Raw genomic sequence first — 57,671 nt, 5'->3', positions numbered from 1 at the left:
ATATTGGAGTGCAAGTGCGATCGTACTTATCGTTCAACAATATATATCTAATAAGTACTTTAATTATCACGAAGACGAACTTCAAACAAGTTCATAAATAATAAAAGATGCTCGATATGCCGCTAAAGTCTATGACTTTAGTGGCATTTTTTAATGACTTTTTAGACAGGGTTAAAAGAATAATCAATTTTTATAAAATGTTTGTATATTGAATTAAAGGTGACTATTTTTATAGAAATACTATATTTTATTATTAGTAAATAAACTTTTAGATAAAGCTAACTAATTTCTATAATATAAATATTTTTCAAACAATTTTGTTTATAAAATATTTTTATTTTCGATAAATAATGGTATAATAACCAAAAATATACAAAAATTAGGAGGTTAATATGAGGAAAGTTTCAATTATAATTATGTTTTTATTACTTTTTACACAAATTTTTAGTTTTAACAATCAAGTTCAAGCAAAGGACTTAACGAACCATGTTATTAAAGACATCAATGTTACTAAACTAGATGGTTCTAATGGTGAATTTTCACATAGAGAAAGAACTAAAATATCCGTAACCTTTGCCGGAAATGGTACTAAAATTTCACCAAACGATACTTTATCAGTTTTGCTCCCGAAGGAATTATTAGGATTTAATTCAGCAATTTCTTTGAAAAATTCTGAGGGTACAGAACTTGGTACATGTCAGGTATCTAATAATTCTGTTAATTGTACTTTTAATGACAATGTAGAAAAATTAGATAATATTAGAGGAGAATTCTTCTTTGAAGCAGAAATAAATAAATCAGAAGAAGGATCACATAAAGTTGACTTAGATTTTGGAAATACAAATATCACTAAAGTGATAACTGTAAATAATGGGTCTTCTGCAGGAGGAAAATCGGAAGAGATATTTCATAAAACCGGACAGATACTCCCAGATGACGTAAATAATATACAATGGGCAATAAGATTCAATAACAAGCAAGATTATTTTAGAGGAAATGATCCAGCTTTAATATCTGATAATATTGGAAGCGGTATGGAATTAAATAAAGATAGCTTGCAATTATCGGTAAAACAAGTAAATGAAGCACAACCAAGATTTTATACAGTTGAAGAATTTGAAAATGCTGGATTAGGAAATGTTGATGTTACCAATAAAACGATAAATATTAGGTTCAACACACCTAGTTACAATGAATTAATTGTCTATTATTCAACAAAGATCACTGATAATTCATTGAAATCATTTGAAAATCAATCATCAGTTACATATATAGATAAAAATGAAAAACAAATAATAGAGCATTCTAATGCTGTTGTTCAGAATATTAACTCTGGCGGTAAGGCAGAAGGAGATTTAGCAAAATATAGTGGTAAAGTAGTGATTTCTAAAGTTGGAAATGATGAAAAAGGAAATTCAAAACCACTTGAAGGTGCAGAATTTGAATTAGTTAATTTAGATGGAGAAGTAGTTGGTAAAGGAACGACTGATTCAAATGGGACGTTAGTTTTTGAAAATATTAAAGGTGGAACACACACGCTTAAAGAGACTAAAATTCCAGATGGATATAAAATTAATGAAGCTGATTTTCCTAGTAAGGTTGTATTAGATTTTGAAAAAGATAAAGAAATTAATTTGACTGTTGTGAACATTAAAGATCCAGAACCAGATAACCCAACACCGGACAATCCAGATAACCCAACACCGGACAATCCGGATCCAGATAAACCAGAACCAGACAAGCCGGATCCAGACAAGCCAGAACCAGACAAGCCAGATCCAGATAAACCAGAACCAGACAACCCAGATCCAGATAACCCAACACCGGACAATCCGAAACCGGATGAACCAAAACCAGATAACCCAACACCGGACAATCCGAAACCGGATGAGCCAAAACCAGATAACCCAACACCGGATGAGCCAAAACCAGATAACCCAACACCGGATGAGCCAAAACCAGATAAACCGAAACCAGATAATCCAACACCGGACAATCCAAAACCAGATAATCCAACACCGGATAAACCGAAACCAGATAATCCGACACCGGATGAACCAAAACCAGATAATCCGAAACCGGATGAGCCAAAACCAGATAACCCAAAACCGGATGAACCAAAACCAGATAATCCGAAACCAGATAATCCAACACCGGATAATCCGAAACCAGATAATCCAACACCGGACAATCCGAAACCGGATGAACCAAAACCAGATAATCCAAAACCAGATAATCCAACACCGGACAATCCAACACCGGATAATCCAACACCAGATGAACCAAAACCAGATAAACCGAAACCAGATAACCCAACACCGGATGAACCAAAACCAGATAAACCGAAACCGGACAATCCAAAACCAGATAATCCGAAACCGGATGAGCCAAAACCAGATAATCCAAAACCAGACAATCCGAAACCGGACAATCCAAAACCAGATAACCCAACACCGGATAATCCAAAATCAGATAACCCAAAACCGGATAATCCAAATCCAGACAAACCAGAGCCAGATAATCCAACACCAGATAACCCAACACATGAAAAACAAACACCAGAAGCTCAAAATAAAGAAGAAGCAAAATCAGGTAAATCAAGTGAAGAAAATGTAAATAAAGATCAAGCTAAAAATAATACTGAAAAAGATGGAAATATGACAGTAACATCTGACAAAACACAACAAAAACAAAAAAAAGGTGATAAAGATGGAATATTGCCTAATACAGGTGAAGTCATACAAAATCATCCAATAATAACAACAGCAAGTATACTATTATTATTAGCAATTGGATCTGTATTACTATTCTTTAGAAAAAAACAAAAATAAAGTAAATGTTGGCCTTAATTGCAAATAAAGACTAACGATTATACAAAAAAGACGCTCAATTTTTGAGCGTCTTTTTATGAATAAAAAACATAAAAAATAATCATCACAACTTTAGCTAGTTAATGGTTATTTAAAAATAATTATACAGCTACCGTCACTTAAACGGGCTTATAACTCTATTATAAATAAATTATTAGTAATTTTATAGATATAAGTTCGTTAAAATTTTATGTATTTTTTATAGAATTAGAAAAACATATAATGGTATAATGATGTCACAAGCAAGTTGGGTAGATGGTGGCTAATCCAATCTAAGGAGGTTGATGCCTATGAAGGTATTTAAACAATCTTTAGAAAGGAGGATAGCCTTTGTTTTCTATTGAAATTGCAATGCAACTCAAAATAAGCATGAGTATATTAGTACTAATGTTTATTGAAGTAGTCATTGTAATTAATAAAAGACAAAAAAAATAACCTTCTATTCGCTTTGACATGTATAGAAGGTTATTAAATTAATTATATGCAGTCACCGTCACTTAAACGGGCTTGTTGAGGTAACGTGTTCCAGCACGTTACCTTTATTTGATTATAGAATATCATGAAAAAATACAATTTGTCTAGTGACTTAAACACTTGAAGCTCAATTCTCGAGCTTCTTTTTCTTTCTTCTCTTAATGAATTCATATGTAATCAAGATAACAACAATCACCATCATAGGATATATTCTGTAATCGGGAGCAACGAATAATCTTATTAAGATGAATGCGATAATTAATGAGCTAAATAGTATTAAATATTCTTTAGTAAAGATATTGTATTTTTCTTTTTTATATATATCACTTGCTAAAACTAGTGGCATAACTAGTGAAATTCCGATTATTGAACCAATTAATGACGCTAAATCCACTTTGTTGAAGATAATAAGTTGGGTTAATAAAAGAATTGAAATCATATACAATCCATACGTCACACTATAAAACAATTTCTCCTTCATTCTTCTCAGCTCCTTAATTTAAATGGATTTTGAAGTTTACACCTTTTGTAGAGGGCATAATTTTAAAGGTTCCGTTATGAAATGTGATGCAATCCATGATGATTGTTGAACCGATACCGTGTCCTTCTTTGTTGTCTTTTGTTGTGTAATTTGAATGAAGCATGTGTTTCTCTGTCGTCTTGCTTATGCCAACACCGTCATCTTTGTAGTTAATTTCTAAACCTTCATTTATATTCTTAATGTTGATTTCGATGTTTGGGTTACATTTATTATGATCGATACTATTATCTATAAGGTTCATCATCATACGTTCAAAATATAGTTTATTGCCATAAAATTTTTGTTCTGTTAATTCATTGATAATTTCAAGCTTGTCATATTGTATCGTTCTTCTCAGCTGCTTTAACGTTTCTGTAATATCGAATGATTCTTTATGAATGGTCATTTGATCTGTTTCATATCTGAAGTTATTGTTTAAACTATCAATCAATTCAGTCATATAAGCAGCTTTATCTGAAATTAAAATCGCATATTTCTTAGTGTCTATTTCTTCTGATGATAATAGTTTGGCGTAACCATAAATAGATGTTAAAGGTGATTTTAAATCATGAGATAGCTGATTAAGCCATTTCTCGCGATAGTAATTAATTTGATTTTGGTAGATTTTATCTTCAGTCAGTTGTAAGTTTAAGCTTTCTACAGAATCATTCAGTTCTTTAAATAATTTTTTGCTTCTTTTGTTGTAGTGTTTAGAGCTTGGCTTAAACAATTTACCTTTAGAAAGATTTTCTATCCAATCAGTATAGAAGAACAATGGCTTAGAAAGTCTTTTCGATATGATAAATGCGAAAATGATTACTAAAATCATGTTGAGTATAATCAATAATAAATAAGATAGTGCTAAAAATTTAAATGTCTTATTTTCAATGTCATTAAACTCATCAGTATATTCTACTTTATGATAAGCAGGATTATCTATAAATGTTAATTGATTATCCTTTTCGACATGATAATATTTATTGTAATTATTGATATACAAGCTACTTATCAATTTCTTTGTATCAATATTTTCTGTTGATTGAATAGCATGTCTATGTGATTTTGGATAAATTAATATAACACTATAGTCATCACTACGAAATGGAATGGCTTGTGTATTATATAAGTTTTCAACAATTTTATTTTTCAAATTCATTTGTTTTTTAGGATAAAGGACATTGGCATTTTTATCGATAATATACAACTGAACATGATTGTCTTTTAATTTTTGTTTTAAATCATCATTTAATTTATAACCGTTTTCTTCATTTGATATTGAAAAATCCATATAAAAATCATCAACATCATCTAAATCGGAATAAGAAATTTTTATAACATTTGTAAAGAAAAGCCAGATGCCAATAACACCTATAATAAAAGTAATCGTAAGAAAAATAAAAATATATTTCGTGAATTTCCATGTGAATCTTTTATTCATTTCATTAACCTCTATATATGTAACCTTTGCCTCGAACTGTCTGTATAAGTTGAGGATTATTCGGGTCATCTTCTATTTTTTTGCGTAATGTTCGAATGTGAACCATTAATGTATTGTCGTCCACACTAACTGAATAACCCCATACACGTTCGTATAGTTGACTCTTTGTTAAAACTTGGTTTTTATTTTTAATGAAATAAGCGAGAAGGTCATATTCTCTTGATGTTAGATTAGCCTTCTTGTTATTTGTGATGACATCAGTTGTATCAAGATTGACTTTCAAATTCTTATTGTGATGCGTATTAATATTTTTTATATGTACGGAAACGCGATAAGCAAGTTCAATAGGATCAAATGGTTTCTTAACATAATCTACAGCACCATTTTCAAATCCTTTATAAACATCTAAATCAGAATCTTTCGCTGTAACGATAATAAGTTTAGTATCTTCATGTTTAATATATTTCACGAGTTCATAGCCGTTTTCTGATTTTAAGTTTAAATCAAGCAACACAACATCAAAGTGATGGGCTTTTAATTTTGCTTCAGCTTCTGGTTTGTCGCTTGCTAAATATATGTCACCTAATTGTTTATTCGATAAGGATATTTTTATCAATGTTTGTATATCTAAATCATCTTCTACTATTAATATTTTGGCAGTCATTTTTACACCTCTATATTATTGTATATTTTCATTTTATATGTATCTACACGTATATGTAAAATTAAGTCAGATTTAAGGTTTATATAAGTCAGATTTTATTTTAACTTGTTAATATAATATGTGAGGTGAATAGAATGAACAGAATAGAAGTTGCCGATGCACTAAGAGGATTTAGTTTATTTGGCATATTTATGGCCAATTTATTAATTTTTCAATTTGGTTTAACAGGCCAATTATACATAGAACAGTATCATTTAAGTGGTTTGAATCAAACAATTTATCATATTATCAAGATTATATTTGAAGGCAGCTTTATGCCCATATTTGCGATTTTATTTGGTTTTTCTTTAGATAAGCTCTATCAATCTATGAAAAGTAAACAAGTTAAACGTCCGAGAATTAAGCTGTTAAGAAGAGCCATATTCTTATTAATATTAGGTAGTTTACATGCTTATTTTATATGGGAAGGAGATATCTTATTTGGTTATGCACTATCGATGTTAATCGTGATTCCGTTCATTTCATTGAATCATAAATTTTTTAAATGGGTGACGATTATTGGATTTGGGTTCATATTAGCAATGTCGGTTGGCTCTTTATTTGATACTTCAGCTCCTATTATAGAAACGAGTGATAAAGCTTCGTATGTGCATGAAGTTAAAACATTATTTAGTGAAGGTAGTTATTGGGATATTCGTGAAGCGGATGACAACATACAAGATCCGAAATTCATGCAATTAAAAGCAATGCTTGGCGATAATATGGGATGGTTATTTGTAATGATTCTGTTTATAGAAGTTCCGTATTTTACTTTAGGTATATGTTTATCAAAATATAAATGGTTTGAAAAACTTATTAAAGATCAAAACATTTCAAAATGGTTTATATATTTAATACCAGTATGGATATTAGGAAAGTCCTCTTATTTATGGTTATCGAATGAAAATGCAGCAGAGAGTATTGCCATGATATTTGGTATATTGTTGGCCATCAGCTATATTTGTTTATTTAAATATTTATATCAAACGCATCAACAAAACTTAATATTTAGAGGATTTGAAAGTCTCGGTAAAATGTCTTTATCGATGTATATTTTACAAAGTATTATCGGAACACTCATTCTATATGGCTATGGATTAGGATTATTCGGTAAAGATATACTCTTAGTAACGAGTATTAGTTTTATATTAATTTATGTATTACAAATGCTTTTCGCAACATGGTATCAAAAGCATTGGCGATATGGTCCGTTAGAATATATACTTCGAATGTTTACACATTGGAAAATTAAAGTAGGGAAGAGGAGATGAAATAATAATGATTGAAATTGTTAAGAAAGTCGCACGCATATTATTTGTCGTATTTTCAGGGCTATTAGTCGCAAGATATGTCATTCAGCAGCTTAATCAATTTACAAATATGCATTTAAGTTGGTTCTATTTAGAACGTGTGCCATATAGTTTCATCATCATTGTTATTTTATATTTCATCTGCATTGTCGTTTATAGTTCATTGCGCACATATGAACAAAGAGATTAGTTTAAATATATTAAGAAAGGGAGCCGGACGTGTTGTCCAGCTCCCATTTTTGATTGCTATTCTTTCGGTTTAATAGACTTAACATTTTTAAATCCACTTTTCATACTTGCAAGGTGTTCCATAAAATCATGCCACTCTGTACCAGCTTCTTCAAACGTTTTCTGTAATAATTCATTTTGCGCTTGGTTCAATTTATGAACTAATGCACTACCTTCTTCAGTAGGGTATAAATGTTTCACACGTCTATCATTGTCAGAGTCTACATATCTAATTAATTTTTTCTCTTTTAATTTTTTTAAAGAGGCGTGAGAAGCTTGTTTAGATATTTCAAGTGTATCTAATAAATCTTTAATTGTTATACCTGGCATTTGATCTATAAAAAATAAAAATCTGTGATGTTGTCTATTCATGCCATGGTTTTTAATAATATCGTCAGCTGTATTGATAAATGTTTTGTATGCGAAATAAAAAAGCATATGATCATAATTGTTTTTATTATCCATCGTGTCGACTCCTTTTCAACTATTATAAAGGATAGTTGTTAAAAATTCATTTTTAGGTCAATGATGTTGACTTAATTTAAAAGTAGGTATATACTAAGAATTGTTATAGGGATTATTAAACATTTGATATTTAATCAAACGTTTATTTTTTACATTAATAGGTCAACTATATTGACTTAAATTGATTCGTAAAAATAGAAAAGGAGAATCGGATATGAAAAAACGTGTCGGGGAATATTTAATGGATTCATTAAGTACAGTAGGAGTAGAAAAAGTATTTGGTGTTCCTGGAGATTTTAATTTAGCATTTTTAGACGATATTGTAAGCAGAGAAGATATGGAATGGATAGGCAATACGAATGAATTAAATGCAAGTTATGCTGCTGATGGATATGCAAGAATGAATGGTATCAGCGCAATGGTCACTACATTTGGCGTTGGTGAACTAAGTGCAGTTAATGGTATTGCCGGATCATATGCAGAACGCGTGCCAGTAATAGCTATTACAGGTGCACCAACAACAGTTGTTGAAGAAGCGGGTAAATATGTTCACCATTCATTAGGTGAAGGTAAGTTTGATAGTTATAGAAAAATGTTTAAAGAAATCACAACAGCTCAAGGTTATATAACAGTAGAAAATGCTCAGACTGAAATTCCAAGATTAATTAATGCAGCATTAGCTGAAAAAAGACCTGTTCATATACATTTACCAATCGATGTAGCACAAGCAGAAATTGAAGTTGAAGAAGACTTTAAACCAGCAGAAATGATTAATCAAGATGTTTCACATTACATTGAAATGGTACAACAAAAATTAAAAACAGCACAGCAACCAGTTATCATTACTGGACATGAAATTAATAGCTTTAAATTACATGATGAATTAGAACGCTTTGTTGAACAAACACAAATTCCAGTTGCACAACTTTCTTTAGGTAAAGGTGCATTTAATGAAGAAAGTCGTTATTATATGGGCATTTATGATGGTAGTATTGCAGAAGAAGAGATTAGAAATTATGTAGATAACAGTGATGCTATTTTAAATATTGGTGCTAAATTAACAGATTCAGCAACTGCAGGTTATTCATATGGATTTGATATTGATGATGTCGTGATGATCAATCACTTAGATTTCAAATTAAATGATACAACTTCATCAGAATATACATTACCAAGTTTAATGAACGGATTACTTGATATTGAATATAAAAATGAAGCACATTTCCCAGAAAATAATCGTCCTGAAAAAGGTGATTACACAGTTGATAATGCGCCGCTTACACAAGAAACTTACTTTAAAATGATGCAAGATTTTATCGGATTAGATGATATCATCTTAGCAGAACAAGGTACTTCATTCTTCGGTGCGTATGACCTTAACTTATATAAAGACAATACATTTATTGGACAACCATTATGGGGATCAATCGGTTATACATTACCAGCAACAATCGGTACACAAATGTCTAATTTATATAGAAGAAATATATTATTAATCGGTGATGGTTCATTACAATTAACAGCACAAGATATATCAACAATGATTAGAAACGACCTTAAACCTGTTATTTTTGTTATTAATAATGATGGATACACAGTTGAAAGAAAAATCCACGGCGAACACCAAGTATATAATGATATTCAAATGTGGGACTACAAAATGTTACCAGCCGTATTTGGCGGTAAAGATAAAGTGGCCGTACACGATGTAGAAACATCTGCCGATTTAGAAAATGTATTCTTAAAAATTAACAACGAACCAAATCAAATGCATTTCATAGAAGTTAAAATGGGCGTATCAGACGCACCAGAAAAACTAGACGCAATCGGACAAGCATTCTCAAAACAAAATAGTTAATACAAAAAGTCAGGGACATAATGTAACGTCTCTGACTCTTTTAGTATCTTGGCAGTAGATGACTGAATTGAAAATGCGCTTGTAGCAAGCTTTTTTCAACTCTAGTCATCCTTGCCGGGGCGGGACTACGAAATCTTTTTATCTAAATTAGATTTCTGTCCACGCTCCCATTTTTTTTATGTGAAGAGGATGGAGAAGGCAGTATAAACGAGAAGTAGTGCCATTATGAGATTAAATGCTAATTCATGTTGATTAATAAACTTTTTAAAGATTGAACCAAAGACACTCCAACTGAACGAGGAAAGAAATCCGATGAGCGCTAAATATGTAATTAAGATGATTTGGATAGAGAAGTGTTCAAAGTTTGGCGTTATAAATGCTGCCACAACACTTAACGCATAAATCACACCTTTAGGATTTACGAACTGTAACAACATGCCAAATTTAATATTATTGTATCTGTTACTAAATGATTGAGCATCCGTACCTTTACTCGTTCCAATTTTGTATGCTAAATAAAGTAAATAAATTGCCCCGAAAATCTTCATATATAATTGTATTTTAGGGAATAGGTGATACAAAGCAGAACTAAAGAAATTAGATACGAGTAGTAATAAAAAGAAGCCAAGCGCAACACCGATACAGAATCTTACTGTACCTCGTAGACCAGTTTGTTTAGAATAATATAATGACATAATGTTATTAGGTCCAGGCGTGAAACTAGAAACAATCGCATAAATCGTCATAGATAATAAAGTCATATAAAACGCCCCTTCAAATTTAACTATTGAGAGTATTGTATCGATAGAAGAAGTGATTGTAAATGGTTGGTGGTGGGGGAGAGAAAGAGAATATTTTAGTTTATCTTTTCCTGCGCATTCTCTATAATAATTGTAAAGAATTATGGAGGTGCATCGATGAACAGTCAAACATACTTACTGGCTCTCAAAAATCGTATCATTCAAGATAAACTTGATGAAGATACGAGGAACTATATTAAAGGTCTGGAGGGTGAACTTTTCATTAAAGATATTCTTGATGAATATCCAGATCTTCATTATTTATATGATTTTCATATTAGTCACAAAAATCGCGTTCAAATTGATTTCTTAATTGTAACGGATGATGCTATATGTCACTTTGAGGTTAAACATTATTCCGGAGATTATACGATTAAAGATGGTCAGCTTATGAACGAATTTGGAAACATGTTTTATACACCTTTTCAGCAACTGCGACGAGCCAATCATGAATTGAATCATTTAATATCTCATTTGAATATCAACAAACCCTTACATTCCTATCTTATTTTTTCAAACCCCAAATTTACTTTAAAAGGTACAATGCCTAATCAATTCAATATCCTATTACCAACAGAATTACACAAACTTAAATATATGTTCAAAAATAATCATACTATAGAAAATGCTAATATCTTACATATGTTTCAACAAGAGCATAGTGACTTTTCACATCTTTATAACAACATTAAAAAAGTCCCAATAGCTAGTATAAAATCAGGGTTGAAATGCCCGAAATGTAAGAGATTGAATACAGTGGAGGTAGAAGAACGAAAGAAATATCTACGTTGTAAATTCTGTCACGTTGAAATTAGTAGAAATAAATTGTACTTGTATAATTTAATGGAATTCTATATCTGCAAAGGGGAGCCTTTTACTTTATCAGAAGCTCAAAAATGGTGTGGGGTGGAGAATAGTTTAACTATTAGAAGGGTGCTTGATAAAAATTTTAGGTTTATAAATAAGAAGACAAAGAAATATTATCTTGATAATAAATAAGTATCATCTTTAAGTTTTGAAGTGTATTTATCAAGACTGGCCAAACAAGATAAATAGGGACCTCGTATTTATCAAGACTGGCCAAACAAGATAAATAGGGACCTCGTATTTATCAAGACTGAGCAAACAAGATAAATAGGCGCGTTGTATTTATCAAGACTGGCCAAACAAGATAAATAGGGACCTCGTATTTATCAAGACTGGCCAAACAAGATAAATAGGCGTCTCGTATTTATCAAGACTGAGCAAACAAGATAAATAGGCGTCTCGTATTTATCAAGACTGACCAAACAAGATAAATAGGGGCCTTGTATTTATCAAGACTGAGCAAACAAGATAAATAGGCAGCTCGTATTTATCAAGACTGGCCAAACAAGATAAATAGGGGCCTTGTATTTATCAAGACTGACCAAACAAGATAAATAGGGGCCGTACTTTTATTATCACCCACCAATCCCCAACCAAAAAACAGGGGTGCACCATGTGCGCCCCTGTTCCTTCTTAAGATAATATTGATATATGGTTATGTTTATTTATGGGTGGAAGATTACTTTATCGTACTGTTTCTTTCTGTTTACTAAGTTATCAAATGTTTCTGGTCCTTTTGATAAAGGAAGTACATCGGAGATAATGGGTTTTACATCAATTTCTCCTGTAGACATATAATGTAATGTAGCTGCCCATTCTTCTCCTGGGAATGGGGCGGATAAACCGTTCCATGAACCTATAACATTAAGCTCATTTCTTAATATCTTTTCGAAATGTTGACGTTGAATCTCGATATCTGAATATGGAATACCTAATAGTAAGACTTCGCCACCTTTAGTTGGTAAGGTAAGTACTTGTCCTATCGTAAACGGTGATCCTGCTGATTCAACAGCAACATCAATTTTTTCAGGTATTGCAGATATAGCCTCATCTAAGTCTGTTTCTTTAGAATTAATCGTATAATCCGCGCCGAGTTCCTTAGCGATTTCTAACTTATGATCATCAATATCTATTGCGATAATTTTAGCAGCTCCGAATATTTTCGACCATTGAATGGCTAGTAATCCGATGCTACCACATCCCATGACTGCTACAGTAGCACCCGGCTTCATACGTGTTCTGTAAAATCCATGTGCAACGACTGCAGAAGGTTCGACCATTGCTGCAGTATCTAAATCTACATTGTCTGGTACTTTAAGTACATTGCTTGCTGGGAGTTTCACATATTCTGCAAAACAACCAGGTTCATATGATCCAATCACATATAAATTTTCACAACGTGAGTATTCACCTTTTTCACAGTAATGGCATTGATGGCATACGACAGCGGGGCATCCTGTTACAGCATCTCCGACATTTAACCTCGATACGTCGCTACCAACTTCCTCAATAATTCCTGAAAATTCATGTCCGAACGTCATACCTTGTTTGTAAGGTCCAAGCTTTTTGTAGCGGGAGGTATCTGATCCACAGATACCTGTTGCTTTAACTTTAATAATGACATCATTCGGTGCATCTATCTTTGGTACAGCTGTTTCTTCAAATCTTAAATCTTCAATACCATATAAATTTAAGGCTTTCAAAAGTATTATCCTCCCCTCTATTTATATTATGAGGTTTGTTCTGAAGTCACTTTCTTCTTCTTGAAAAGTTTAGAACCGAAATAACTTAAGAAGACAGCACTATTACATACGAGTAAATTATCCATATAGAATTGTGTAATACCTCTCATTGGCCCAAGCATAAAATCTAACATGTGTTCAACCATAATCAACATTCTCCTTTTTTATCTTTTAAAAGATTATTTGTTTTATTCGATAGGGCGAAGTAATACTTTAATACCTTCGCCGCCTTTAATGTGATTGTAACCTTCATCCCATTCAGTAATATCAAGCTCAGCAGTAACAAGTGCTTCTGCATTTACTTGTCCAGTACTCATGAGTTGTAATGATGGTTCCCAATCGGCAGGTTTCTGACTTCTACTACCAACAACTCTAATTTCTTTTTGAACGATTTTTTCTAAATCAAAAGGTATTTCTGGATCTTTAAAAATACCAACTTGAACATATAGACCTTTTTTGCGTAATAGATCAAGACCTTGTTTAGCAGCAGGTACAGCGCCTGAACATTCTAATACAACATCTGCACCGTATCCGTCTGTAATGTTATTAACATATTCTTTTAAGTCTGTATGTTGAATATTCACAACATGATCTAAATTTAATTCTTCTGCTTTTGCTAAACGTGCTTTATCGTTATCTAAACCAGTTATAACGACTTTGCCACCTTTACTTTTAACGACTTGTGCAACGAGTAGGCCAATTGGACCTGGTCCCATAACAACTACAGTATCACCTTGATTAATTTCAATTTTAGACACTGCGTGATGTGCACAAGCAAGTGGTTCAGTCATAGAAGCGGCTTTATAAGAAACATTGTCAGGTAACTTGTGAACACTTGCTGCTCTTGCTACAAGATATTGTGTGAAGCCACCGTTTTGTTGCGTACCTAAACCTTTACGATGATTACATAAATTGTAGTCTCCTGATTGACAGTATTCACATTCACCACAAATATAATATGTTGTTTCAGACGTTACACGATCACCAATTTCGAATCCTTCAACTTTATCACCAAGCTCAACGATTTCTCCAGAAAATTCATGGCCAAGTGTTACAGGGAAGTTTACATTGTAATGACCTTCATATGTGTGGACATCTGTACCACAAATACCGGCATAATGAACTTTTATTTTTATCTCATTTTCATTTGGTTCTGGAATTTCTTTATCTAAAATTTCTAAATTACCAAAACCAGGTGCTGTTTTTACTAATGCTTTCATTTAAAGTCATCCCCTTAATGTTAGTTGAACAATGCAAAGAACTTGAAGATAATATAGTTTAAGATGTTACCACCTTGGTCAAGACTTGAGATTTGTGAAGATCCTGATGGCATTTTTACACTAGTACCGTCAGCCATGCTTGTGAAGATAGGTGCTACATCTGTTGCGATGTATAGTGAAATTGCAATCATAATTGTACCTACGATAACTGAATGTATGATGTTACCGCGTGCTGCACCTACGATAAATGCGACGATAAATGGAATTGTTGCTAAGTCACCAAAAGGTAATACTTGGTTACCTGGTAAAATAACAGCTAATAATACAGTTACTGGTACTAAGATTAAAGCAGTTGAGATAACAGCTGGGTGACCTAATGCAACCGCAGCATCTAAACCGATATAAATTTCACGATCTCCAAAGCGTTTGTTTAACCATGTACGAGCTGATTCTGATACAGGCATTAAACCTTCCATAAGAATCTTAACCATACGAGGCATTAAGACCATAACAGCAGCCATTGACATACCTAAGTTAATAACGTCACCAGCGTTGTAGCCAGCTAATAAACCGATTGCTAAACCAAGTACTAAACCAACAAATATAGATTCACCGAAAGCGCCAAAACGTTTTTGAATTGTATCTGGGTCAGCATTTAATTTGTTAATACCAGGCACTTTTTGAAGACCTTTAACAAGGAAGATACCAGGTACATAAGAAATCGTACTACCAGTTGCAATAGATACACCTGGTAAATCATAGAATTTACTCATCATTGGTGCAGTCCAGTCAGCTACTTTTAAGCAGACAATTTGGAATAATGCGGCTGCAACTAATGATTGCCAAATGCTTCCCGAAACGGCATAAACCATTGCACCACAGAATGTATAGTGCCAGAAGTTCCAAATATCAACGTTCATTGTTTTAGTTGTTTTAGTTAATAACATGATGACATTAATCACAATACCTAAAGGAATAATAAATGCAGCGATAACAGATGCCCATGCAATTGATGATGTAGCAGGCCAACCTACATCGATTACATTTAAACTTACGCCTAAATTTTTAACCATTGCTTGTGCTGCTGGTCCTAAATTGTTAACAAGTAAATCAATTACTAAGAAAATACCTACGAAGGCAACACCAATCGTTAAACCAGATCTAAATGCTGCGCCAACTTTCTGTCTGAAAAATAACCCTAATAAGAATATGACAATCGGTAAAATTACCGTTGCACCTAAATCAAGAAATGCTTGAATAAAATTTACAAAACCATTCATTCCCTACACCATCCTCTTTTTAGAAGAATGAGGATGAAATATGATTTATTCCAACCTCATGCTAGTTTTTTATTTTGAATTTGTTTAACTTTGTAAAGCGTCTAAAATTTCTTTCTTAGTATCTTCAACACCAATTCCAGTTAAGAAGTTACGCGCGTTAATAACTGGGAATTTGTATTCTTTTTGTGTCATTGCTGTTGTTACTAATAAATCAGCTGTATCAGCGTATGCACCAACTTCAGAGATTTTGATTTGTTTTAAATCTACTTTAATGTTGTGTTCTTTAGCCATTTCCTCAATTGCGTTGTTAACCACTGTTGACGTTGCGATTCCTGCTCCACATGCTACTAATACTTGTTTCATAATAATTTCCTCCTAATTTGAGTCGATGTGTATATCGAACTCTTCCTGTTAATTTTTTTATACTTCGCTTAATTCTTTATCTATTGCATCTACAATCGTTTGTTTATCTTGTGCATTGGCAATCAATTCAAGTAATTGATCGTTTTGGAAGATTCCCATCAGTTTTTGTAATAATGATAGTTGAGCATCTTCTTTATCCATTGCTAACATGAATATTAATTTCACATCTGTTGTTTCTTCAATTTCTCCCATAATGACAAATGGAACGGTTTCTTTTAGTACTGCAATACCTATTGATCTCGTCTGAACGTGTTGTATGTCGGTATGTGGGATTGCCACTGAGCAATATACAGTTGGTAAACCAGTTGCAAATGACTTTTCTCTTTCTATCACTGCGTCTTTGTAAGTGTCTTTAACATAATTATTTTGATACATAACATCTGACAACTTACTCAACGCTTCAACATTCGTCTTAGCTTCTAAATCTAGAATGACGTTAGAAGCATCGATCTTTAAATCTTGCATATTATGCAACCCCTTTGACTTAATCTATTTTTGAAAAGTGTTGAATGATTTTATATACATCAATTTTTGAATCTGTTTGAACAATTTGTTGTATAGCTTCATCGTCTTGAGACATATCTCTCAGTTGTAGTAGTGGTCTTAAATGTTTGAACTTATCTGTAGCAGCGATTGCTACGAAGATATGAACTTTTAATCCAGTACTCAACTCGAGTGGCTCTTTCAGAATCAACATACTCATTGCAGTCCTATGAACGATTTGATCACCATCAGCATGAGGGATTGCGATATTTTGGTTAATAACCATATACGTATCATCAAATGCTGCATGCATCTTATCTATATAAAGCGGGTCGACATAGTTCATTCTTACTAACGGATTAGCCGTTAATTGAATGGCTTCTTCAATATCAGCTACGCGCTCTACAAAATTGATATGATTGGTTGGTAATAAATCTTGTAAGTTCAAAGTACTATTAATAGATAATGTTGATGCTTTAACTGATGAATATGCATACGTATCTTCAAATTGTGCTTTTACGATTTTGAAAAGCTCTGATTCATTATGAATTGTTGCATGTTCTCTAATAGCCGAAATCATTTTTTCGACTTGTATTTCTGTTTCCATCGTATTATTTAATTGACCGAATACATGTTGCCGTAGTTCATGTTTTTCTTGAGCAGTTAATATCGTTTTCGTGATATACAATTTTTTAGGTGTCATGATATGCATCGGTGAAAAGACGATATCAAAATCTAATTCATACTGATTGAAATCACGTAATGACAATGCATCAAGGAAAATAAATTCAGGGAATACACTTCGCAACTCTTGTAACATGAGCTGGGAAATGGATGTACCTTGTGTACAAACAACGACTGCTTTTACTTTTTGTTCAATTTCTTCATCTTGCCTTCTTAAACTGCCACCAATCAGTATGGTTAAATAAGCAATTTCATTTTCGGGTAATGATTGCCCGAAGAATTTTTCTAAAGGTTTTGAAGATAATTTAACGAGATGAAAGAGTTCTTTATAATCTTCTTTTAAGGAATTTTCCAAACCTTCTACATCAGATAATTGATATCGTATTCTATAAAAAGCAGGTTCCATATGAAGCATTAATTGGTTTATCAAAGAATCTCGATCTTTAAATTTAATAAAAGTAATTTTTTCAAATTGAACAATCATGTCTATAAGTGCTTTTTTGAGTTCTGGGATATGTTGAACATCACTGACATCTGACCACTGAACACTCGTTGACAACAACTGTAAAGTAATAAATAACTTTTCTTGTCTTGGAATATTTGGGTAGTTCGATGTCAAAATTTCTGTTGCTTGATATTCTTTCGTATCCGATAAATCGTCATATCCTATAGAAAATGATGAAACAATTTTGTCATGCTTAATTCTTCGTAAAATTAAATAAAGTTTATATGGTAATGTTTGTGTACTTTGATCAATGAATTTCCTGTCTAAATATTGTTCGATTTTAGTGATTTGTTTATTGATTAATTCAATTTTTTCATCAATAATATTTAAACTTTTGACGATATCAGACTGAACAATATGCATTGTAAAGACTTTATCGATGAGCCTCATAAGAAGCCTTCGAATTTCAAATTCACTACCAGCTAAGTAATAACCATTTGTACGACTATATTTCAAATTAACTTCGTATGGTTGTAGAAGTTCTTTCAATTTCTTAATATCATTTAGAATCGTATTTTTACTGACTTCTAAATCAATTGAGAAGTGATTTAATGAAAGACCTTCTTCTTCACTAAACAACATCAATAAAATGAGGTGTGCACGTTGGTATGCGGTATATACCTGCTCATTCTCTTGATAGGTGGATTCAATTGGAACATTAAGAAAATCTTTAATGGTGTCATCAACGATAAAATAACCTTGGCTAGTTCGTTCGATTTCCGGATAATCATGTTCTTTAAACCAGTCATTTAACTTTTGAATCCTGTACCCAAGTTGTCTTCGTGAAATGTTAAACATTGATTCTAAGTCTTTGCCTTTTACTTTTGGATTTTTTATCATTTCTGAAATGATATTAAAGTTTTCTTTTTGTATTTTGAATACCTCCTTTGTTGTTAGTCATAATTTAACACAGGTCATCAAAGAGTTGTACAAGCTTTAATCACAAATGTTATTAACTTTTGTGTACACCTTTGTGATTATACTGATATGACAACGTTTGTAAGACACAACGAATAATTTTAAATGCATGAATATTATTAAAATTGAATACATAGTAGATTTAACTTAAGTAAGAAAAGGGGTAAAAAGGGGATAAGAACACAAAAAAAGCAATCGCTCGATTAGCGATTGCTTTTAATTAATCATTATTCTTGAGTTTCATCTGGTAAGTTTTCTTTCATTTTTTTATTGATTTTCTTCGCGCGTTTGAAATAAATACCTTCAAAGTAACTTGTTGTACCTAATTTATAGAATACAAGTGCAACAACTGCAATGACGATGAAATCATATGGGTAGTGGATCCAATTAAGTCCGTTAAATTCTTTACTTCCGATAAATGATAAGAAAGCAAGAATGATAAGGTATGCGATGATCCAAATACTACCACCAATTTGTTTTTTAGTATTTGTCCAATTTGTCTTATATTCATAGAAGAAGTAAATTGGTAAACCTAAAATGATAATAAATATAACTTGTGCTGTTGTTGGCCACATAGCCCAATATATTGCGAGTGATGCAACAACAAATGAAAATGGTGCCATAAAGCCAAGCATTTTCGCACGGAATGGTCTATGCATATTCGGTGCCATTTTTCTTAATGAAATAACAGTTGTTGGACCAGTTAAATATGCAACAAGTGTTGCTGTAGATATAACACTTGCTAATACTGCCCAATCTCTAAATAAAGAAACCATAATCATACTAACGATAGCGTTAAATACAATTGCGACACGTGGAATGTTGTATTTTTCGTTCATAGAACCTAAGAATTTAGGAATATGACCGTTTTTCTCCATTGCACGTAATACACGACCAGTAATTGCTACGAATGAAACCCCTGTACCAAATGGCGATACAACGGCTTCTAAATATAATAGAATAGCTAACCAGTTTAATCCTAATATGATGGCTAAGTTAGCAAATGGTGAGTCGAAATTAATACCGCTCCAACCACCACTTTCAGAAAGCATGTCTGCTGGCATAGATGTAATAAATGTACTTTGTAAAATAATATATAATGCAGCACTTAAAGAAAGTGAAATTAATATACCTTTATAGATATTCTTTTCAGGATTTTGAATTTCAGATCCCATGTTAATAATTGTTTGGAATGCGTTAAATGAGAATATAATACCAGATGCTGTAGTAGCAGCGAATATTGGTGCACTACCATATGGCATAAATTCTCCTATTGATGAACCGTAGTTTCCAGTATCAAATCCAGAAATAATTAACATAATAATCGTTACAAGTGGCACACCTAATTTGAAGAATGATATTAAACTTGTAAATGATGTTAATAGTTTAACTGACCAATAATTTAATAATGAGAAAATAATAATGATAATAAACACTGCAAATAATCCAATATTACTTATTGAACCATCATGCATAAGTTGGCTAGTAGGTTTAGCCCAATCCCATGGCCAAGAGCTGATGTATTGAACAGCTGATACAGCTTCGATAGGGATAATCGTTACTAATGATACCCAGTTAGCCCATGATGCTATGAAACCAAGCAGTGAACCATGTGTATACTGCGCGTAGTTACTCATACCACCAGATTGTGGGAACATTGTTCCAATTTCAATATAGTTATAAGCTATCGATCCTATAACAATAAAGCCTATTACCCAAGATATAATTGCGGCAGGACCTGCAATTGATGATGCTTCCCATGCCCCAAATAACCATCCAGAACCGATTAAAGAACCAAGTCCTAATAGTACGAGTTGGGTCAGGTTAATTTTTTTGTTTTCGTTATGATTACTCATCCAATCTCCCATTCTAATTTTTAATCAATTTTTGTTTGTTTTTATTGTTAAAATTAAAGCACGGGACAATATTATACGCTTATAAAATTAATAGTCAAATTCCGTTGTAAATATCAAACGTTTTCAAATCGCTGTACGCACCAGTTTTATAGGGATGAAAGGTTTTTAGAGTTCCGGCAGTCTGACCGGCTATAAAGTAAATTAATTTGTATTTTTAAGTTGATTGTGACGCTACGTCATAAAATAGAATATAAATATAAAAACCAATAATACGAGGAGTGGTTAGTATGCAAATGACTACAGGAGAAGTAGCTAAGAGATGTCATGTAACAGTTCGTACAGTACAGTATTACGATAAGAAAGGCATTGTCAGCCCAAGTGAAACATCTGAGAATAATAGAAGATTATATACAGAAGCGGATTTGAATCAATTAAAGATTGTATTGATTTTGAAAGGTATGAATTTTTCATTGAAAGAAATTAAAGAATTGTTGAAATCAAATGAGTCTATCAACACACTCAATGTACTGTTAAGTGAAAAAATCATTGAACTAGAGGAAAATATTAAAAACGAAAGTGACCAATTGAAACAAATTCAATTTATTAAAAAGAATATAAGTGAAGAAAGTGAATATCCAGTATCTAATATCTTAAATTTACAAAATAAATCTAAAAAGCATCAACTAATGAAAAAATTCCGAAGCAAATTTATGTTTGTATCTATGATTGTCGGCATTGGTCAATATACAAGCATTGCCATGGCTATAACACAGAAAAAATGGAAACCAGTTATCATCGTTTATCCATTCGTACTATTGTATGCAGCATTTGCCGTTAAGAAATATTATGCTGTTGTAAATTACTTATGTCCAAATTGCCAAAATGAATTTAAACCGATCTTCTCAGAATGGTTCAAATCTAATCATACGTATCAAACAAGAAAGCTATTATGTCCTCATTGTAATGTAGAAAGTTTTTGTATCGAGACACATGAATAATGAAAAAGAGCGAGATAGAACACTGTGGAATCAGAATTCTATCTCGCTTATTTTAATATGAATATATCAATTATTGAGGTATAACACCAATTTCCATATGAACTAAATAACCATCTTTATCAAAAGAGGCGAGGTAATGTTGATTTAAAGTACCATATTTTAAATATTGGTCTCCTTCATCAACTAACATCGTTGCTTCATGTGCTTTTTTAAATTCAGCTTTTGTAACAACGCCAGATTTAACATCAAACATGATTGTACCAACTTTACCATTGTCGTCTTTTAATATTGTCGTGTCATAGACTTTAGATGAATGACCACCAGTGCCTGTTTTAGCATCATATTCCGTTTGATAACCATTAATCGTTACATTATCTGCATAAAGTGCTTCTACAAAATTATAATCTAATACAAATGACGGGTTATTATATGTGTAGCCATCATAGTTATACCAAGGTGTTGTTTCTGACTTTGAATTTGCTGCAATAGCTTGATCAGAATTTTCGACAGCTGACACACCAAGTAATAAACTCGTCGATAACGCAGTCGTACCAATTAACTGATAAACTTTCTTCATTGTCTCCACTCCCTTTAATAGATATAACAATCCGTTGGCTAAGTGACAAAAAAGTTTGTAATATTACACTACCCGATATAAAAGAAGATAATCAAATCGTGAAGAAGGTGGGGATGTTATTTAGAATGAGGCAAGATGTGAGTTAAAGGCGGAATAAACTCACGAGATTGAAAAACATGTGAGTTAAAGAGGTAGTAAACACACGAGATTGAGAAACATGTGAGTTAAAAGAGGAATAAACTCACGAGATCGAATAACATGTGAGTTAAAGGCAGAATAAACTCACGAGATTGAATAACATGTGAGTTAAAGGCAGAATAAACTCACGAGATCGTAAAAGATGTGAGTTAAAGACGGAATAAACACACGAGATTAGGAAAGATGTGAGTTAAAGGAGTAGTAAACACACGAGATTGAGAAACATGTGAGTTAAAGGTGGGGTAAACACACGAGATTGGGAAACATGTGAGTTAAAGGAGGAGTAAACTCACGAGATTGAAAAACATGTGAGTTAAAGGTGTAGTAAACTCACAAGTTCATCCTAGATATGCCTAAATTCCAAATTATTCCCCCAACTCACATATCTTATTGCTCTCATCACCACCATCCAATCCAACACCCCCATTCATCAGTGTAAAATTTCAAATTGACTAATCTTGAGTACGATGATAGGATTAATAAAAATAATAATAGACTCTTATCAAGAGTGGCTGAGGGATGTGCCCTATGAAGCCCAGCAACCTTCTATTTGGAAAGGTGCTAATTCACATAAAGTTTGTCTAAACTTTTGAAGATGAGAGGAGGTTTATCTAACTTTCTCTAATTTTTTAGAGGAAGTTTTTTTATTTTTAATTTTATATCGGAAAGAGGCGTGTATACATATGAGTAAATTCGTAAAGTTTGTTAGTTTTATCGGTATTATTTTATTATTAGCTGCGTGTGGAAAGTCAAGTGGAAGTGAAAATACAAAGATTACGGTTGCTGCTTCTCCGGCTCCGATGGTGATGTCGTTGAACATGCTAAAGAAAAAATGAAAGAAAAAGGTTATGACTTAGAAGTTAAAACAGTGAATGATTATAAAGTGCCTAACAAATTATTAGATAAAGGTGATGTTGATGCAAATCTATTTCAACATGTGCCTTACTTAAAAGCTGAAAAAGCAACACATGGATATAAAATTGAAGAGGTTGGAAAAGTTTTCACAACGCCAATGGGTGTTTATAGTAAAAAACATAAAGATTTGAAACACTTACCAGATGGCGCAACAATCTATGTGTCTAACAACCCAGCTGAAGAAGGAAGATTTTTATCATTCTTTGTTAATGAAGGATTGATCAAAATAGATCCAAAAGTGAAAATTGAAGATGCCAAATTTGATGATATTATAGAAAATAAAAAGAATTTGAACTTTAATAACAAACAAGGTGCAGAATTTTTACCTAAAACATATAACAGTGGTGAAGGCGATTTAGTCATTATGAATTCAAACTATGCAATTGATAACGGACTGAATCCAGTGAAAGATTCGATTGCAATTGAAGATAAGTCATCACCATTTGCGAATATATTAGCTGTAAAAGAAGGACATAAAAATGATAAGAAATTCCAAGAACTTCTGAAAGTTCTACAGTCTAAAGAAATGAAGAAATATATTAAAGATGAATATGGCGATAATGTTATCCCATATGAAAAGTAATCATGTAATGAACCCAGGCATATGTCTGGGTTTTAATTTTATATATTTGTGTATTTATTCACAATGAAATAATATTATAAATCTTTAAAATTTATGTTGTAAGCGTTTCCTGTTTGTGCTATATTCAACTTATTAATAAATAGAGTCATCATATGACCACATGAATTTGAAGGGAAATTAATTAAGAAAGTTGGATATATATGAAAGAAAAAAGAACTAATATAAGATGGTTTTTTGCAATTGCATTCTTTATTATAGGGATTATCGCATATATGGATCGTTCAAACATCTCTATTATCGCCGGACCTATGATGGAAGATTTAAATATGAACAAAGCTCAATTCGGGCTATTAGCATCATTCTTCTCACTTGGTTATGCTTTAATGCAAGTACCTTCAGGGATATTAGCTGAAAAGTTTGGTCCTAAGAAAATGTTAACAATCGCATTATTATGGTGGAGTGCTTTCACAATTCTTACAGGTATTGTGAAAAATCATGGCTTACTATACTTTGTACGTTTCTTATTTGGTGTAGGTGAAGCGCCAATGTATCCATCAAATGCTGTATTTAATAGTTACTGGTTTAATAAGAATGAAAAAGGACGTGCATCTTCTGCATTATTAGCAGGTTCATACTTCGGTCCAGTAATCGCACCAATTGTAACAATCGCAATTATGAATGCGTTTGGTTGGCAAGCAGTATTTTATATTTTCGGTTTAGTTGGAATATTAATTGCAATCTTATGGGTAATTATCGCTAAAGATTTACCAGAACAACATAAAATGGTAAATGAAGCAGAAAAAAGATTTATTATGGAAACACGTGACGTTGTAGATACAGGTAAAACAACTGCACCTTGGAACATCTTCTTTAAACGTTTTAGTTTCTATGCAATAGCAGCACAATATTTTGTTGTACAATTTGTCATTACATTATTTTTATACTGGTTACCTACATATTTACATGAGCAATACCATGTTAATTTTAAAGAGATGGGCTTTATTGCAGGCGCACCATGGTTAGCAATGTTTGTAATAATTATGTTAGGTGGTACAATTTCAGATAAAATTTTATCATTAGGGAAATCAAAATTTGTAGCTAGAAGTATAATTGCTATATTAGGATTCATAGTATTTTGTATTTCTTTATTCTTCGCATTAACTACAAACAATTTATATTTATGTATAATTGGTTTTTGTATTTGTCTAGCTGGAGTTGGTGCATCAATGGGTATGAGCTGGGCAACTGCTACAGACTTAGGTCGTAACTTTGCAGGAACTGTTTCTGGATGGATGAACTTATGGGGTAATATTGGAGGATTTTTAAGCCCATTTTTAGTAGGTCTACTAGTTGATAGAATAGGTTGGAATTCTACGTTACTATTGATGTTAATACCTGCTGTCTTCGCAATCATCATGTGGTTCTTTATTAAACCTGACAATCCTTTAGTAAAAGAAGAAAATGTATAATATTTTAAGGGTCTAAGGCACGTTATGTGCTTTGGATTCTTTTTTTTATAACAATAAGTTTAGGTTACCCTAATTAAAATGTTTACAAATTAAATAGATAGGTATATCCTCTTGATATAGAGGTGTTAGACATGGGCAAAAGTTTAGAAGAAATTAATAGTACGGTCTCTTTTGATGCTGAAGCAAATGCTTTTAGAAAGTTCCTAATGTATTTAGGTCCTGGTTTGCTTGTAGCAGTTGGATATATGGATCCGGGTAACTGGATTACATCAATGTCTGGTGGGGCTCAGTATGGTTATATATTATTATTTGTGATTTTAATATCTAGTTTATCTGCTATGCTGTTACAAAGCATGTGTGCAAGATTAGGTATAGCAAGTGGGATGGATTTAGCACAAGTTACGGAGCATATGACCAATAAATCTTTAGGTGTATTTGCTTGGATTTTAGCTGAATTAGCTATTATGGCAACTGATATTGCTGAAGTAATAGGTAGTGCGATTGCTTTAAATTTACTATTTAACATTCCACTAACTTTAGGGGTAACCATCACAGTATTAGATGTTTTACTTTTACTTTTAATTATTAAACTCGGATTTAGAAAAATAGAAGCAATTGTAGGTGTACTTATATTTACAGTTCTCATAATCTTTATGTTTGAAGTGTATCTTTCTTCACCGGATGCTAGTTCCTTAATGGCAGGATTTTTACCAAGTTCTGAAATTGTTACGAATAAAGGCGCTTTATATATTGCGTTAGGTATTATTGGTGCAACGATTATGCCACATAACTTATATTTACATTCATCAATCGTTCAGTCTAGAAATTATGAAAGAACAGATAAAGGTAAAAAAAGTGCGATTAAATATGCAACAATCGATTCTAATATTCAATTAACAATTGCGTTTATTATTAACTGCTTATTATTAGTATTAGGCGCAGCATTATTCTTTGGTAGTCATGAAGCTTTAGGAAGATTCTTTGATTTATATGATGCTTTAAGCCACTCTCATGTAGGCGGTGCAATAGGTGGCGCTGTTATGAGTACACTATTTGCTATAGCATTATTAGCTTCAGGACAAAATTCTACAATAACAGGTACGTTATCAGGACAAATTGTTATGGAAGGTTTCTTGAAAATTAAACTTAAACCATGGGTACGTAGAATCATTACAAGAGTTATCGCAGTTATACCAGTATTTCTTTGTTTATGGTTATACGGATCAAGCGATACAAAAATAGAAGATTTATTAATTTTCACACAAGTATTTTTAAGTTTAGCTTTACCATTTAGTATTATTCCATTAATTATGGCAACAAGTAATCCAAACATCATGGGTAAACAATTCGTCAATAAAAGATGGGTTAATATGATATCTTGGATACTCGCAGTAGTTCTAAGTGTGCTTAATATCTATTTAATAGTAGAAACAATATCAGAATTTATGTAGTTCATATAAAGCCAAGGCAATGATTTTATTGCCTTGGCTTTTTCTCTGCGTCTATTAATAATTTGATAGGACCTGTCGAATTAAGTGTGATTAATCTTTGTGCCATTTCATCAGGTGGTGTGTCTAATGCTCTAATGACCCAACCTTGTATCATGCCTGCATAAGCCGATGCAACGTATTCAGCGACAATATCTTTATCTAATATCATGTCATTTTGAACGCCAGTATCTTCAAAAAAGATAATATATCTTTGATGGATATGATTTTTAAGCAAGATGTAGAAATTAGGATAGTGTTTGAACATCGTTTGATAGAAATACGCATAATGGGATATATGGCTAAAGATATTATTAGCGATATAGAATTGTGATTCACTAATGCTATGATGTTTTAAATAAAATTTATAAGGCTCACCGAATAGTAGTTGAAAGTAACTGGATATTGTATGAGACATTAATACTTCAATTGATGGATAATGTCTATAAAACGTTGAACGATTGATTTCAGCTTCTTCACATAACTGTTTAACTGTTATGGATTGAATGCTCGTTGTATTTAAACATGTTAATAATGCATTCTGAATTTTGTTTCTGGATTGTTTTTGTTTCTTGTCCAAACTGTTCACCTTCTTATGAATGCAACATAATTTAAAAATGTGTTGCTTTTCTCATTTTACACACATTGTTTTTTAAAGTCGAACATTTTTATAATAATAATATGAAAAATATTGGAGGAGAACAAATTGAAACAAGATGCCGAAATGTTGAAAGAAACGTTGTTAAATAATAAACAGAATAGAGTAACTGACGACCACTTTGATTTAAAAGCAGCTTTAGAAGAAATTCTTAATTCAGTTGGTTATACGACTGCAGATAGTGGTGGTAATGTTACATTCTATGGTAAAGATCCAGTGTTACCAAGTACATTACGAATTGCCGGATTAGCAGGATTAGGTTTGGCGGCTAAATCAGTTGCTTTAGCGCATTTATGGCAAGTTCGAGGCGGTAAAGGACAAGACATTCATGTCGATATTAGAAAAGCATTAAAAAGATTATCACCTTTTTACGAAAGAAAATGGGAAACATTAAATGGATTTCCAGCAAAAGGTCAAGAAGATCCACATACACCATTTAGATTTAATTTTTATGAAACGAAAGATAATAGATGGGTAATGCCATTAAACCCTTATCCAAATGCTAAAGAACATGTATTAGATTTATTAGATTGTCGTGGAACGAAAGAAGCGGTTACTAAAGCGATTAAACAGTGGAATGGTAAAGAACTAGAAGAAGCGGGTTCTAAAAAAGGTATCGTGATGCCGCTCGTGCGCTCTGTTGAAGAGTTTGTTGAAGAAGAACAGTTTAAATATATTGCAGAATCAGAACTCGTTGAAATTAAGAAAATAGGAGAATCTGAACCGATACCATTCACTGAGAACCCAGAACAACCATTAAGTGGCATAAGAGCATTAGGAATGGGACATGTTATAGCAGGAGCAGGACTCGGTAGAGGTTTAGCATTACACGGAGCAGACGTACTCAATGTATGGCGACCAACTGAGTTAGAAGTAGAAACTATGTATTTAACTTCTAATGTCGGAATGCGTTCAACTTATTTAGATATTACAAATCAACAGTCACATAGAGATAAATTTGATGAATTGTTAAGTGATGCAGATATATTCTTCATTAATAAAAGACATGGATTTATGGAAAAATACAATGTGACAGCTGAAGCATTAGCAGAGAAGAAACCAGGTATCATACATGCTTCTGTTAATTTACATGGACATGCTGGACCATGGTCAGATAGAAATGGATTTGATCAGACGGCAGGAAGTGTCACAGGTGTCATGAGTTTAGAAGGAACAGATGAACAACCCGCATTGCCACCAATTGTTGTTGTAAATGATTATGTTATTTCATGGTTGTTAGAACTCGGTACAATTAAAGCATTAGAAAGACGAGCAGTAGAAGGGGGTAGTTATAGTGTATCTGTATCATTAAGTAAAGTGTCTGCGTATTTAATGTCTTTAGGTATATTTGATAAAGCATATGCACAAGAAGTAGCAAATAGTAATGAAGAACATCGTGCCGTAGCACCAGAACAATTTGAAGCAGAAACACCACTTGGAACATATGTAGGCGTGACAGATCAAGTAGAAATGAGTGAAACACCAGGACATTACGATACAGTCTTGATGGTCAGAGGATCAGATAAACCAGCTTGGAAGTAGAAAGTATTTGAATTTAGTTTGATATAGGCGTCGTTAGGGACAGAATTCCGAGAAGTGACCGTAAGAGGCGTCGTTAGGGACAGAATTCCGAGAAATGTCCGTAAGTGAGCGCCCATCTAACTACCAGAATTCAGAATAATGGTAGTTACAGCATTCTAACTACCACAATTCGGAATAATGGAAGTTACAGCGTTCTAACTACCACAATTCAGAATAATGGAAGTTACAGCGCTCTAAGTACCAGAATTCGAAATAATGGAAGTTACAGCGTTCTAATTACCACAATTCGGAATAATGGTAGTTAGCCCATCATAATCACACAAAAAATAAGCATATCACTTTATTTTCTGAGTTTCTCAGATTAGTGATATGCTTATTCGTTTATTTATAGGATTCTTCAGCTATGAGTATGTTCTATTCTTTGCTTGCACTTACTTTAATATCTGAAGGTCCGGCTAATAATGGTTTGACACTTTTAATAAATTGTTGGAAGTGTTCGCTATTATTATGTGCTTCTATAGCTTCTTGGTTTTCCCAAATTTCATACATTAAATAAGTATTGTCTGACTCAGTTGATTTGAAGTGTTCGTAACCGATGTTTCCTGTTTCTTGTCTTGATGATGCTACTAAATCTTTAATCAATGCTTCATATTGTTCAACTGCTTGTGCTTGAACTTCAAACTTCGCATTTATGATTAACATAAGATAACCTCTTTCTCTCTATCAATTTGATTTCTATATTTGAATCATGACAGAAAGTGATAGAATTGTAAATTTTGAAATCTTGGAATTGAAAAATTTATTTGGTTCTTAATTTTGAGTGTCTTATTCCATACGTAAAGTACATGATAATTCCTAAAATAAACCATATAATAAATGCTATCCAAGTTGTACGTGTTAAGTTTGTCATCAAGTATAAACAGATGATAAAGGATACGATTGGTAATACAGGATATAAAGGTACATTAAAGCCTTCTGATGGTAATGTACGATTTCTTCTTAAGAACAGAACGCCTATTGAAACGGTACAAAATGCAAATAATGTACCGATATTAATTAATGAAGCGAGTTCTGATAAAGGTACAAGACCTGATACGATTCCCATAGATAATGTGAGTATGACAGTATTTTGTACGGGAGTTTGCTTTTGATTCGTTTTAGAGAATACTTTTGGAAGTAAACCATCTCTACTCATCGCGAATATTAAACGCGTTCCGCCATAAGACATGACGAAGATAACTGTTGTCATACCAACGATTGCACCTAGTGACAGGAATCCAGCTATCCAATTTTGATTAATGGATTGTAATGCATAAGCAACTGGTGCGCCAACACCTTCTAAATTTTGATAGGGTACGACACCTGTAAGTACAGCTGAAACAATAATGTATAAAATCGTACAAATCGTTAATGCACCAATAATTCCGATTGGCATGTTCTTTTGAGGATTATTAACTTCTTCAGCAGCAGATGATACTGCATCAAATCCAATATATGCAAAGAACACCATTGAAGCACCTGTTAACACACCATTGAAACCAAATGGTAAGAACGGACTCCAATTATCAGGTTTAACGTAAAAAATACCTACTATTATAAAGAGTAGGACAACCATTATTTTGACAATCACCATAATATTATTGATGCGCGTAGATTCTTTTACGCCAATAATTAATAATGCGCCAATGATCATAATGATAATAAATGCTGGTAAATCAAAATAATGACCACTAGATGGGTCATATGAACCAGATAAAGCTTTTACGACATGGATATTCATACCAGATAATAAGTTAACGACATATGAAGACCAGCCACTTGCGACTGCTGCTATTGCTAAGCCATATTCAAGTAATAATGCCCAACCTAATATCCAAGCAATACCTTCACCAAAAACATAATAACTATATGTATAGGCGCTACCAGCTTGTGGAATTTTTGATGAAAATTCAGAATAACATAAAGCTGCTAAACCACATCCGATTGCAGCGATAATAAATGAAAGCATAATTCCAGGTCCAGTTATTGTAGAGGAGATTTCACCAGGTAAGATAAAAATACCACTACCAACAACAGCTCCGACTCCAAGCATGGTTAAATCAAAAGCGCCGAGTGTTTTTTTAAGTTTTTTATTTGATTGAGAAGAAAGGTGTTCTTTCTTCTTGAAAAATTGATTCATGTTGCACCTCCGGCAGACAATTATACAGAGATTTGTCTAAAAATTCTATATGTTTAAATAATTCTATTAGTGTAATTTTATTTTTAAAAAGGAATTATTATGTATTTAATTTGAAAATTTAGTGAATTTTAAATAAAATATGATAAAAGTTTAGATAAATCAATTTTTGAACAGACTGTTTGACTCACTCAATAATCACGTTTAATATTGACAAGCGTAAAGTAAGTAATTGTTTTTTATAAATGAGGAGGATAATCCATGAAAAATGAACAAATTGTATTAGCTAAAAGAACTGAAGGTATCCCTCAAGATGATGTATTTCGTTATGAAGAAATAGAAGTGAAAGAACCAAATAATGAAGAAGTGCTATTAAAATCAATATATGTTTCTGTAGATCCATACATGAGAGGACGTATGAATGATTCTAAAAGTTATACGCAGTCTTATGAATTAGATAAACCATTTAACGGCCATATCGTTGCAGAAGTTGTTCAATCAAATGCTTCTGGTCTTAAAGAAGGCGATATTGTAACAGGTATTTTACCTTGGCAAAAATATATAACAATCAATGAAAAATATGTTACTAAAATTCCATCAACTGAAGTACCCTTATACCTATATTTAAGTGTACTAGGAATGCCTGGTATGACAGCTTATCAAGGACTCTTGAAAATTGGTAAACCTCAAGAAGGTGAAACAGTAGTTGTTTCAGCTGCATCTGGTGCGGTTGGTTCTGTCGTAGGACAAATTGCTAAGTTGAAAGGCGCGCACGTAGTAGGCATTGCAGGCGGATCAGAGAAAGTAAATTACTTAACTGAAACATTAGGCTTTGACGAAGGTATAGATTATAAGAAAGATGACTTTGCTGAAGCATTAGAAAAAGCCGTTCCAAATGGTATTGATGTTTATTTTGAAAATGTTGGTGGGGCACTTTCAGATGAAGTGTTTAAACATTTAAATAAATTTGCGCGTATACCAGTTTGTGGCGCAATTTCTTCATATAATCTTAAAGGCGAAGATATTGGACCACGTATTCAACAAACATTGATTAAAAGCCAAGCATTGATGCAAGGATTCATTGTTGCACAATTTAATGAAGATGTTAAAGAAGCAAGTGAACAGTTAGCACAATGGGTACAAGAAGGGAAAATTAAATCCGAAGTAACTATAGATGAAGGATTTGATCAAATTCCAAATGCATTCCGTAAGTTATTTACAGGCGATAATTTTGGTAAACAAGTTATTAAAGTAGCTGAATAAATAAGGTTAAATCAGTTTAGGATGAACATGTCCTAAGCTGATTTTTTTGTGGACTCATTTAGACGAGTATAATCTGTCAAAAAAATGACAAAAATATCCATTTATATATTCCTAAATTTTTGATTAGATGGTATAATTTTGAATTGACAAATGATAACGATTATCATTATCGACTTTAAAATACGGGAGAGATGAATATGACAAAACAGCAAGAAAACAACAAGAATCGTTCTACAATCAAGAAACAACATCATTTTTCAATTAGAAAATTGTCGGGAGGGATAGCTTCAATTGCAATTGGTGCGACTTTGTTTTTAGGAGCAGGTCAAACAGCTAATGCAATGGAAGATAAAGTTGATACAGTAAATGAAGCGGCGACTGCTACAGATGATAGTCAAAGTGAGCCATCAGAAGCTAACGATGCTACAGCTACTGAAACAGCAGAATCAGCAGAATCAGAAAATACAGATAAAGAAGCTACTCCTAATACTGATGTAGCTGAAGAAAATGAAGTAACTGAAGCGGAAGATACAAACTCCGTACCAGCTTCTGAAGAAACACCAGCTTCTGAAGAAACACCAGCTTCTGAAGAAACACCAGCTTCTGAAGAAACACCAGCTTCAAATAAAGAAACGACAGTATCTAAAGACGAGGAAACATTAACTTCATCTAAAGAATCGAATGAATCAGAAGACAAAGTAGCAACTGAAGAAACAGCTACTGCTCAACCAACACGTTCAACTGCAACTAGTGAAGCAACAAATGATAAAGAGAAAAGTGCTGTATCTGAAGAAAATGAAGCACAAGACTTTGGATTTATTGTTAAGAAAGAAACGGAAGATGCAAAATCTGTAATGGATGATTATTTAGAACATCCTTCAAAATTAAGCCAAGAAAATGGGAAAAACTATTTGAATTTCACATTATTACATCCTAGCTGGTGGAAGATGTTTGAATTATATAATGGTGATGAAAAACTTAATATGACAACATTAGAAGAAAATGATGATAAACGTGTTGTTAAAGTTGAAGTACCATCAGGCGTTTCAGAACTTACATCAAAAGTACATATCGTTGTCCCTTTTATTAACTATGATAACAAATATACAACACGTGTTATTTTTGATAATGCAGTTCCAGAAGCACCAAAAGTAGAACCAGAAAAGCCAAAAGAAGAAACTTCAAAATTAAGAGAAGATGTTAAAAACAAAGACATTCATAATAAAAAAGTTGATGGTGAAAAACGACCAATTAACTTTAAAGTTATCAACCCGAAAGATGATTCAGAAATGTTCTACTATGGGGCTATGATTAAAGACCCAGCAAGTGTGATTTTTGATGGTGATCAACCAGTATTAGAGTTACGTGTAGATGCGCCTTCTACATGGGTTGAGTTTGATCTCTTTGATGGTGATAAAAAGTTAGACTACGACGTTGTATCATTTGATACAGAAAATGAAGTCGCAACTATTAGAGTTAAAGTTAATGAGAACACGAAAGAATTAAAAATAAAAGGTTCTTCATTAATATTTGGCGAAAAGTCTGAACATGAACTTGGTCATATCGTATTTGCTAAACCAATTACTAAAGACGCTTCTGATTATGTTACAGAAGACGAGTATAAGAAACAAAAAGATAGAGAGAAATATGACAAAGCGATAACTTTAGAAGATAAAGTTCGTGAGCTTGAAAAATTAATCAATAAAGTATCTGATGATGAAAAACCACAACTTCAAGAAGAGTTAAAAGTACTTAAAGAAAAATTAGATAAAGAATTAAAATCTGCTGTAACAGAATTTGAAAAAGCACCCGTTACAAATGTAGATATGTCAAAAGCAAAAGATAGAAACTTTAAAGTATTGCATAGTTCTAAAGATGAACAATCGCATATGGACTTCGAAGTTGAACATCCTGCTAAAGTAGTTGAATATGACGGTAAGAAGATGTTAGCTGTTACTTTGAAACATGATTCAATGTGGAAAGATTTCCAAGTAGAAGGTGAAGATGGATATAAACGTCCAATCATTATTGATAAAGATAGTGAAAAAGATACAAGAACAATCTTATTCCCTATTGTAGAAGGTCAAGAACTCTATAATGCAATCATTAAAATTCATCTCGTTACAGAAAATGTAGATTACGAAGGTGCTTACCATGTCAGAATTCAAGACTTAGGCGATGCAGCTGTTACACCGGAACCAACACCAGAGCCAAGTCCAGAACCAACACCGGAACCGACTCCGGAGCCAACACCAGAGCCAATGCCAGAACCAAGTCCGGAGCCAAGTCCAGAACCGACACCAGAGCCAATGCCAGAGCCGACTCCGGAGCCAAGTCCAACAATGGATCACAAATCAGAACCAGCTGCTAATAATAGTATGCAACCAACAACTATGTCTACAAAAGATCAAGTCATGACAAATAAAGATCAACAGAATTCAGTTATGACAGTAGCAAACAAAGATAAAGTTGAATCAACAAAACAAGAAACAAATAAAGAAAAAATGGCTACTGAACAATCAAAAGAACAAAGTAAAAAGCAAGAAAATAAAAATGAATTACCAAATACAGGTGAATTAGATAATACACAATATGCATTATTTGGATCACTTATAGCAGGATTAGGTTCATTATTATTATTTGGTAGAAGAAAAACTAAAAACAGTAAATAAAGAAATTTTATAAGAGATATAAATAATAGTCTCGTACATGCCAACAAAGTCATAGTTGTGATTTTGTTGGCATTTTTTATGAAGGAATTCCTTTTAAATAAGATTTATAAGCAAGTTTGCTGAGAAGTGCAAATACTGGTGTCGTTATTAGCAGTTTTGGTGAGAAGTGCAAATACTGGTGTCGTTATTAGCAAGTTTGGTGAGAAGTGCAAATACTGGTGTTGTTATTAGCAGTTTTGGTGAGAAGTGCAAATAAGGAGACCAGTAATTACAATTCTCAGTAGTTTTGTAACTAAGGCCGTCCATAGTAACACTTCGGCAGACTTTTGTAATTAAGGAGGTCCATAGTAACAGTTCAGCTGAGTTTTGTAATTAAGAGGGTCTATAGTAACAGTTCGGCTGAGTTTTGTAACTAAGGCTGCCCATAGTAACAGTTCAGCTGAGTTTTGTAATTAAGGCTGCCCATAGTAACACTTCAACCGAGTTTTGTAACTAAGGAAGTCCATAGTAACAGTTTAGTCGAGTTTTGTAACTAACACCCCCGTTACGAACAAGTTTGGACGAAAGTAAAAATATAGCTGATTTAATGAATATCCACATAATCTGACCACAATCAGATTATGTGGATTTTTTATGCAATAATGCAATCAGTTGCATTGATGTGAAATGTTTCGGATTATATAACGAAGTAGATTACACATCTATAACAATCAGTAAACGCTTACAATAAATACAGGGAGGTTATTTGATTGCTGAGTAAACGACAGAGAAATATATTGTCTTATTTATCATCTGAGAACAACTTCGTCACGATTTCTGAATTAGCATCTTTATTTCAAGTGAGTGAACGTACGATTCAATATGATTTAGAGTATATCGAATCGTTTAAAGAGAAATTGAATATGGATGTTGAAAGAAATAAAAGTTTAGGCGTCAAATTATCACATAAAGAAAGCTACATGGCATCATCTGATGTTGAGTTAGATATTCATTATTCCAAGAATGAAAGAAAAGAACAGATTATTCTAAGATTATTTGAATCTACACATCCAATCAGTTCTCAAAGTTTAGCAGATTTGTTAAATGTATCACGCCGAACGGTTGTAGATGATTTGAAAAGTGTTCAAGCTTGGTTAGAAACGTATGGCCTTATGCTTGAATATAAAAAGAATAAAGGTTTTGTAATTGAAGGTAATGAAAAGCAACTCAGAGAAGCATATGCGCATGTGGTGAATGAATACTTTAAGAAATCTACTGCACAAATTGGTATTGAAGTATTCTCGAAAGAAGAGCTTGAGAAAATACGACGAGCTGTGATTACGACCATTAATAATCAAGATTTTCAATTAGTTCAAGTTGGTATTGATGGCTTAATATATCACATTATTATTGCCATTCATCGTGCCAAAGCAGAATTTGTATTTGAAATCCCTGATGAAGAGTATGAGAGGCTGCGTAAGACAGAGGCATTTCAAATTGCCATTCAAATAACTGCCGAGTTAGAAAAGTTATTTGATATCGTATTTCCTAAAAGTGAAGCGGCATTTATAACTTTGCATTTATTAGGTGCACGTGTAAACAAGTATCATCAAGAACAATCACAACAGAATATTACGGAACTATCTAAATTATTTATTCAAAAAGTCAGTGCTCAAATAGGTGTTCCGCTTATGCATGACCATAAATTGATAACAGGACTTGTCACACATTTACAACCGGCAATTCATCGCATGTCTTTCAATATGCAACATGAGAATCCTCTAAAGCAAGAGATATTAAGAGAGTATTATGAAGTAGTTTTAGCGATTAAACAACAAGTTTGGATATTTGAAGAAGCCTATCACGTTAAATTTAACGAAGATGAAATTGCATATTTAGCACTTCATATTGCATCTTCAATAGAACGCATGTCTAACGAGGAAACGACACATATTAAAGTCATCTTATTATGTGGTTCTGGCGTTGGAACATCACAATTGTTGAAAAGCCGAATAAAAAATATTTACCCAGAGTTAGAAATATTAGATGCCTTTTCAATATATGACATTTCAGAAAGCTTTCTGAAATCTCACGGTGTAGATTATATACTTTCGACCGTTCCAGTAGAAGGTTTTTCAGTACCAACGATAGAAGTGTCACCATTTTTGAATAAAGATGATAGAAACAAGATCAATGAAATGATTAATGATTATAGAGAACGATATATATCCAGTTTCAAAACGGTCGGTCCGACTTTAGAAGATGTGATTCCGGAAGAACATATCGAAACACATGTGAAAGCTGGAAGTAGAAATGAAGCTATCCAAAAGAGTGTTGAAATGTTAGTGAATTCAAACCATGTAAATGCTCAATATGGTACCGATATTATGAAGCATTTAGATAAATTTGGACCGTATATGGTCATTGGTCCGAATATTGCTTTACTTCATTCGAATTTTGAAAATGTAAATGTACCGGTCAGCATTTCAATAACACATTTCGAAGATGGCATAGACTTCGGTCATGATCGATTTGATCCTGTAAAAGTTGTGATTACACTTGCGACGAGCCAACCACAAATACATTTGAATGCACTTGGTCAGTTGAGTCAAATCATTATGGATGAAGACGCAAGAGCAGAATTAATGAAAGGCGACAAAGCAGTAATACGACAACTCATAAAAAAAGCAAGCCAAAGTGAGGAGAGTGTCTAAATTTGACCTTGATTATAAAAGAAGAACACATTCAAATTAAAGAAAAAGTATCCAATTGGGAAGAGAGTATTCAAATTGCAGCTCAGCCGTTATTGGAAGTGGGTTATTTTAATCAAGCTTATATCAATTCAATGATTCAAAGTGTGCATGATATGGGACCATATATTGTTATTGCGCCAGAGATTGCGATTGCACATGCAAGACCGAATGATGATGTTCATAAAGTAGGGTTAAGCTTACTTAAATTAAATGAACATATTAATTTCTCGGATAATAGCCATTATGCATCGTTAATATTTATTTTAAGTGCAATTGATAATGAAGCACATCTTGAAATTTTAAGGAAATTAGCAACTATTTTAAGCGACAAAGAAACAGTTCAATCACTGATTGATGCGAACAGCAAATCAGAAATTATCAATATATTTAAGGAGAATGATTAATATGAAAATTTTAGTAGTATGTGGACACGGTTTAGGAAGTAGTTTCATGGTAGAAATGAATGCACAAGAAGCTTTGAAGAATTTACAAGCACCATCTGATATAGAAGTAGAACACAGTGATATTATGACAGCTAGTCCAGATATGGCAGATATATTTATTTGTGGAAGAGACTTAGAAGAGAATGCGCAACGTTTAGGTGAAGTAGTTGTGTTAGATAATATTTTAGACAAAGAAGAATTGCAAAATAAACTTGAAGAAAAATTAAAAGGATTGAACATATTATAAGCAAAGGGGAGACACCAACATGAATTCAATTTTAGGATTTTTTGTAGATGTATTTAGTCAACCAGCTATACTCGTAGCGCTTATCGCGTTAATCGGGTTAATTGTACAGAAGAAATCAGCAGCAGACATTACGTCAGGCACAATTAAAACGATACTCGGTTTCCTAGTCTTAAGTGCTGGGGCAGGTGTTGTAACAAATTCACTAGAACCTTTTGGAAAAATGTTTCAAGAAGCATTTGGTGTTCAAGGCATCGTGCCGAATAACGAAGCCATTATATCAATTGCGCTGAAAGATTATGGTACAACAGCAGCATTAATTATGATGTTCGGTATGCTTGTGAACATATTTATAGCAAGATTTACGAACTTGAAATACATTTTCTTAACGGGGCATCATACATTTTACATGGCAGCGTTTCTAGCGATTCTTCTAACTGTTGGTAACATTACAGGTACGATGACAGTTGTTATGGGATCTATTATTTTAGGATTGATTATGGCTGTATTACCTGCACTTGGTCAGTCTACAATGAAGAAAATTACGGGGTCTGATCAAGTGGCAATTGGTCACTTTGGAACAGTTAGTTATTGGGCAGCAGGAGAAGTCGGTAAATTATTTTCTGGGAAATCAAAATCAACAGAAGATATTAACTTCCCTAAAGGACTCAGTTTCCTAAGAGAAAGTACAATCAGTATCTCACTAACAATGATCGTTCTATATATTATAGCAGCTTTATTTGCAGGTCCAAGTTTCGTTCATTCTGAATTAAGTGATGGCACTAACTTTATTGTCTTCTCTGTTATTCAAGGTGTGACATTTGCTGCAGGTGTGTTTATCATTTTAACAGGTGTTAGACTGATCTTAGCTGAAATTGTTCCAGCGTTTAAAGGTATTTCTGAAAAGCTTGTACCAAATACGAAACCAGCATTAGACTGTCCTATCGTATTTCCTTATGCACAAAATGCAGTGTTAATTGGATTCTTTGTAAGTTTTATTACAGGTGTCATCGGTATGTTTATTATGTTCTTAATTGGTGGTGTCGTTATATTACCAGGCGTTGTCCCACACTTCTTCTTAGGTGCAACAGCAGGTGTGTTCGGTAATGCAAGAGGTGGTATTAAAGGTGCAATCGCAGGTTCAGCATTAAATGGTATCTTAGTAACATTCTTACCATTATTACTACTACCATTCATGGGTGATTTAGGGGCAGCATCAACAACATTCTCAGACACAGACTTCTTAGCAGTCGGAATTGTAGTCGGTTATATCGCGAAATTCTTAGGAATCGCAGGCGTTATTGCAATCATTGTTATCATTGGAGCAGTAGCCGTATTATTACAACAACGTACAAATAAAAAACTATCCGAAGAAAAATAGAAAAAGGCTTAGGATATAATAGGAAAAACTGAACTTATAAATTTAAGTTCAGTTTTTTCGTGTGCTGGGAGGTAATAGATATATGAGATTGTTGAAGATGTGAGTTAAAGGCTTAATAAACTCACGAGATAACCAAAAAATCTATTTCATACCATTTCTATAAGCATTAAATTGGCATGTTATTTTCTGATGGTGGTATAGTGTTATTTCATAAGGAGGAGTTATTGAAAATGAACAAAAAATATGAACCTTTATTTAAATCTTTAAGATTACCGAATGGTGTGGAAGTTAAGAATAGATTTGTACTTGCGCCATTAACACATATTTCATCAAATGAAGATGGTACGATTTCTGATATTGAAATTCCATATATAGAAAAACGTTCTCAAGATGTAGGTATTTCTATTACTGCTGCGAGTTATGTTGAACCGCTTGGCCAAGCTTTTCCTGGACAACCATCTGTATCTAAAGAAGCGGATCTTGCTGGTCTTAAGAAACAAGCTGAAGTAATGAAGAAAAATGGTGCGAAAGCTTTAATTCAAATCCATCATGGTGGTGCGATGTCTTTACCTGGATTAACGCCAACTGGTGAAGCGGCTGCTCCAAGTGAAGTTGAAGTGAAAGGCTTCGGACAACAAGAAACACATGTTGCGAGAGCATTAACTGTAGAAGAAATTGAACACACTATTGAATCTTTCGCTAATGCTACTAAAATAGCAATCGATGCTGGCTTTGATGGTGTTGAAATTCATGGTGCAAACCATTATTTAATTCATCAATTCTTCTCACCTTATTACAACAGAAGAGATGATGAGTGGGGTGAACATATTAAATATCCTTTAGCAGTTGTTGATGCTGTACTTAAAGTTGTACGTGAACATGCAACACCTGACTTTATTGTAGGTTATCGATTCTCTCCTGAAGAAGTAGAATCTCCAGGTATTTCTATGGAATTAACAGAACAACTTGTTAAGACTTTATCTGAAAAACCACTTGATTACTTACATGTGTCATTAATGGATATTCATTCAACAACAAGAGAAGGTCAATATAAAGGTGAAGAACGTATTAAATTATTATTAGAATGGATTGATGGTCGTGTGCCATTAATAGGAATAGGTTCAATCTTTACTGCTGAAGATGCATTATCAGCAATTGAAACAGGTGCACCACTTATTGCACTTGGTAGAGAATTATTACTTGATTACCAATTCGTATCAAAAATCGAACAAGGAAAAGAAGACGAAATCGTTTCTGTATTCGATCCTGAAAGAGCAGACAAACATGATTTACCAGACCCATTATGGAAACAGTTTGTAGCAGGTTTCTACCCATTACCAAGAACTGATCAAGAAACTTCTCAAACTAAATAATCCATAATTTTATATATATAGTTTTGATTAGCTGAGGCATGAAGTTGCCTCAGCTTTTTTGTACTCTGAACAAATATTTTTGGTGTGTTAAACTTGTAACAATAATTGAAAAAATCGAATGAGGTGTACAACGTGAATCAAGATGAGCTAAAGAGAGAAGTTGCTTATGAAGCGGTTAATGATATACAAGATGGTATGACGATAGGAATTGGTACAGGTTCAACTATGCGTTATGCAATTGAGAAGTTAGGTGAACGTGTTAAAAACGGCCTTCAAATTAAAGGTGTACCAACATCTGAAGATACTGCTGAATTAGCACGTATTCTTCATATTCCGCTTACTGATTTTTCAGAAGTGAGCCATTTAGATTTAGTTATAGATGGTGCTGATGAAGTTGACGAAAATCTTCAATTGATTAAAGGTGGCGGTGGTGCGCTACTACGTGAAAAAATTGTTGCGAATGCCACGGATAATTTTATTGTGATTGTAGATGAAACGAAATACGTTAAGACGTTAGGGAAGTTTAAATTACCAGTAGAAGTTGTGCCTTTTGGATGGGAAATCACAGCACGTGCAATAGAAAGTTTAGGTTGCCAAGCGACATTACGAACGAAAGATTCAAATGTATATATAACAGACAATGATCATTACATATTAGATTGTGAGTTTGGAGAGATTCATCATCCAGAGCAATTAAATCAAGATTTAATATCTATCATAGGCGTTGTAGAGACTGGATTATTTATCAATATGACGAAAAAAGTATTCATGAGTCGTTCTGAAACACAAAGCGTCATTAAAATCGAGAATTAATAATGAGTTCATAGTAGTTAATAAACAGTTAATGGTTTATTGATGTCATAGGGCATAAACTTAACATATCAACTAAAGAGGAGATGTGTTAAATGAACTTAACTAAAACAACATTTGGAGCATTTGCATTAACAACAACTATATTATTAGGTGCATGTGGTAATAATGATATGCATAAAGACGATAAGATGGATACGAAAACTGAAATGAAAGATAAAGACATGAGTAAAGAAAACATGAAAGACAGTGACATGAAAGACATGATGATGTCTGGAATGTTTGAATCTATGAATGGTGAAAAAGTAGAAGGTAAGGCAACGATTAAAGATAATAAATTAATGTTAACTGATTTCAAATCATCAAAAGGACCTGACTTACATGTTTACTTAACTAAAGATGGCGATATTAAAAAAGGTATGAAAATTGATAAAGTAGATTACGATAAGATGGAACAAACATTTGATTTAAAAGACATGGACACATCTAAATATAATGAAGTGACAATTTATTGTGATAAAGCACATGTTGTATTCGGTAGTGCTAAATTAAAATAAATACGTTTCACTGAGGGGGAATTCAGTAATTCTGAGTTTCCCTTAAACTTTATAAAAGGAGAAAGCATGTCATGACAAAGATATATACATTCATATGTTTAATCATTCGCGTTTATAGTGGTTATTTAATCTATATGCAAGGATATGAAAAATTAACAGGAGGGTTTAGTTTACAAGGATTAACGCAAGTAATCGCACAGAATCAAGACTCTCCTATGTGGTACAAGTGGTTTTTTGAGCATATTATTGCACCATATACGACTTTATGGGAATGGGTCATTCCTTTAGGTGAAATATTTTTAGGATTAGCTTTAATTCTAGGATTTCTGGAGTATTATGCAGCACTTTTTGGTATATTTATAATGATAAATTACATTTTAGCAGATATGATTTTTACGTATCCACTTCAGCTTGTAGGCTTTATATTGATTGCATTAAATATCAGAAGTTTACGTAAATTATCAGCAGCTGCTATCGTTAAGAAGTTTATGAAGAAGGAAGCGGGATAGAGATTATGGCGCATATTTTAATTGTAGATGACGAACAAGATATTCTAGATATTTGTAAGACTTACTTTGAATATGAAGGGCATCAAGTTGTGACAGCTTCGGATGGACAACAAGCTATCCATCAGTTGAATGACGCAATTGATTTAATGATATTAGATATTATGATGCCTGAAAAAAATGGTTATGATGTCGTTAAAGAAATGAAAGCACAGGAACTAGACATTCCTTTTATCTATTTAACTGCTAAAACGCAAGAACACGATACGATCTATGCATTGACGTTAGGTGCGGACGATTATATAAAGAAACCATTCAGCCCACGTGAACTCGTGTTAAGAGCGCATAACTTATTAAATCGTACTCAAAAATATTTTAAACAAGATTACTTAACATTTGGTTCTTTACAATTATGTAAACAAGAAAAAATCATTAAAGTAAATGATCAAGAAGTATCATTAAGAGTAAAAGAATTTGATGTACTTTGGTATTTAGCAGACCACGAGAAAATGGTCATTTCTAAATCAGAACTACTCGAAAAAGTATGGGGATACGACTATTACGAAGATGCCAACACTGTAAATGTACATATACGTCGTATAAGAGAAAAGTTAGAACAACATCAATATGATGAATATGTTATTAAAACCGTTTGGGGATTAGGTTATAAATTTGAAAGGGCGAAATAAATGCTAACAATTCGAACACAAGTTATCACTGCATTTATCAGTAGCATTGTATTAACGACAATTATTCTAGCAATTGCATATAAATGGATGTGGTTTAATGCACATACAACATTACTTTTGACGATTAGTGCGATTATTTCAAGTTGTTTAACGACAGTCATTTGTATGTTGTTTATTACGCCATTAGTTAAACGTATTAGATTGTTGAATAAACAAACAAAATTAATAGCAGATGGACAATATAGTGAAACGGCCATAAAAATAGATAGTCCGAAAGAAATGAAAGAATTAAGTGAAGCCTTTAATAGTATGGCTCGAAATATTGAAGCGCAAATACAACAAGTTCAATATGAACAACAAGAAAAAAGTGAAATGGTACAAAACTTAACACACGATTTAAAGACACCATTATCAAGTATTACATCCTATGCAGAAGGTTTAAAAGAAGGTATTATAAGTCAATCAGATGATCAACAGAAAGCTTACAGTGTGTTAATTAAACAATCTCAAAGAATTTCAATGATGTTTGATGAATTGACTAGTGTAATGGAAATTAATCGAGATCATAAACAAAGTTATCCATTAGAAACGATCTATTTAGATAAACTTTTTGTGACACTTTTACAATCTTATGAACAACAAATCTCGAGTGAAAATCGCACGATAGATGTTAATTTATGTGAAGATATCACTTACTTCAAACAATATAAAGTACCATTAGAACGTATACTCATGAATATTTTAGATAATGCATTTAAATATACACAACTTGGAACAAGAGTTGAAATTAAAGTTACGAAAGAAGACAGTAATATATGCATTGCCGTTTCTGATGATGGTCCAGGTATCGCAGAGCAACATTTACACCGTATATTTGATCGCACTTATCGCGTTGAAGCGTCTAGAAACAAAGATACGGGTGGGTCAGGTTTAGGTTTATATATTGCGAAAAATCTGGCCGAACAAATGGACGGACAATTAAAGGTAGAAAGTAAAGAGGATGTCGGTACAACATTTTATTTAATAGTACCTATGAAATAACATAAATAAGAACCCCTAATTCAGAATGATGAATTGGGGGTTCTTGTTTGAATTTATGATTTTACTTCACCTAATAAATGAAGCCATTTCTTAATAATTTCACTTTGTGCGTATTTTTGTGATTCAGTCATACAGTTGTCTCGGAATGTTTTTTGCAGTTCAGGATTACTTAAGTAAGACTTCACGGTTTCATAAAGGTTGTCCTCATCATTTCTAGGAACAAGATAACCGTTTTTACCGTTAACAATCAATTCACTTGGTCCATAAGGGATGTCATAACTGATTGCAGGTAGCCCATTTGATAATGATTCCAACAATGCTAATGCAAATCCCTCCATATTACTTGTTATCATACTTACATGGAATTTGTGCATTTCTTTCGTAATATTAGGGATGAATCCACGGAATTTAACATGTTCTTCTAAACTTAATGAATCAACCAATTCTTTTAATTTATTTAATTCACTACCAAATCCAAATAAATGAAGTTCAATTTGCTCAAAATCTTCTTTCAATTTATCGACGAGTCGAATTTGATGCTCGAGTTGTTTCTCAGGTGAATATCGTGCGATCGACATTAATTTAATTGGCCCGTCAGGCACAGTAGGTGAATAATTCGGCTCTATTGGTTGAGCATATCCAACTGGAATATTATAAACAGGTATTTTTGATTGAATACGCTTCTCTACATCTTTCTTTTGTTGAAGAGTAGATACTAAAATACCAGAAAATCGCTCTAAATGATTGAATACACTACCATAAATATTTTTAATGTCTGAACCTTCGATATCATTGTTGTCCTTAACATGTGTACTATGTAATACAGATATAACGGGTATTTTCGAATCTGTAAGTAAGAATGGTGGAGAAGTAATAGCAGTCTTATCACTAAAGAATAAGTCACCGTCTTTATATAAATGTTCATAGAAAAATACGACCAGTTCATTTTTGTTATCAAATATATAATCTTTAGAATGAAAATCATAAAGCATGATTCTAGAAATGATTTCTTTTTCTTGATTTTGATCGAAATATATTTCTAACTTTACTTGTCCATTTGGTGTTAAATAAGCATCATAGACCGGCTTTTCTTTAGCACACATATATCTAATACGACTTAAGAAACCTCTAGAATCGTAATAATCTCTTTTACATTTTTTATCTTTTGTATCTATATGATTCACAAAATTTAATAATTTGTAGTCGGAGTCGCGGAAACTAGCATATATAAATCTCTTACCATTGCGAAATACTCTTACATCGTTTGTATTAGGAATATATTTAATTTCATAGTTCAAATCATGTTGCCAATATTCAATCCAGTCTTTAACTGTATTCATATGAATGTTTATAGATTCTTGAAAATAATCAAACATTGAAAAGACTTGTTTATTTACTCCGAATATATGAGCATTCTTATGTAAATTAGGATTCCAAGATAATGTAATAATTTTTGCTGACAAGTTGTATGAATTAAATAATTTTAGTCTATTTATAACTGATTTTTCAATGCCAGTTATTTTATTATTGATATTATTTACAATAAAATAGTTCACTTTTAAATCACCTACAAAATATAATTATACATATATAATATACGATATTTCATATAGTCATGTCAGTATTTTATGTAAAAAATCTGGAAATAAGCCGTATAATGAGAAGTTACAATAACATAAGATTTCCTGTTATAATGGACGAAATACATTTATTTATAAAAAATAAATTGTTAATTTATTGAAATGAGGATAAATAAATGAGTATGAAACAAATGTTTGAAGATAGTGAACCAATTTTTCAAGATCAAACGAAGTATGTAATCTTAAAGTCGTGTTTACTCATTATTATATGCATGGGTACATATACATCGATTGCGTTAGCTAGCAATTTGTTCATTGTATTAATAGGGTGTGTGTTATTTATCCTGTTACTTTATTTAATGCATCGATTCCAATTACAACTTATTAAATTTGAAGCTTTAAAGAAAGCAGATATCAAATATACATTGAGTACATTAGGTATAGCACTTATCATGTATTGGACTGTATCGGCAATTATAGGACAACCACAAAATCAAATGGAAGTATATAAAGATTTAAATACTTTACCTCTATACATATCTATTATTATATTTGTGATACTAGGACCAATATTTGAAGAGCTTATATTTCGAGGTTTCATGTTAAAAGGGATGTTTAAAGGACATCTACTAATAGGATATATCGTATCTAGTGTACTATTTGGATTATCACATGGACCATCAAGTATAGGTGAGTTTATCATTTACTTTGGAATAGGATTATTATTTGGCGCACTTTATTTAAAGACTAACCGATTAGAAGTAGCCATTATAGCGCATGGATTAAATAATTTAATACATATTCTTATATATTTAGTGTTTTTTAATTAGATATCGTGCGCAAAGGTACAAAATAGGGGTGTAACGCACGAAGACTGAGAGATATCGTGCGCAAAGGTACAAAATAAGGGTGTATCGCACGAAGACTGAGAGATATCGTGCGCAAGGGTACAAAATAGGAGTGTATCGCACGAAGACTGAGAGATATCGTGCGCTCAGGTACAAAATAGGGGTGTATCGCACGAAGACTGAGAGATATCGTGCGCAAAGGTACAAAATAGGGGTGTATCGCACGAAGACTCGTAGATATCGTGCGCTAGGGGTACAAAATAGGAGTGTAACGCACGAAGACTGAGAGATATCGTGCGCTAAGGTACAAAATAGGAGTGTAACGCACGAAGACTGAGAGATATCGTGCGCAAAGGTACAAAATAGGGGTGTAACGCACGAAGACTGAGAGATATCGTGCGCTAAGGTACAAAATAGGGGGGTATCGCACGAAGACTCGTAGATATCGTGCGCTAGAGTACAAAATAGGAGTGTATCGCACGAAGACTGAGAGATATCGTGCGCTAAGGTACAAAATAGGGGTGTAACGCACGAAGACTCGTAGATATCGTGCGCTCAGTTTCTCATTTAAACAAAAATAAAGCTGGAGACATCTGTTGTTAAAGATGTCTCCAGCTTTTTCTATATAATTAAAATTACTGTACAGTTTCGGTCATTTTAGATGTTAAATCTAATATGGATGTTTCATTAAGTGTATCAATAATTTGTTGATCTACTTGTGTATATACATCGTCTAATGCAGACTGTATATTTTGTCCGACGATACAATCTGGATTGGTGTCTTGATGAATTTTAGCGAAATGCTCTTCATCTTGAATAAGTTTATAAACGTCGCCTAATAAGATTTGGTCTGCTGATTGAGCGAGTCGATAGCCTGATTTGCCTTGTTGGCTCTCGATTAAGTTACCATTTCTTAAATATTTACATATTTTTCTTACAAGTGTAGGGTTACTATTAATGCTACCTGCTATAAATTTACTAGATATAGGTTCTTTGTTCACAGATAGTAATGATAATATATGAATTGCTACTGATATTTGTGTATTCACGCTTTTCACCTCTTAGATTCCTTATTTATTATAACTTTGAGAGATGAGAATTGCGATAGTAAATGCGTATTATTTTGATAATACTGAAATTCTTTCTTGGATATGGTTACCTTCAGTTGCTTCATCTACTAATGCAATGGCGTAATCAGCATAGCTTATTTTACTTTCACCTTTATCGTTTAAAGTGAAGACTTCCCCAGCTAAAATGTATTCTCCAGTTCTTTCTCCATCAGCTATAAATTCTGCTGCAGGACTTATAAATGTCCAACGTACGTCATCTCTTTTACGAAGATCTACAAGTGCTTTACCTTGAGCTTTTGCAAGTGGTTTAAATACTTCTGGAAAATCAGGTGTATCGAAAAGTTGATTTTCTAATTGATCATCAACGTATAAACTACCAGCGCCTCCGATAATAATTAATCGTGTGTTTGTGTTTGATAAAATATCACTTAAATGTTGGATAGAGTCTTGGTGTAAATGAAGTTTGTCTTCTCTAATTTCACCGAAAGCATCTACAACAACATCGAATTGTGTTAAGTCTTCAGTTGTTAAATCAAATATATCTTTAATAATAGATTGTGTTGCCACTGTTTTATTTTCGTTACGAACGATGGCTGTTACATCTAATCCTCTGTTAATTGCTTCTTCTGTAATTAATTTACCTGCTTTACCGTTTGCTGCTATAACACCTATTTTCATTTTACATAACCTCTTTCTTGTATTTAATTTAGATACAAGTTGAGTATAATATGTATATCGGGTTTTGTCAAAGATTTTGTGTATAAAAAAACTGCTATGTGGAAATCCACATAGCAGATGTTTGTTTATTTATATCTTACCACCAGTTATTAGCTTGACGGAAAGCAATTGCAGCTTCGATTGAACCGTAACGTTCTTTAGCATACTTGATCATGCCTTTAGTTTGTTCAGTAACACTACCTGTACCCCAAGATTCTTTAGTTTGACCAAGACCTCTGTAGCCAAGTTCATTTACGGCATTTGGGTTACCGCTAGATTCAGGCATTACGATGTTATCCCATAATGCTTTTGTACCGCCAGCAGCGATAAACTCTTTATATACTTCACTTGTATTAGATGAATCAGTTGATTCTGTAGTTTGAGTTGCTTGAGTCGGTTGAGCGACTTGTGTAGTTGTATAGTTATAGTTTGTATTTTGATTAGAGTAGTTTGTATATTCACTTGCATCTGCTTGAGCGCCAAATCCAGAAGCAATAATGCCTGCTGCAGCTGTTGTTGCAAATAATAATTTCTTCATAAAAAAATATCCTCCATGTGCTATTTAAAGCATTTATAAATTTTGTATCTTTATTACTTCATACACTCTAACATCATTTTTGATATCATAGGTTACAGAAGAATAAAAATAAAATTTCTTTTATGACAGTCAGATTAAAAAGATAATAGGTATATGACAAGTTGTAATTTGAAACGTTTACAGTAACTTTATAGAAATAGAGGTGTAAGATTATGGAAAGAATTAAGCTTAAGATGCTAAGAAATCATTTAGACAACATACCTGAATATGGATTACCAGAAGGCTATTCGATTAGAATGTTTGAAGAAGGGGACGAACGTCTTTGGGCAGAAATTGAAACTGCTGCAGGGGAATTTTCAAATATAGACGAAGCATTGCAAAGGTTTCATAAAGAATTTGGCTCTCATATAGAAGAAATGAAATATAGATGCTTATTTATTGAGAATAATTCAGGAGACGTAATAGGAACGACGACAGCATGGTTCGGTCAATTACCTTTAACAGACTCACATTTAGGTAGAATACATTTCGTAGCCATTAAACCGGAATATCAAGGTAAGAAATTATCAAAGCCATTATTGAGTGCAGCACTTAACAAAATAATAGAGCTTGGTCATAAAGAAGTATATTTAACGACACAAACAACAAGTTATCCAGCAATTAATATGTATTTAAATTATGGTTTCGAACCATATGATCCAGACAACACTGATCAAAAAGGTTGGTTGATGATGGAAGATATATTAAATAGGAAATTAAACGTATAAAAAACGCCCCTATACCATTATTCCCGTGGTATAGGGGCTATAAATTAATGTGTACTATTAATTTGTCAAAGCCAAAAAGAATATTAAGAATTCTATAATTTAGTCAAAGTTAATTCTTTATCAGCTAAATGAGCGATTTCATCCATTAAACCGAAAGAAGGGTTAACATCTCCGTTTTCAATTCTGGCTATAGTAGATTGAGGTTTGTTAAGTTTATTAGCTAACTCTCTTTGGGACCAGCCTTTTTCCTCCCTTAAGTTAACAACCAACATTGCAGCTCTTAATTTTTTTCTTGCCATTTTATGTTCATGAGCTAAATGAGGATTATCGCTTATACTTTTAGCAATCAGTTTGTCTGTTTGACTCATTTTTTTCACATCCTTAATCTAAATAATTTCTTCTAATTCTTTTACCTTTTTCAATTTTATATGATAGCATTTATGCTATCAATCGTCACTTTATTTACTCGAAAGTTAAACGTATAAAAAATGCCCCTATACCATTATTCCCGTGGTATAGGGGCGTTAATATGGATGCATTAATAAGTACTTAAAACTGCATAAGTACTATCTATATAAGGTGTTGTTAAATTGTGTTTTTGGCTAATTTTGTAGATATAACCTTGTATAAACGCTGTTTCTAAAGGTCTTTCACTTATCATGTCGTAATACATACTTGTACCCATGTCATCAGGGTAGCCTTCATAAATTTTCATAATGCTCTCTTCAAAATTATCATCAAAATATATACCTTCAGCTTTAGCGACACGATTACCTTCAACTAATAAGTTGTAACAAAGTGCATGTATTTGATCATGTTTAAGTACACGAGCTGGTTGTCTCGTAAGAGCAGTTACCGTGTTAATGCCTAAATTGACGATTAATTTATACCAAACGTGTTGATTATAATCTTCGAGACATTCAATATTAAGTAAACTATTTTCAGTTAAACTTTTAATGTCTAATGTTTGCGCGTGAATAGGTAATCTTAAAGTCCAATCTCTAAAGTGCGTGACGACATTATCTTCTTTTTGACCACTTATATAAACGACTGCATGAAATTTGTGTGGGTGATCAATTTTTTCTAACTGTCCATAGCCATTTTGAGTTAAAATAATAACGCTATTAGCATGTAGGATATGATGAAGATACGGGATGATTGCGTCGAGTTGCGTTGCTTTAACAGCAATAAATAAGATATCTACTTTTTCATGTGCATCTTCTAAAGATTGAACGGGAAATGAATGTTGCACATCTTGATTGTATTCTTGGAAATAAACTGTAGTGTTTGATCTTCCAAATAGCGTAACATCAAGGTTTGATTGCGTTAAAGCAAATGTAATGGCTGTACCTACAGCGCCAGGGCCGATTATTCCAAACTTTTTCATTTATTATTTTCCTTTCAATGTTAATATATACATAATAACAAATATAAGAAGGTGGTACGGGATGAAAACCATTAAACAATTGTTGTCCATGAAAGAACAAAAAGAAAAAATATCCATGATTACAGCATACGATTATCCAAGTGCTAAACAAGCAGAAGCAGCAGGAATAGACACTATTTTAGTAGGCGATTCTTTAGGAATGGTTGTGTTGGGCTACGATAGTACAGTCGAAGTGACAATGGAAGATATGATACATCATGCGAAAGCTGTTAGAAGAGGTGCGCCAGAAAGTTACGTAATCGTTGATGTACCTTTTGGAGCAGTCGGTATTGATCATACAACGGATATGAAAAATGCAATTCAATTGTATAAAGATACTAAAGCAAACGCTGTGAAAATCGAAGGTGTGCATACGACATTGATCCAAGGTTGTACTCAAATTGGTGTGCCAGTCGTATCTCATTTAGGTTTAACGCCTCAAAGTGTCGGCATTACAGGTTATAAATTACAAGCAAGCTCAAAAAGAGAAGCTGAACAATTGATAGAAGATGCGAAAGCAGTTGAACAAGCAGGTGCAGTGATGCTCGTATTAGAAGCAATTCCAAGTGATTTGGCAGAAGTGATCACAGAACAACTGACAATTCCAGTTATCGGTATTGGCGCTGGAAATGGTACAGATGGTCAAGTACTTGTATATCATGATTTATTAAATTACGGTTCAGAACATATTGCTAAGTTTGTGAAACAATATGGTGATTTTTCAAATGGTGTAGAAGCACTAAAAACATATCATGAAGAAGTTAAAAGTGGTGCATTCCCTTCAGAAGCACACACATATAAGAAGAAAGTGATGGGGGAGACAGAGTAGTGACGCAAGTAGTAGAACGTATTAAAGATATGAATTCAATCGTATCTCAATTTAAATCTCAAGGTAAAACAATAGGACTCGTACCAACGATGGGTGCATTACACGATGGTCATTTAAAAATGATGAAACAATCAATAGAAGAAAATGATGTAACTGCAGTGAGTATTTTTGTGAATCCATTACAATTCGGACCTAATGAAGATTTTGATGATTACCCAAGACCATTTGAATCTGATTTAGAGAAGCTTAAACAAATTGGCGTAGACTATGTATTTCATCCAACAGTTGAAGAAATGTATCCGGGAGAACTAGAGATGACGATTACTGTAGGACGTTTAGCACAAGTGCTAGAAGGTAAGAAGAGACCAGGTCACTTTGATGGCGTTGTAACAGTTGTTAATAAGTTGTTTAATATTATTCAACCAACACGCGCTTACTTCGGTAGAAAAGATGCACAACAACTCGCGATAATAGAGAAAATGGTAGAAGACTTTAACCACTCAGTTCAAATCGTACCTATAGATATCGTGCGAGAAGCAGACGGACTAGCAAAAAGTTCAAGAAATATTTATTTAACAGAAGAAGAAAGAAAAGAAGCCGTACATTTATCTAAAAGTTTAGCATTAGCTAAGAAGAAATATGACGAAGGTGAGAGAAATAGCGACGTTTTAATACAAGCCATCACGCAATATTTAGAAAGTAACGTGAGCGGAGATATCGTAGAAGTCGCAATTTATAGTTATCCAGAATTAGAAGAACAACATACAATAGAAGGACAAATCTTTATTTCACTAGCCGTCAAATTTAGCCAAGCAAGATTAATAGATAATATTATTATATAGGAAAGTAATGAAGCCGATTGTGCAGGGGCACAATCGGATTTTTGTATTTTGATGGGGGCGCTAACGATCAAGACTGTAAAACAAGATCGTTAGAAATTCTAACGCTCAAGAATCACAAACAAGATCGTTAGCGGGTAAAAAATTTCAAAAAATGAGAGAAACCGAGGCGCTAACGATCAAGAGTGCAAAACAAGATCGTTAGAAATTCTAACGCTCAAGAATCGCAAACAAGATCGTTAGCCGGTAGAAATTTTCAAAAAATGAGAGGAACGCAGGCGCTAACGATCAAGAGTGCAAAACAAGATCGTTAGAAATTCTAACGCTCAAGAATCACAAACAAGATCGTTAGCGCACCACATTCACAATCACACAAAAAAACGTGAGACATCATTCTGCCTCACGCTTTATCCAAGACTCCTATCTTCTTACTTACACTTCTTTCAATGATGTTTCTGCACTCAATGCTCTTGCTTTGTCATCTTTAATAGTGACACCTTGTGCTTCTAATTGAGCGATTGTGTCAGCGAATTGTGGTAAGTATGCTTTATGAGCAATGAGTAATTCATTCATTACTTGTTTCGCAGATTCTCCACTTTGAATTAATGGATTGATAATAAATGCTTGTAATAGTAATCCATAATCTCCTTTAACGGCTGCTTCTTCTACACATAATTCCATATTCTTCATTACTTGTAACCATCCGCGTTCTGCTGGATGTAACGAACCGAATGCGATTGGTTGAGCACCTGTCGCGTTGATATATGCTGACACTTCTACCACATCATCAGGTGCTAAATCTGGTACTGCGCCTTTATTAACAGTAGATACTACGACATGTGTATTCTTATTTGAAGCGATAGATGCAATTGTCTCACATGCGACATCTGAATAATGTGAACCACCACGTTGGCTTAATTGCTCTGGTTTATGATCGAGATGTTCATCTTTATAGAGTTCAAATAATTCTTTTTCCGTTTGTCTAACTTGTTCAGCACGCGTACCGATTTCTGGATCATTATATTCTTTAAGTGCATGCTCAAGCATTTCTTCTGCACGGTAGTAATATCTATGGTAACCACATGGAATGAGCTGCATTTGTTGTAATTGCTCTTCAAAAAATGGCACATCAAAGATATTAGAAGGTAACGATGATGCATCTTCAACTAACTGTTTATTTAATTGAGCAGTCACGTCATGACCATTTGCGTCTTTAACTCGATGCCAGTGAAAATGGTTTAACCCTGCAAAGTGATGCGTAAGTTCTCCTTCACCAACATTCAACATTTCCGGCTCATTAATTAAACTATTCACAGGTACATTACATAGACCAAGTACTTTTTCCCATTTGCCGTATCGTACGATAGCATCTGTAACCATACCACTTGGATTTGTAAAATTAATTAACCATGCATTTGGACAAAGTTCTTTCATATCTTCGACAATATCTAATAAGACAGGAATTGTTCTTAACGCTTTGAAAATACCACCCGGACCATTCGTTTCTTGACCTAAGAAACCATGTGATAAAGGAATGCGCTCATCTTTGATTCTAGCATCTAATAAGCCTACTCTAAATTGTGTCGTAACGAAATCAGCATCTTTTAAAGCTTCACGTCTATCTAATGATAAATGTACTGTGACATCATATGGAGAAGCATCCCACATTCTTTGTGCCATTTTGCCGACAGTTTCTAATTTCTCTTTACCTTCAGGAATGTCCACCAACCAAATTTCACTTAAAGGTAACGATTCATAACGTTTAATAAAACCTTCCATCAATTCAGGCGTATAACTGCTGCCGCCACCGATAGTTACAATTTTTATCCCTTTTTCCATTATAATGACCTCCTAATATTTTCTTTCTTATACACGTTAAGTATAAAATAGAAGTAATCATTAAAAAGGCAAATCGGGCATTATCAAATGGCATTTACAAATTTCCTAAAAATAAACCGGATTTTTGTAATGACTTTTTACAAAAGGAGATATCAATATGCTTTTAACAGAAAGAATGAAAGAAGATATATTTTCACAAGCAGAACAAAGTATCATTCAATATTTGTTTGAAGAAAGAGAGAAGATTAAGTCTAAGACGTTAAATCAAATTTCTAAAGAAACATATACACATCCTTCGACTGGTATTCGCATAGCTAAAAAGTTAGGATACGACGGTTGGTTAGAGTTGAAAGATCATTATTTAGAAGAAGTAGAATACTTAAATCGACATTATGAATCAATAGATGCAAACTTTCCATTTGATGCATCAGATAATAACATGTCCATTAGCCATAAATTAGCGAGACTCAATCAAACAACGATTGACGACACTGTGCATTTAATCGATCATCAAGAATTGGATAAAGCAGTCACGTATTTAAAAGAAGCGAAAACCATTAAAATTTTTGGATTGTATCATAATTTGATGATATGCGAAGACTTTGAAATGAGAATGAATCAAATTGGCAAGACCGTTAAACTCTGTGCACTCGAACCCCATTTTGAAATAGAGAAGTCGTCGAAACATACATGTGCCATCTTTATTTCATATAGTGGTGAAAATCAAAGTATCTTGAAATTATTACCAATGTTAAAGAAAAAGCACATTCCAATTATCGGACTCACTAGTATTGGTGAAAATACAGTAACCAAATACGCAGACAGTACATTACGCATATCAACAAGGGAAAAGTTGTATTCCAAAATAAGCAACTTCACAACTCGAGATTCCATCAGTTTCTTAATGGATATCTTGTATGCTTGCGTGTATGGAACAGATTATGACAAACATACAGATTATAAAATTAATATCGCTAAAAATTTCGATAACCGCGTGACGCATAATAAGATGATACAGGAGAATAAGTAGCTAAAAATATATGAGGATAATACTATTAATTCAAACAACAAATACAATTGACTTATTATAAGCAGTTTGTATGAAATATATATTATTTTAGATTTGTTCGATATTTCTTGAATTATAACATTTTTGGAAAACAAATAAATAAATGTATATTATTTATGAATTGAACAGAGTAATTTTTAATTTTGTAACTTTAAATAATTACCTTTTTCTTTTGAATTTTAATGATATAATCATAGTATGTAAAATGTATTATTTTTCCTATTTTTGAAAACGCTTTTAGTAATTTGTTGTTTTATAAATAGAAAAAGTAGTTAAGATTTCATAATATACACTTGATATTTTACATAATTATTAATAAAGAGATATGGGATAAGGGGATTGGGATATGAAGTTATTTTTCAAATTTATGAGTATGGCAACAGTTTTAATATACATGTTAATTAAAATACAAAATATAGTTCAAGATTATTTGGAAATTAAAAATGGTGATAGTAATGATGAAGAACCGATTTAAAGAATCTTGATTGATGATGAAATGTGCGTATTAAAACATATTAATTTATAATATGTAATGATGCTAAGTATATTTAAGAGGATAATTATAAAATTTCTAATTGAAAGGAAAATTACATATGAATAACGAGAACTTAAAAATAAAAAAAGCAATTATACCTGCCGCTGGTTTAGGTACAAGATTTTTACCTGCTACAAAAGCAATGCCTAAAGAAATGTTACCAATATTAGATAAACCAACAATTCAATATATTGTAGAAGAAGCGTCACGTGCTGGAATTGAAGATATAATTATTGTAACTGGTAAACATAAACGCGCGATTGAAGATCATTTCGATATTCAAAAAGAACTTGAAACAACTTTATATGAAAAAGGGAAACTTGAATTACTGGATAAAGTTCAATATTCAACAGAATTAGCGAACATCTTCTATGTCAGACAGAAAGAACAAAAAGGATTAGGACATGCGATTCACACAGCGAAGCAATTTATTGGAAACGAACCTTTCGCAGTATTGTTAGGTGATGACATTGTAGAGTCTGATAATCCAGCTATTAAACAATTAATGGAACAATACGAAGCAACAGGCAAATCAGTAATTGGTGTACAAACGGTACCTGAATCAGAAACACATCGTTACGGCATCATTGACCCGAATTCACAAGATGGTCGTTTATACGAAGTGAATCGTTTTGTGGAGAAACCAGAACAAGGAA

At 32.9% G+C, this 57,671-nt stretch carries 53 protein-coding genes, 1 pseudogene and 1 riboswitch (1 of these 55 running past the window's edge); of the genes and pseudogenes, 30 read left to right on the top strand and 24 right to left on the bottom strand.

Translation table 11 applies throughout. The annotated features are described in order from the left end of the window. Positions 1–97, top strand: the final stretch of a protein-coding gene (yidC, locus tag LQ622_RS12255) for a membrane protein insertase YidC (RefSeq protein ID WP_037590155.1). It extends 662 nt beyond the left edge of the window; only the last 97 of its 759 coding nucleotides appear in the window; its start codon lies beyond the left edge, outside the window; its stop codon occupies positions 95–97. Between the two features lie 295 nt (positions 98–392). Beyond that, on the top strand, positions 393–2,831 hold the full coding sequence (locus LQ622_RS12250; RefSeq protein WP_239775280.1) for an LPXTG cell wall anchor domain-containing protein: 2,439 nt from the start codon (positions 393–395) through the stop codon (positions 2,829–2,831). Positions 2,832–3,471: 640 nt separating this feature from the next. Here LQ622_RS12250 and LQ622_RS12245 read toward each other — a convergent pair. Genes LQ622_RS12245 through LQ622_RS12235 form a run of 3 tightly spaced genes read right to left on the bottom strand, consistent with a single transcriptional unit; the run spans position 3,472 to position 5,966 of the window. Continuing rightward, complete coding sequence (locus tag LQ622_RS12245; RefSeq protein WP_239762253.1) at positions 3,472–3,825, bottom strand: hypothetical protein; 354 nt, start codon at positions 3,823–3,825, stop codon at positions 3,472–3,474. Positions 3,826–3,838: 13 nt separating this feature from the next. Then, a complete protein-coding gene (locus LQ622_RS12240; protein WP_037590492.1) occupies positions 3,839–5,302 on the bottom strand; it encodes a sensor histidine kinase in 1,464 nt (487 codons plus the stop codon). Between the two features lie 4 nt (positions 5,303–5,306). Then, on the bottom strand, positions 5,307–5,966 hold the full coding sequence (locus LQ622_RS12235) for a response regulator transcription factor (protein ID WP_159315957.1): 660 nt from the start codon (positions 5,964–5,966) through the stop codon (positions 5,307–5,309). A 134-nt stretch (positions 5,967–6,100) separates the two neighbouring features. Between LQ622_RS12235 and LQ622_RS12230 the strand changes: the two genes are divergently transcribed. Next, complete coding sequence (locus tag LQ622_RS12230) at positions 6,101–7,276, top strand: DUF418 domain-containing protein (protein ID WP_239775278.1); 1,176 nt, start codon at positions 6,101–6,103, stop codon at positions 7,274–7,276. Between the two features lie 7 nt (positions 7,277–7,283). Continuing rightward, positions 7,284–7,505: a hypothetical protein gene (locus LQ622_RS12225; RefSeq protein WP_107577695.1), complete on the top strand. Its 222-nt coding sequence runs from the start codon at positions 7,284–7,286 to the stop codon at positions 7,503–7,505. A 56-nt stretch (positions 7,506–7,561) separates the two neighbouring features. On the opposite strand, the gene LQ622_RS12220 is transcribed toward LQ622_RS12225, so the two are convergent. Beyond that, complete coding sequence (locus LQ622_RS12220) at positions 7,562–8,008, bottom strand: MarR family winged helix-turn-helix transcriptional regulator (protein WP_107590482.1); 447 nt, start codon at positions 8,006–8,008, stop codon at positions 7,562–7,564. A 214-nt stretch (positions 8,009–8,222) separates the two neighbouring features. On the opposite strand from LQ622_RS12220, the gene LQ622_RS12215 reads away from it, so the two are divergent. After that, complete coding sequence (locus tag LQ622_RS12215; RefSeq protein WP_239775276.1) at positions 8,223–9,866, top strand: alpha-keto acid decarboxylase family protein; 1,644 nt, start codon at positions 8,223–8,225, stop codon at positions 9,864–9,866. Between the two features lie 176 nt (positions 9,867–10,042). On the opposite strand, the gene LQ622_RS12210 is transcribed toward LQ622_RS12215, so the two are convergent. Next, positions 10,043–10,627 carry a LysE family translocator gene (locus tag LQ622_RS12210; protein ID WP_204259048.1) on the bottom strand — a complete coding sequence of 195 codons (585 nt, stop codon included), beginning with the start codon at positions 10,625–10,627 and terminating at the stop codon, positions 10,043–10,045. 156 nt (positions 10,628–10,783) lie between these two features. On the opposite strand from LQ622_RS12210, the gene LQ622_RS12205 reads away from it, so the two are divergent. Beyond that, positions 10,784–11,665: a nuclease-related domain-containing protein gene (locus LQ622_RS12205; RefSeq protein WP_239775274.1), complete on the top strand. Its 882-nt coding sequence runs from the start codon at positions 10,784–10,786 to the stop codon at positions 11,663–11,665. A gap of 533 nt (positions 11,666–12,198) precedes the next feature. Here the strand turns inward: LQ622_RS12205 and LQ622_RS12200 are convergent. The 8 genes from LQ622_RS12200 to LQ622_RS12165 all read right to left on the bottom strand — a co-directional run bounded on the left by LQ622_RS12200 (position 12,199) and on the right by LQ622_RS12165 (position 20,644). Continuing rightward, positions 12,199–13,236, bottom strand: a complete 1,038-nt coding sequence (locus LQ622_RS12200; protein WP_239775273.1) for a galactitol-1-phosphate 5-dehydrogenase — start codon at positions 13,234–13,236, stop codon at positions 12,199–12,201. 26 nt (positions 13,237–13,262) lie between these two features. Further along, positions 13,263–13,421 (bottom strand): hypothetical protein, encoded by a 159-nt coding sequence (locus tag LQ622_RS12195; RefSeq protein WP_088592136.1) that lies wholly within the window; start codon positions 13,419–13,421, stop codon positions 13,263–13,265. 42 nt (positions 13,422–13,463) lie between these two features. Then, a complete protein-coding gene (locus LQ622_RS12190) occupies positions 13,464–14,495 on the bottom strand; it encodes a zinc-binding dehydrogenase (protein WP_159315949.1) in 1,032 nt (343 codons plus the stop codon). Positions 14,496–14,515: 20 nt separating this feature from the next. Next, a complete protein-coding gene (locus tag LQ622_RS12185) occupies positions 14,516–15,775 on the bottom strand; it encodes a PTS galactitol transporter subunit IIC (RefSeq protein ID WP_107565950.1) in 1,260 nt (419 codons plus the stop codon). Positions 15,776–15,859: 84 nt separating this feature from the next. Next, positions 15,860–16,138 (bottom strand): PTS sugar transporter subunit IIB, encoded by a 279-nt coding sequence (locus tag LQ622_RS12180; RefSeq protein ID WP_037590477.1) that lies wholly within the window; start codon positions 16,136–16,138, stop codon positions 15,860–15,862. A gap of 57 nt (positions 16,139–16,195) precedes the next feature. Then, positions 16,196–16,663, bottom strand: a complete 468-nt coding sequence (locus LQ622_RS12175) for a PTS sugar transporter subunit IIA (RefSeq protein WP_037590476.1) — start codon at positions 16,661–16,663, stop codon at positions 16,196–16,198. Positions 16,664–16,682: 19 nt separating this feature from the next. Then, positions 16,683–18,668, bottom strand: a complete 1,986-nt coding sequence (locus tag LQ622_RS12170; protein ID WP_239775272.1) for a BglG family transcription antiterminator — start codon at positions 18,666–18,668, stop codon at positions 16,683–16,685. Between the two features lie 347 nt (positions 18,669–19,015). Beyond that, the gene (locus LQ622_RS12165; protein ID WP_204188179.1) at positions 19,016–20,644 is read right to left on the bottom strand and encodes an APC family permease; all 1,629 of its coding nucleotides are present in this window, start codon (positions 20,642–20,644) and stop codon (positions 19,016–19,018) included. Positions 20,645–20,931: 287 nt separating this feature from the next. On the opposite strand from LQ622_RS12165, the gene LQ622_RS12160 reads away from it, so the two are divergent. Then, positions 20,932–21,642, top strand: coding sequence for a MerR family transcriptional regulator (locus LQ622_RS12160; RefSeq protein ID WP_239775271.1), 711 nt, complete (start codon positions 20,932–20,934; stop codon positions 21,640–21,642). Between the two features lie 70 nt (positions 21,643–21,712). Here LQ622_RS12160 and isaB read toward each other — a convergent pair whose 3' ends face one another. Next, positions 21,713–22,219, bottom strand: coding sequence for an immunodominant staphylococcal antigen IsaB family protein (isaB, locus tag LQ622_RS12155; RefSeq protein ID WP_191836425.1), 507 nt, complete (start codon positions 22,217–22,219; stop codon positions 21,713–21,715). A gap of 694 nt (positions 22,220–22,913) precedes the next feature. Continuing rightward, positions 22,914–23,019, top strand: a riboswitch (SAM riboswitch). Positions 23,020–23,100: 81 nt separating this feature from the next. Between isaB and LQ622_RS12150 the strand changes: the two are divergent. The 3 genes and pseudogenes from LQ622_RS12150 (at position 23,101) to LQ622_RS12140 (ending at position 26,835) form a co-directional block, all read left to right on the top strand. Further along, a pseudogene (locus tag LQ622_RS12150) lies at positions 23,101–23,915 on the top strand (MetQ/NlpA family ABC transporter substrate-binding protein). Between the two features lie 200 nt (positions 23,916–24,115). Beyond that, positions 24,116–25,384, top strand: a complete 1,269-nt coding sequence (locus LQ622_RS12145) for a pyruvate MFS transporter (protein WP_107610792.1) — start codon at positions 24,116–24,118, stop codon at positions 25,382–25,384. Positions 25,385–25,515: 131 nt separating this feature from the next. Beyond that, entirely contained in the window at positions 25,516–26,835 is a 1,320-nt protein-coding gene (locus LQ622_RS12140; RefSeq protein ID WP_204253259.1) for an Nramp family divalent metal transporter, read from the top strand. Between the two features lie 25 nt (positions 26,836–26,860). On the opposite strand, the gene LQ622_RS12135 is transcribed toward LQ622_RS12140, so the two are convergent. Continuing rightward, on the bottom strand, positions 26,861–27,451 hold the full coding sequence (locus tag LQ622_RS12135; RefSeq protein ID WP_239775270.1) for a TetR/AcrR family transcriptional regulator: 591 nt from the start codon (positions 27,449–27,451) through the stop codon (positions 26,861–26,863). A 126-nt stretch (positions 27,452–27,577) separates the two neighbouring features. Here LQ622_RS12135 and LQ622_RS12130 point away from each other — a divergent pair, with 126 nt between their 5' ends. Continuing rightward, a complete protein-coding gene (locus tag LQ622_RS12130) occupies positions 27,578–29,071 on the top strand; it encodes a CoA transferase (RefSeq protein ID WP_239775269.1) in 1,494 nt (497 codons plus the stop codon). Positions 29,072–29,485: 414 nt separating this feature from the next. Here the strand turns inward: LQ622_RS12130 and LQ622_RS12125 are convergent, their stop codons facing one another. Next, positions 29,486–29,773, bottom strand: a complete 288-nt coding sequence (locus LQ622_RS12125; RefSeq protein WP_037590620.1) for a putative quinol monooxygenase — start codon at positions 29,771–29,773, stop codon at positions 29,486–29,488. Between the two features lie 97 nt (positions 29,774–29,870). Continuing rightward, positions 29,871–31,250, bottom strand: coding sequence for an amino acid permease (locus LQ622_RS12120; RefSeq protein ID WP_239775267.1), 1,380 nt, complete (start codon positions 31,248–31,250; stop codon positions 29,871–29,873). A 258-nt stretch (positions 31,251–31,508) separates the two neighbouring features. On the opposite strand from LQ622_RS12120, the gene LQ622_RS12115 reads away from it, so the two are divergent. The 12 genes from LQ622_RS12115 (at position 31,509) to LQ622_RS12060 (ending at position 44,958) form a co-directional block, all read left to right on the top strand. After that, positions 31,509–32,510: an NADP-dependent oxidoreductase gene (locus LQ622_RS12115; protein WP_037590618.1), complete on the top strand. Its 1,002-nt coding sequence runs from the start codon at positions 31,509–31,511 to the stop codon at positions 32,508–32,510. Between the two features lie 197 nt (positions 32,511–32,707). Continuing rightward, positions 32,708–35,182, top strand: coding sequence for an NEAT domain-containing protein (locus LQ622_RS12110; protein ID WP_239775265.1), 2,475 nt, complete (start codon positions 32,708–32,710; stop codon positions 35,180–35,182). Between the two features lie 749 nt (positions 35,183–35,931). After that, positions 35,932–37,875: a BglG family transcription antiterminator gene (locus LQ622_RS12105; RefSeq protein WP_239775262.1), complete on the top strand. Its 1,944-nt coding sequence runs from the start codon at positions 35,932–35,934 to the stop codon at positions 37,873–37,875. Between the two features lie 2 nt (positions 37,876–37,877). After that, a complete protein-coding gene (locus tag LQ622_RS12100) occupies positions 37,878–38,318 on the top strand; it encodes a PTS sugar transporter subunit IIA (protein ID WP_239775260.1) in 441 nt (146 codons plus the stop codon). A gap of 1 nt (position 38,319) precedes the next feature. After that, positions 38,320–38,604: a PTS sugar transporter subunit IIB gene (locus tag LQ622_RS12095; protein ID WP_025906341.1), complete on the top strand. Its 285-nt coding sequence runs from the start codon at positions 38,320–38,322 to the stop codon at positions 38,602–38,604. Positions 38,605–38,623: 19 nt separating this feature from the next. Next, the gene (locus tag LQ622_RS12090) at positions 38,624–39,982 is read left to right on the top strand and encodes a PTS ascorbate transporter subunit IIC (RefSeq protein ID WP_239775259.1); all 1,359 of its coding nucleotides are present in this window, start codon (positions 38,624–38,626) and stop codon (positions 39,980–39,982) included. Positions 39,983–40,212: 230 nt separating this feature from the next. Then, positions 40,213–41,355 carry an NADH-dependent flavin oxidoreductase gene (locus tag LQ622_RS12085; protein ID WP_239775257.1) on the top strand — a complete coding sequence of 381 codons (1,143 nt, stop codon included), beginning with the start codon at positions 40,213–40,215 and terminating at the stop codon, positions 41,353–41,355. Between the two features lie 132 nt (positions 41,356–41,487). Further along, positions 41,488–42,168 (top strand): ribose-5-phosphate isomerase RpiA, encoded by a 681-nt coding sequence (gene rpiA / locus LQ622_RS12080; RefSeq protein ID WP_345773283.1) that lies wholly within the window; start codon positions 41,488–41,490, stop codon positions 42,166–42,168. A 92-nt stretch (positions 42,169–42,260) separates the two neighbouring features. Then, a complete protein-coding gene (locus tag LQ622_RS12075; RefSeq protein WP_239775255.1) occupies positions 42,261–42,722 on the top strand; it encodes a DM13 domain-containing protein in 462 nt (153 codons plus the stop codon). A gap of 71 nt (positions 42,723–42,793) precedes the next feature. Beyond that, positions 42,794–43,231: a DoxX family protein gene (locus tag LQ622_RS12070; protein ID WP_037590117.1), complete on the top strand. Its 438-nt coding sequence runs from the start codon at positions 42,794–42,796 to the stop codon at positions 43,229–43,231. A gap of 5 nt (positions 43,232–43,236) precedes the next feature. Beyond that, positions 43,237–43,917, top strand: coding sequence for a response regulator transcription factor (locus tag LQ622_RS12065; protein WP_204259036.1), 681 nt, complete (start codon positions 43,237–43,239; stop codon positions 43,915–43,917). Further along, positions 43,918–44,958, top strand: coding sequence for a sensor histidine kinase (locus LQ622_RS12060; protein WP_206166449.1), 1,041 nt, complete (start codon positions 43,918–43,920; stop codon positions 44,956–44,958). It begins immediately after the preceding gene. Positions 44,959–45,011: 53 nt separating this feature from the next. Here the strand turns inward: LQ622_RS12060 and LQ622_RS15180 are convergent, their stop codons facing one another. After that, positions 45,012–46,514: a glycosyltransferase gene (locus LQ622_RS15180; RefSeq protein ID WP_239775253.1), complete on the bottom strand. Its 1,503-nt coding sequence runs from the start codon at positions 46,512–46,514 to the stop codon at positions 45,012–45,014. Between the two features lie 200 nt (positions 46,515–46,714). On the opposite strand from LQ622_RS15180, the gene LQ622_RS12050 reads away from it, so the two are divergent. Continuing rightward, the gene (locus LQ622_RS12050; protein ID WP_204188166.1) at positions 46,715–47,368 is read left to right on the top strand and encodes a CPBP family intramembrane glutamic endopeptidase; all 654 of its coding nucleotides are present in this window, start codon (positions 46,715–46,717) and stop codon (positions 47,366–47,368) included. Between the two features lie 653 nt (positions 47,369–48,021). Here LQ622_RS12050 and LQ622_RS12045 read toward each other — a convergent pair. The 3 genes from LQ622_RS12045 to LQ622_RS12035 form a co-directional block, all read right to left on the bottom strand. Next, positions 48,022–48,435 (bottom strand): Rrf2 family transcriptional regulator, encoded by a 414-nt coding sequence (locus LQ622_RS12045; RefSeq protein ID WP_206166447.1) that lies wholly within the window; start codon positions 48,433–48,435, stop codon positions 48,022–48,024. Between the two features lie 69 nt (positions 48,436–48,504). After that, a complete protein-coding gene (locus tag LQ622_RS12040; RefSeq protein ID WP_107577786.1) occupies positions 48,505–49,134 on the bottom strand; it encodes an NAD(P)-dependent oxidoreductase in 630 nt (209 codons plus the stop codon). A gap of 136 nt (positions 49,135–49,270) precedes the next feature. Beyond that, positions 49,271–49,711 (bottom strand): aggregation-promoting factor C-terminal-like domain-containing protein, encoded by a 441-nt coding sequence (locus tag LQ622_RS12035; RefSeq protein WP_126476519.1) that lies wholly within the window; start codon positions 49,709–49,711, stop codon positions 49,271–49,273. A gap of 212 nt (positions 49,712–49,923) precedes the next feature. Between LQ622_RS12035 and LQ622_RS12030 the strand changes: the two genes are divergently transcribed. Continuing rightward, positions 49,924–50,478 carry a GNAT family N-acetyltransferase gene (locus tag LQ622_RS12030; RefSeq protein WP_037590124.1) on the top strand — a complete coding sequence of 185 codons (555 nt, stop codon included), beginning with the start codon at positions 49,924–49,926 and terminating at the stop codon, positions 50,476–50,478. 92 nt (positions 50,479–50,570) lie between these two features. Here LQ622_RS12030 and LQ622_RS12025 read toward each other — a convergent pair whose 3' ends face one another. Further along, the gene (locus LQ622_RS12025) at positions 50,571–50,846 is read right to left on the bottom strand and encodes a helix-turn-helix domain-containing protein (RefSeq protein ID WP_037590125.1); all 276 of its coding nucleotides are present in this window, start codon (positions 50,844–50,846) and stop codon (positions 50,571–50,573) included. Positions 50,847–51,016: 170 nt separating this feature from the next. After that, positions 51,017–51,865 carry an oxidoreductase gene (locus LQ622_RS12020; protein WP_239775251.1) on the bottom strand — a complete coding sequence of 283 codons (849 nt, stop codon included), beginning with the start codon at positions 51,863–51,865 and terminating at the stop codon, positions 51,017–51,019. A 61-nt stretch (positions 51,866–51,926) separates the two neighbouring features. Here LQ622_RS12020 and panB point away from each other — a divergent pair, with 61 nt between their 5' ends. Next, positions 51,927–52,733: a 3-methyl-2-oxobutanoate hydroxymethyltransferase gene (panB, locus tag LQ622_RS12015; RefSeq protein ID WP_239775249.1), complete on the top strand. Its 807-nt coding sequence runs from the start codon at positions 51,927–51,929 to the stop codon at positions 52,731–52,733. Then, positions 52,733–53,575, top strand: a complete 843-nt coding sequence (gene panC, locus LQ622_RS12010) for a pantoate--beta-alanine ligase (protein WP_126476516.1) — start codon at positions 52,733–52,735, stop codon at positions 53,573–53,575. Before panB ends, panC begins: the two co-directional genes overlap by 1 nt. A gap of 429 nt (positions 53,576–54,004) precedes the next feature. On the opposite strand, the gene LQ622_RS12005 is transcribed toward panC, so the two are convergent. Further along, positions 54,005–55,411 carry a 6-phospho-beta-glucosidase gene (locus LQ622_RS12005; RefSeq protein WP_239775247.1) on the bottom strand — a complete coding sequence of 469 codons (1,407 nt, stop codon included), beginning with the start codon at positions 55,409–55,411 and terminating at the stop codon, positions 54,005–54,007. A gap of 157 nt (positions 55,412–55,568) precedes the next feature. Between LQ622_RS12005 and LQ622_RS12000 the strand changes: the two genes are divergently transcribed. The 3 genes from LQ622_RS12000 to LQ622_RS11995 form a co-directional block, all read left to right on the top strand. Further along, the gene (locus LQ622_RS12000) at positions 55,569–56,441 is read left to right on the top strand and encodes a MurR/RpiR family transcriptional regulator (protein ID WP_204258710.1); all 873 of its coding nucleotides are present in this window, start codon (positions 55,569–55,571) and stop codon (positions 56,439–56,441) included. Between the two features lie 385 nt (positions 56,442–56,826). Then, entirely contained in the window at positions 56,827–56,955 is a 129-nt protein-coding gene (locus LQ622_RS15095) for a hypothetical protein (protein WP_275590392.1), read from the top strand. 118 nt (positions 56,956–57,073) lie between these two features. Next, positions 57,074–57,671, top strand: a 598-nt coding sequence (locus LQ622_RS11995) for a UTP--glucose-1-phosphate uridylyltransferase (protein WP_239775245.1), incomplete at its 3' end; no start/stop codon positions are given.

Origin of the sequence: Mammaliicoccus sp. N-M50 (assembly GCF_022386995.1) — a bacterium.
Lineage (GTDB): Bacteria > Bacillota > Bacilli > Staphylococcales > Staphylococcaceae > Mammaliicoccus > Mammaliicoccus sciuri_A.
Note: the sequence above shows the minus strand (reverse complement) of the source record. Positions and strands in the feature narration are given on the sequence as shown.

What these genes read in the sequence shown, in the direction of transcription:
- LQ622_RS12250 (WP_239775280.1), top strand. Translation starts at nt 393, where the DNA reads ATGAGGAAAGTTTCAATTATAATTATGTTTTTATTACTTTTTACACAA.
- LQ622_RS12245 (WP_239762253.1), bottom strand. Translation starts at nt 3,825, where the DNA reads ATGAAGGAGAAATTGTTTTATAGTGTGACGTATGGATTGTATATGATT.
- LQ622_RS12240 (WP_037590492.1), bottom strand. Translation starts at nt 5,302, where the DNA reads ATGAATAAAAGATTCACATGGAAATTCACGAAATATATTTTTATTTTT.
- LQ622_RS12235 (WP_159315957.1), bottom strand. Translation starts at nt 5,966, where the DNA reads ATGACTGCCAAAATATTAATAGTAGAAGATGATTTAGATATACAAACA.
- LQ622_RS12230 (WP_239775278.1), top strand. Translation starts at nt 6,101, where the DNA reads ATGAACAGAATAGAAGTTGCCGATGCACTAAGAGGATTTAGTTTATTT.
- LQ622_RS12225 (WP_107577695.1), top strand. Translation starts at nt 7,284, where the DNA reads ATGATTGAAATTGTTAAGAAAGTCGCACGCATATTATTTGTCGTATTT.
- LQ622_RS12220 (WP_107590482.1), bottom strand. Translation starts at nt 8,008, where the DNA reads ATGGATAATAAAAACAATTATGATCATATGCTTTTTTATTTCGCATAC.
- LQ622_RS12215 (WP_239775276.1), top strand. Translation starts at nt 8,223, where the DNA reads ATGAAAAAACGTGTCGGGGAATATTTAATGGATTCATTAAGTACAGTA.
- LQ622_RS12210 (WP_204259048.1), bottom strand. Translation starts at nt 10,627, where the DNA reads ATGACTTTATTATCTATGACGATTTATGCGATTGTTTCTAGTTTCACG.
- LQ622_RS12205 (WP_239775274.1), top strand. Translation starts at nt 10,784, where the DNA reads ATGAACAGTCAAACATACTTACTGGCTCTCAAAAATCGTATCATTCAA.
- LQ622_RS12195 (WP_088592136.1), bottom strand. Translation starts at nt 13,421, where the DNA reads ATGGTTGAACACATGTTAGATTTTATGCTTGGGCCAATGAGAGGTATT.
- LQ622_RS12190 (WP_159315949.1), bottom strand. Translation starts at nt 14,495, where the DNA reads ATGAAAGCATTAGTAAAAACAGCACCTGGTTTTGGTAATTTAGAAATT.
- LQ622_RS12185 (WP_107565950.1), bottom strand. Translation starts at nt 15,775, where the DNA reads ATGAATGGTTTTGTAAATTTTATTCAAGCATTTCTTGATTTAGGTGCA.
- LQ622_RS12180 (WP_037590477.1), bottom strand. Translation starts at nt 16,138, where the DNA reads ATGAAACAAGTATTAGTAGCATGTGGAGCAGGAATCGCAACGTCAACA.
- LQ622_RS12175 (WP_037590476.1), bottom strand. Translation starts at nt 16,663, where the DNA reads ATGCAAGATTTAAAGATCGATGCTTCTAACGTCATTCTAGATTTAGAA.
- LQ622_RS12170 (WP_239775272.1), bottom strand. Translation starts at nt 18,668, where the DNA reads ATGTTTAACATTTCACGAAGACAACTTGGGTACAGGATTCAAAAGTTA.
- LQ622_RS12165 (WP_204188179.1), bottom strand. Translation starts at nt 20,644, where the DNA reads ATGAGTAATCATAACGAAAACAAAAAAATTAACCTGACCCAACTCGTA.
- LQ622_RS12160 (WP_239775271.1), top strand. Translation starts at nt 20,932, where the DNA reads ATGCAAATGACTACAGGAGAAGTAGCTAAGAGATGTCATGTAACAGTT.
- isaB (WP_191836425.1), bottom strand. Translation starts at nt 22,219, where the DNA reads ATGAAGAAAGTTTATCAGTTAATTGGTACGACTGCGTTATCGACGAGT.
- LQ622_RS12145 (WP_107610792.1), top strand. Translation starts at nt 24,116, where the DNA reads ATGAAAGAAAAAAGAACTAATATAAGATGGTTTTTTGCAATTGCATTC.
- LQ622_RS12140 (WP_204253259.1), top strand. Translation starts at nt 25,516, where the DNA reads ATGGGCAAAAGTTTAGAAGAAATTAATAGTACGGTCTCTTTTGATGCT.
- LQ622_RS12125 (WP_037590620.1), bottom strand. Translation starts at nt 29,773, where the DNA reads ATGTTAATCATAAATGCGAAGTTTGAAGTTCAAGCACAAGCAGTTGAA.
- LQ622_RS12120 (WP_239775267.1), bottom strand. Translation starts at nt 31,250, where the DNA reads ATGAATCAATTTTTCAAGAAGAAAGAACACCTTTCTTCTCAATCAAAT.
- LQ622_RS12115 (WP_037590618.1), top strand. Translation starts at nt 31,509, where the DNA reads ATGAAAAATGAACAAATTGTATTAGCTAAAAGAACTGAAGGTATCCCT.
- LQ622_RS12110 (WP_239775265.1), top strand. Translation starts at nt 32,708, where the DNA reads ATGACAAAACAGCAAGAAAACAACAAGAATCGTTCTACAATCAAGAAA.
- LQ622_RS12095 (WP_025906341.1), top strand. Translation starts at nt 38,320, where the DNA reads ATGAAAATTTTAGTAGTATGTGGACACGGTTTAGGAAGTAGTTTCATG.
- LQ622_RS12090 (WP_239775259.1), top strand. Translation starts at nt 38,624, where the DNA reads ATGAATTCAATTTTAGGATTTTTTGTAGATGTATTTAGTCAACCAGCT.
- LQ622_RS12085 (WP_239775257.1), top strand. Translation starts at nt 40,213, where the DNA reads ATGAACAAAAAATATGAACCTTTATTTAAATCTTTAAGATTACCGAAT.
- LQ622_RS12075 (WP_239775255.1), top strand. Translation starts at nt 42,261, where the DNA reads ATGAACTTAACTAAAACAACATTTGGAGCATTTGCATTAACAACAACT.
- LQ622_RS12070 (WP_037590117.1), top strand. Translation starts at nt 42,794, where the DNA reads ATGACAAAGATATATACATTCATATGTTTAATCATTCGCGTTTATAGT.
- LQ622_RS12065 (WP_204259036.1), top strand. Translation starts at nt 43,237, where the DNA reads ATGGCGCATATTTTAATTGTAGATGACGAACAAGATATTCTAGATATT.
- LQ622_RS12060 (WP_206166449.1), top strand. Translation starts at nt 43,918, where the DNA reads ATGCTAACAATTCGAACACAAGTTATCACTGCATTTATCAGTAGCATT.
- LQ622_RS12050 (WP_204188166.1), top strand. Translation starts at nt 46,715, where the DNA reads ATGAGTATGAAACAAATGTTTGAAGATAGTGAACCAATTTTTCAAGAT.
- LQ622_RS12040 (WP_107577786.1), bottom strand. Translation starts at nt 49,134, where the DNA reads ATGAAAATAGGTGTTATAGCAGCAAACGGTAAAGCAGGTAAATTAATT.
- LQ622_RS12035 (WP_126476519.1), bottom strand. Translation starts at nt 49,711, where the DNA reads ATGAAGAAATTATTATTTGCAACAACAGCTGCAGCAGGCATTATTGCT.
- LQ622_RS12030 (WP_037590124.1), top strand. Translation starts at nt 49,924, where the DNA reads ATGGAAAGAATTAAGCTTAAGATGCTAAGAAATCATTTAGACAACATA.
- LQ622_RS12025 (WP_037590125.1), bottom strand. Translation starts at nt 50,846, where the DNA reads ATGAGTCAAACAGACAAACTGATTGCTAAAAGTATAAGCGATAATCCT.
- LQ622_RS12020 (WP_239775251.1), bottom strand. Translation starts at nt 51,865, where the DNA reads ATGAAAAAGTTTGGAATAATCGGCCCTGGCGCTGTAGGTACAGCCATT.
- panB (WP_239775249.1), top strand. Translation starts at nt 51,927, where the DNA reads ATGAAAACCATTAAACAATTGTTGTCCATGAAAGAACAAAAAGAAAAA.
- LQ622_RS12005 (WP_239775247.1), bottom strand. Translation starts at nt 55,411, where the DNA reads ATGGAAAAAGGGATAAAAATTGTAACTATCGGTGGCGGCAGCAGTTAT.
- LQ622_RS12000 (WP_204258710.1), top strand. Translation starts at nt 55,569, where the DNA reads ATGCTTTTAACAGAAAGAATGAAAGAAGATATATTTTCACAAGCAGAA.
- LQ622_RS15095 (WP_275590392.1), top strand. Translation starts at nt 56,827, where the DNA reads ATGAAGTTATTTTTCAAATTTATGAGTATGGCAACAGTTTTAATATAC.